This is a genomic window from Streptomyces chisholmiae, assembly GCF_031845445.1.
GTDB lineage: Bacteria > Actinomycetota > Actinomycetes > Streptomycetales > Streptomycetaceae > Streptomyces > Streptomyces chisholmiae.
In genome coordinates, this window is record NZ_JAVREO010000005.1 from 340,468 (window position 1) to 397,447 (window position 56,980).

Genomic DNA, 56,980 nt, shown 5'->3' on the forward strand with positions numbered 1-56,980 from the left:
GGCCTGACCCCGGCCCGGCCCCCGGGGTGACACCGGGGTAGCCGGGACGGCGCGGGCGCGGGGCTGGCCGGCGCGGCGGGGCTGGCCGGCGCGGCGGGGCTGGCCGGCGCGGCCGAAGGTGCGGCGCCCCGTCGGGATCGTCCGCTCACAGATCGTCCGGCAGGGTCCGATGGCTATCCTCGAACCCATGACCAGCATGGCGCCCACCAGCATCGAGCCCGACCTCTCCTACCTCCTCGACCACACGAGCCACGTGCTGCGCACCCGGATGGCCGCCGCGCTGGCCGAGCTGGGGCTGACCCCACGCATGCACTGCGTGTTGGTGCACGCGGCCGAGAAGGAGCGCACCCAGATCCAGCTCGCCGAGATCGGCGACATGGACAAGACGACCATGGTGGTCACCGTCGACGCGCTGGAGCAGGCGGGGCTGGCCGAGCGCCGCCCGTCGAGCACCGACCGCCGGGCGCGGATCATCGCGGTCACCGAGAAGGGCGCGGCGCTGGCGGAGCGTAGCCAGCGGGTCGCGGACCGGGTGCACCAGGAGGCGCTCAGCCGCCTCGCGCCGACCGAGGCGGCCGCGCTGATCGGCACGTTGAGCGCGCTGGCCACCAGCACGCTGCAGACCCCGAGCGAGAGCCCGCAGCCGACCCGCCGAGCCCGCCAGCGAGCCAGCTGAAACGATCCGACACATCCGAGACCGAAAGAGATAGTCCGCAACAGAACCATCTGTTAAGGTCTCTCCTGTCGCCCTCACCTGGGCGGCCCCGGCCGTCCCACCCGGGCGGCCCGGGTCTCGCGACGCGTTCGCGGCAGACAGGAGAGCCCGGTGTCCGCACCTCCCGCCCACCACGCCCCGCCTTCCCCCAGGGCCGGTCAGCCGGCCGCCCGGCGCCAGTTGGCGCTCGGGGTGCTGGCCGCCAGCACCCTGATGACGATCCTGGACGGCAGCGTGGTCACGGTCGCCATGCCCGCCATCCAGCACGACCTGGGCTTCTCGGCCGGCGGCCTGAGCTGGGTGGTCAACGCCTACCTGATCGCCTTCGGCAGCCTGCTGCTGCTCGCCGGCCGGCTGGGCGACCTGCTCGGACGGCGGTCGGTCTTCCTCACCGGCACCGCCGTCTTCACCGCCGCCTCGCTGCTGGCCGGCGCGGCCAACAGTCCGGCGCTGCTGGTCGCCGCCCGGGCCTTCCAGGGGGTGGGGGCCGCCCTCTCCGCCGCCGTCGGCCTCGGCATCCTGGTCACCCTCTTCCCCGAGCCCGCCGAACGGGCCCGCGCCATCGCGGTGTTCAGCTTCACCGGCGCCGCCGGCGCCTCGCTGGGGCAGGTGCTGGGCGGGATACTCACCGACGCCGTCAGCTGGCACTGGATCTTCCTCATCAACCTCCCGATCGGCCTGGCCACCCTCCTGCTGGCGCTCCGGGTGCTGCCCGCCGACCGCGGCTCCGGGCTGGCCGGCGGAGCCGACCTGCTGGGCGCGCTGCTGGTGACCGCCGGGCTGGTGGCCGGGATCTACGGGGTGGTCCGGGTGGAGGCCGTGGGCTGGACGGCGCCGAGCACGCTCGGCTGGAGCGCCCTGGCGGTGGCGCTGCTCGCCGGCTTCGTCCTCCGGCAGGCCCGCGCCGCCACCCCGTTGCTGCCGCTACGGGTGCTGCGCTCCCGTACCGTCGCTGGCGCCAACCTGGTGCAGCTGCTGATGGTCGCCGCGCTCTTCTCCTTCCAGGTGCTGTTCGCGCTCTACCTCCAGGAGGTGCTGGCGTACGGCGCGTTGGCCACCGGGCTGGCGATGCTGCCCGCGGCGTTCACCATCGGTGCGATCTCCCTCGGCGTCTCCGCCCGGCTCAGCGCCAGGTTCGGCCCGCGGCGGGTGCTGCTGGCCGGGTTGCTCCTGTTGATCGCCCTGCTCGCGCTGCTGGCCCGCATACCCACCGACGCCGACTACCTGACCCGGCTGCTGCCGCTGATGCTGCTGGCCGGCGGCTTCGGACTGGCCCTGCCAGCGCTCACCACGCTGGGCATGTCCGAGGCGAGCGAGCGGGACGCGGGGCTGGTCTCGGGCCTCTTCAACACCACCCAGCAGGTGGGGATGGCGCTGGGCGTCGCGGTCCTCGCCACGCTCGCGGCCACCAGGGCCGAGTCCGGGCTGGCCGCCGGGCTGGACCGGGCGGCGGCTCTGGCCGACGGCTACCGGTTGGCCTTCGCCGTCGGGGCCGGGCTGCTGACCGGCGCGTTCCTGCTGGCGCTCACCCTGCTGCGGCAGCAGACAAGTCGGCGCGGCCCACGCTGACCCCGCCGTCACCGACCGAGGCTCCCGCCCCGGTCACCTCGTTCCAGGCCCACCGCCACCCCGATCGCACGACCAGAGAGGACCGATCACCATGACCGGAACCACCAGCAAGCGCCCCACCGCCCCGGCCTCCGTCACCCCGCACGCCACCGACTCCGCCCCCGGTCCCGTTACCGACCCCGCCACCGAATCCGGCGCCGGCCCGGCGGGCGCGTCCACCGCCGTCGAGAAGCCGGGTCCCCGGCGGCTGACCGAGCCGGAGGTCGACGCGCTGCTCGGCGCCGGCCGGTTCGGCGTGCTGGCCAGCCTCCGCAGCTCGGGCGCCCCCCATCTCTCCACCGTGGCCTACCAGTGGCTGCCCGGGCGGCGGGAGCTGCTGGTCTCCAGCACCGCCGACCGGCTCAAGACCCGGCAGCTGCTCGCCGACGGCCGGGTGGCGCTGCACGTCTCGGGCCCCGACCCGTGGTCCTTCGCGGTCGCCGAGGGAGAGGCCGAGGTGCTCGGGCCCAGTCTTGCGGCCGGGGACGCGGCCGGCCGGGAGATCCTGGCCAGGACCGCCCAGGCCGAGGGCACCACCCCGGCCGGCGCGTCGCGGGCCGCGGCGCTGGCCGAGCTGGCCGCCGAGCGGCGGGTGCTGTTCGTGATCCGGGTCAGCCGGCGGTACGGCACCGCGCTGGACTTCGCCTGACCGCCCCGGATATCCGTGGAGGATCGCCCGGCCCCCGCGTAGGGTTCGCCCGGTCACCGACCAAGGACGGGGAGTCCAGAGTGATCCGACAGATCGAGGTCCCACAGGGACAGTTGGCCGTCGAGACGACGGGCGACGACGCGGCGCCCCCGGTGGTGCTGCTGCACTCCGGGGTCGCCGACCGCCGGATGTGGGACGGGGTGGTGCCGGCGCTCGCCGAGCGCTACCGGGTGGTGCGGCACGACATGACCGGCTTCGGCGAGTCCACGCCGCCCACCGGCCCCTACCGGAACACCGACGACCTGCTCGCGGTGCTCGACGCGGTGGGGGCGCCCCGGGCCGCCGTGATCGGCTCCTCCTTCGGCGGCCTGGTGTCCCTGGCCTTCGCCGTCGAGCGCCCCGAACGGGTCGCCGCGCTCGGCCTGTTGGCCGCTCCCCTGCCGGACCACGACTGGTCGGCGGCGATGGCCGAGTACGCCGCCGCCGAGGAGGCGGCGCTGGCGCGCGCCGACCTGGACGCGGCGGTCAGCAGCAACCTCGACATGTGGGTGCGCGGCCCGGCCCGCTCCTGGGACGAGACGCTGCGCCGGCACGCGGCCACGGTGCGCGAGGCGATGCGGGTGGCGCTGGCCAACCAGCAGTTGACCGAGACCCACGAGCGGGGCGACCTGCCGGATGTGGACGCGGCCCTGGCCGGCCTGGGCGTGCCGACCCTGGTCGCGGTCGGCGAGGACGACCTGCCGGACTTCCACACCATCGCGGACCGACTGGCCCGCTCGATCCGCGGGGCGGCCGGACCGCACCGGCTGCCCGCGGTCGGCCATCTGATCCCGGTCGAGCAACCGGCGGTCACCGCCGAGCTGTTGCGCACGTTCCTCGACGGGCTCGACACCTTCGACGCCCCCGCCGGCCGCGCCAGCCGCGACGACCCCGCCGGCCTGGGACGCTGAGCCGGCGCGGGCGCCGGGGCGCTCCAGGGCGGCCGACGCGGCACTCACCCCCGCCCCGTCGCCGGTGCGGCCCGGCGGGTGCGGACCGCCGGGTCGGGGCCGTCAGGTCAGGACCCGCGTCAGGACGGCCGGCGCGGGACCGGGGCGGGCCGGTCAGGTCGGGCGGCCCCGAGGCGGGGCCGCAGGACCAGACCGGGGCGTGGAATCCTCGGGGCGGGACCGCCGGGTCGGGACCGCCGGGCGGAGCCGCCGGTCAGGGCAGGCTGTCGGGTTCCGGGTGGGGCCAGGGTCGGCCCTCCGCGGCTTCGATGTCCGCGTTGAACCGGTGCAGGTAGGCCGCGAAGCCGGCCACCTCCTCGGCCGTCCAGTCCGCGAGGACCCGCCCGAGGGCCTCGACGTTGCTCCGTCGGTCCTCCTCAAGCCGGCGCCGCCCCTCCTCGGTCACGTTGAACTTCCGGGCGATGCCGCCGTCCGGATCGGCGATCCGCTCCACCACGCCGGAGCGGAGCATCGCGGCGGTCTGCCGGTTGAGGGTGGAGGAGTCGAGGCCGAAGGCGTCGCTCAGCTGCCCGATGGACATCGGGCCGTCGATCAGGAGGCGGCTGAGCAGGACGTAGGCGCTCCGGTCCAGGCGCCGGTCGCTGCGCCGGAACTGGTTGTTGAACAGGTGGGAGTGCCGCGTCAGCAGCATGGCCTCGAACTCAAGCCGGCTGATCGGCTTGTCCACGGGCGCGTCCTCCTGCTTCCGACCTGCACGCCATGCCGGTTTACCGCCGGCGAATTCCACGGCAGGTATACCACAGGCAAAATGCACGTTACATGCCACGTGCATGATGCACACCGTATGTATGATGCACAGGGTCGCCGCGGCCGTCGAGACCCGCGACCGGGCGGGCCGCCTCCACGGGCGGCCGGCGAACAGGACGTCCGAGCCAGACCCAGAAGAAGGGACCACCGTGTCCATTTCCCAGCGCGACGCGAGCCCCGGCGGCATCGTCGGCATCCTCGCGTTCGCGGGCATCACGGCCGCACTCATGCAGACCCTGGTGGTGCCGCTGCTCGGTGAGCTGGCGACCCTGCTGAACACGTCGGCCTCCAACGCCTCCTGGGTGGTGACGGCCACCCTGCTGGCCGCGGCCGTGGCCACCCCGGTCGCCGGACGGCTCGGCGACCTCTACGGCAAGCGGCGCATGCTGCTGATCTCGGTGGCCCCGCTGGTGCTGGGCTCGGTGGTGTGCGCGCTGTCCTCCGGGGTCCTCCCGATGATCGTCGGCCGGGGCCTCCAGGGCCTGGGCATGGGCGTGGTCCCGTTGGGCCTGAGCCTGCTGCGGGACGTGCTGCCGGCCGAGCGGCTGGGCACCTCCATCGCGCTGATCAGCGCCTCCATGGGCGTCGGCGGCGCGCTGGGCCTGCCGTTCTCCGCCGCCGTCGCCGAGCACACCAGCTGGCGGGTGCTCTTCTGGGTGGCCGCCGGCCTCAGCCTGCTGGTGGGCGTGCTGATCTGGCTCTTCGTGCCGGCCGGCCGGACGGCCGCCGAGCCGGCCAGGTTCGACGGGGTGGGCGCGGTCGGCCTGGGCGGCGGGCTGGTCTGCCTGCTGCTGGCCGTCTCCAAGGGCTCCGACTGGGGCTGGGGCAGCGTCACCACGCTCGGTCTGTTCGCCGCCGCCGCGGTGCTGCTGCTGGCCTGGGGCCGCTGGGAGCTGCGGGTCGCGGACCCGCTGGTTGACCTGCGGCTGGCCGGCCGGCCCCAGGTCCTCTTCACCAACCTGGCCTCGGTGTTGGTCGGCTTCTCGATGTACGCCCAGTCGCTGGTGGTGCCGCAGCTGCTCCAGCTGCCCGAGGAGACCGGCTACGGCCTGGGGCAGTCGATGATGGCCATGGGTCTGTGGATGGCGCCCGGCGGGCTGATGATGATGGTGCTCTCACCGTTCGGCGCCAAGCTCTCGGCGGCCCGCGGGCCCAAGGTGACGCTGGCCGTGGGCAGCATGGTGATCGCGATCGGCTACGGCATGTCGCTGCCGCTGCTCGGCTCGACCTGGGGACTGCTGCTGGTGACCCTGGTGTGCAGCTCCGGCGTCGGACTGGCCTACGGTGCGATGCCGACCCTGATCATGGGCGCCGTGCCGCAGTCGGAGACGGCCTCGGCCAACAGCTTCAACACCCTGATGCGCTCGGTGGGCACCTCGGTCGCCGCGGCCGTGGTGGGCGTGGTGCTCGCCCAGCTGACCACGGAGTTCGGCGGGTTCCCGCTGCCCTCGGAGGACGGCTTCCGGGTGGCGATGCTGATCGGCTGCGGGGTGGCGCTGGGCGCCGCCGCGGTGGCGACGCTGATCCCGGTCCGGGCCGCGGGCCCGGGCGGGGACGCCGAAGCCGAGCCGGCCACCGACCCGACGCCGGCGCGGGCCGGCGCCTCGGAGGCCACGGCCTGACGGGCGCCACCGTCGGACGGGCGCCACGGCCTGACGGGCGTGCCCGTCCGACGGCTCCGCCCGCCGCCGTGCACCCCGGCGCCGGATGAGGTGCGGGTGAGCGGCGGGTGAACGGAGCCCCCTGGTGCCAGTGACACGCTCGTGACATATCTGTGACTGCGTCACGACAACCCCGGACGGCGGCCGTTCGTCGAACCAGTGATCGGGTCGGCAGCGGCCCAACGGGCCCGGCGTGCGGGGGGTTGTGAGACCACCGTCCCCGTGCCGGCCCCGGCGGCCGTCGCCGCATCGGTCCCGATCGTCCGTCACACCCGTACCACCGTCGGAAGTGAGCCTGACGATGAAGCGATTCCCCCGTCGTGCCCTGGCGACCCTGGCCGCCGGCACCGTCGCCCTGCCCGCCCTGCTGCTGGCCGCCTCCCCGGCCCATGCCGCCGGGCTGCCGATCGGTCCGGTCGGCTCGGTCGGCGAACTGCCCGACTGCGAGGAGTTCGGGTCCTCCGAGACGGTCTCGGTGTGGCTGGAGGACATCCCCGAGGAGCACACCTCGCCGACCGCCTGGACCGAGTTCACCTACTCCGTCCACAACGGTGGCGAGGAGCCGGTCTCCGACGTCTACACGAGGCTTGAGGGCTGGTACAACGCCTCGGACGGCGACGACAGCGCCTTCCCGTTCGAGTTGCAGTGGTACGTGGACGGCTCGTGGCGCGGGGTGCCCTTCGAGAGCGACGGCGCCGGGGGCTACTTCGGGCTGATCGACGAGCTGCCGCCGGGCGAGTCCGCCGAGGCGCAAATCCGCACCCGGGCGCTGGCGGACCGGCCCGGCTGGTTCGAGGCCTGGTCGCGCGTCCGGTACTACGACCCGCAGAACGCGGGGCTGTGCTGGGGCAGCGAGCGGGACGAGGACTGGGCGCTGGTGCCGGGCGCGGGCGAGGCGCCGGGCGAGCCCGACCCGGGCGAGGAGCCCGCGGAGCCGGGCACGCCGTCCGAGGAGCCCAACCAGCCGGGCGTGCCGTCCGACGAGCCCAACGAGCCCGGCCCGCAGGGCGGTTCGGATGACGCGGCGGAGCTGGCCGAGACCGGCGGCTCGGACGCCCTGCCGGTGGCCGCCGCCGTGGGCGGCGCGGCGCTGGTGGCCGGTGGCGGCGCGGTGCTGCTCGCCCGCCGCGCCCGCGCCTGACGCGACCGCCCGCGCCTGACCGGTCCGCGCGGACCGCGCGGACGACGGCCGGGCCGATCAACCGGGCCGGGCCCCTCCCCGAGGGGCCCGGCCCTTCGCGTGCCCGCCGCGCGGGGCGCCGCGGTCAGGCGTCGGGCGCCAGCCGGGCGGCGACGGCGGCCCGCCAGGCGCGGACCACCGCCTCCTCGTCGAAGAGCCCGAGACGGAGCGGCGGCCCCTCCGGTGGGCGACGCAGCCCCTCCGCGATCCGTTCGTTGATCGCCGTCACGATCCGCCGCACCGCGCGCTCGGTGGGCGCGGCCAGCGCCGCCGCGTGCGCGTCCTCCGCCTCCTTGCGGAGCACCAGACTGGGTGGCAGCGAGGAGAGGTTCTCCCTGGCCATCTTCTCCCGCACCCACCACAGCTCGTCGTAGGGCGCCGAGAGCCCGGGCAGCGGCTTGCCGGCGCCGGGCAGATCGCGGAACTCGCCGCGCTCGTCGGCCTCTCTGATCTGCTTGTCCACCCAGGACTCGAAGCTCGTCCCCGGCGGTTTCCGCTCGGTCATCGCGCCTCCTCGCGCCGGCTCACCTGCCGCGCCCCGTGCGTCGGGTCGCCGTTCCAGTCTTCCATCCGGCCCCGCCCCGGCGGCCGGTCCCGTGACGCGCACCGCCGACCGCCCGCCGACCGCCCGCCGGCGGCACGGCGCGCGCGGGCCAGGTCGCGGCCCCCGCCGGCCACCGCGTCTTCCCCTCTCGGCGACGTTCCGCCCCGCACCGGGCCGGCTCAACCGGCGGTCTGGCCGTGGCGCACGGGCGGCCCGGCGCCCGGTCCGACCACCGGGCGAGGACGTGCGTCCCACGCGACGACCGGCCCGGCGTCCACATGTCGGCCCGGGGGTACCGGGGGGCAGGAAGGACATTTAGGATGGCGCGCATGTTCGCACCGGGCCGCTTCCTCTGCCTCGCGCTCTTCGCGGGGTCGGCCTGCTGTGTCGACGACGGCCTCTGTCCCCGCTGACCGCGTCCGGCCGCCCCCGTCTGGTCACCGCCGCCCAGGCGCCATCACCGCGGTGGCCCGTCGTCCCCCGCGCCCTCGGCCCGGGACCGGCCCGCCACTCCCCACTCCCCACCGGCTCGCCCCGGCCCGCTTTCCCCTGCTGGAGTCTCCGCATGACCACCGTCTCACCCACGCCGGCGTCCTCCGACGCCGCCGCGACGCCGGCCGTCTCCTGGCTGGCCCCGCCGCCCACCCGGGTGCCGCCGCCGGAGGCGCCCGAGGCGCCGCCGGTGCGGCGCGGCCCGCTGGCCGGCGCGCTGCTGCTGGGAGCGGCCCTGGACGCCTACGTCTTCGCGCGGCACGGCGCCAAGCCGGGCGTGCTGCTGCTGCTCGGCCTCGGTCTGGGCTTCGCCCTCTTTCACTCCCGGTTCGGCTTCACCTCGGCCTGGCGGCAGCTGATAGCCGTCGGCAACGGCGCCGGGCTGCGCGCCCACACCCTGCTGCTGGGCACGACGGCGACCCTGTTCGCGCTGATCATCGGCACCGGCAGCGGGCTCTTCGGCACCGAGCCGCGGCCATCGGCCGGCAACCTCGGCATCGGGCTGCTGCTGGGGGCGTTCATCTTCGCGATCGGCATGCAGCTCGGCGGCGCCTGCGCCTCCGGCACGCTCTTCGCGGTGGGCAGCGGGCAGACCTCGATCGTGCTGACCCTGGGCGGCTTCATCCTCGGCTCCACCCTCGCCGCCTGGCAGTTCGACCTCTGGAACGACCTGCCGGCCCTCGACCCGGTCCTGCTCTCCGACCACGTCGGCTGGTTCGGTTCCTGGGGCATCACCATCCTCGCGCTGCTCGGCATCTACGGGCTGACCCGCGTCGTGCAGCGGCGCCGCACCCCGCCGCCGACCGGCGCGGTGCCGACCGCGCGGGGCGTGGCCGGGCGCGTGCTGCGCGGCTCCTGGCCGCTGGCCGCCGGCGCGGTGGTGCTGGCCGTGCTGGGCGCGGGCGTGCTGCTGGTCTCGGGCGGCCCGTGGGGCGTGACCAGCGCCTTCGCGCTGTGGGGCAGCGAGCTGTTCGGGGCGCTCGGCGGCCAGCCGGAGAACTGGAGCTTCTGGCAGCAGCCGGGCAACTCGGACATGCTGGCCGGCTCGATCCTCGCCGACAAGAACAGCCTGACCGACATCGGCATCATGATCGGCGCCGCCATCGCCGCCTCGCTCGGCGGCACCTGGGCGCTGCACCGGGGCGTGCCGCTGCGCACCGGGGTCGCCGCCGTGCTCGGCGGGGTGCTGATGGGCATCGGCGCCCGGCTGGCCGGCGGCTGCAACATCGGCGCCTACCTGGCGGGGATCGCCTCCGGCAGCCTGCACGGCTGGCTCTGGGGCCTGACCGCGCTGGCCGGCACCTGGGCCGGCCTCAAGCTGCGGCCCCTCTTCGGGCTGGCCAACCCCAAGCCCACCGACGGGGTCTGCTGACCCGGCCACCGGCCGTCGGCCCCACCGGGCCAGGGAAACCACCGGCCGTCGGCCCCACCGGCCAAGGAGGCCACCGGCTGAAGAAGCACCGGCCGAGGAAGCCACCGGCCGGCGCCGGCGGACACCACCGGCTGAAGGAGCCAGCGACCGTCGCGGCGGACCACGGCCGAGAAAGCATCGGCCGGCCCAGAAACAACCCCGGCCGCCCGGGAAGAAGCACCGCCGACCGTCGGGTCCCGCTCGCGCGCGGGGCCCGGCGGTCGTTTCCGGTCAGAGGTAGCGGACTCCGGTCAGGGTCTCCGCCGCCGACCAGAGCCGCTTGCCGACGGTCGGGTCGGCCGCCTCCCGGCTGAGGCGTGCCTCGGTGACCCGGCCGCGGGTCTCGAAGAGCCCGGCCGGGCCGAAGAACTGGCCGCCCTGGACGTCGGGGTCGGCCGCGGCCCGCAGCTGCGGCAGCGCGCCCCGCGCCACCGACTGGGTGGCGAGCAGGCCGAACCAGGCGATCGTCCGCCCGAGCCGGCCCCGGTGTTGCCAGGCGCGCGGCGTCAGGTTGGTGCGGGTGAGGCCTGGGTGGGCCAGGGTGCTGACGACCGGTGATCCGGCGGCCCGCAGCCGGCGGTCGAGTTCGACGCCGAAGACCGTGGTGGCGAGCTTGGAGCGGCCGTAGGCGGCCGCGCCGCGGTAGCCGCGCTCCCCCATCAGGTCGTCGAAGTCGAGGTGCGCGGTCCTGTGGGTGAGGGAGCTGAGGCTGACCACGCGCGGTGCCGGCGCCGCGGCCAGGGCGCCGAGCAGCAGGCCCGTCAGGGCGAAGTGGCCCAGCAGGTTGGTGGCGAGGTGCAGCTCGTGGCCGTCGGCGGAGACGCGGCGCGGGCCGAGCAGCACCGTCCCGGCGTTGTTGACCAGCAGATCGACGACCTGGTGGTCGGCCAGCAGCCCGCCGGCGAAGGCGCGCACCGAGGCGAGCGAGGCCAGGTCGAGGGCGCGCACCTCGGTGTCGCCGCCGATCCGGCGGGCGGCCCGCGCGCCGGCGGCGGTGTCCCGGACGGCGAGCACGACCCGGCTGCCGTGCCGGGCCAGTTCGGTCGCGGTGACCAGGCCGAGTCCCGAGTTGGCTCCGGTGACGACGGCGATCCGACCGTGCTGGTCGGGGATGTGGTCGGCGGTCCATCCGGCCATGCGCTGCTCCTCGCGGGGGTGTGGGTTGGTGCGGTGGGGCACCGACGCTAGGCGCGGGGCGACCGGGCGGGGTGGTCCTCGCCTCCCTGGGTCCACGAGGGCCACCGTGCGGGCCGGCCGCGGCGGCACACTGGGGGCATGACCCGTCCGCACGCCCGTGAACTCGGTGACTTCCTGCGCGCCAGGCGCGGCCGGCTGCGGCCCCGCGACGTCGGCCTGGAGCCGGGCGGCCGGCGCAAGGTCACCGGGCTGCGCCGGGAGGAGCTGGCCCTGTTGGCGGGGCTGAGCACCGACTACTACCAGCGGATGGAACAGGGCCGGGAGACCCGCCCGTCCGACACGGTGCTGGACGCGCTGGCCGACGCGCTCGTCCTCGACGAGGCGGAGCGGCGCCACCTGTTCACCCTGGCTCGGGCCGCCCGGCGGCCCGCGCCAACCCGGGTGGCGCGCGGTCCGGAGCGGGTGCCGGAGAACACCCGGCGGCTACTGCGGGTGATGAACACCCCGGCGGTCGTGCTCGGCCGGCACCTGGACCTGCTCGCCTGGAACCCCCTGGCCGAGGCGCTGCTCGGCGGCCCGGGCGACCGCCCGGCGGACCGGCTCAACATGCTGCTGCTGCTCTTCGACGACACCCTGACCGGCGGGCGCGGCTGCCCGGACTGGGAGCGGCAGGCGCTGGACTACATCGGCATGCTGCGCTCGGCCGTCGCCACCGACCCCAGCCATCCGCGGGCCACCGCTGTCGTCGGCGAACTGAGCATCCGGAGCGCCGAGTTCCGGCGTCTGTGGGCCCGGCACGACGTCCGCTCGTCGGTCAGCGGCACCAAGACCTTCCGGGTCCCCGAGGTCGGCGACCTCGTCCTGGACTGGGACACCTACCCGCTGCCGGGCGCGCCGGGCCCGGTCATGCTGGTCTGGACGGCCGCGCCGGGCAGCGCCGACGCGGATCGCCTACAGCTGCTGGCCGCCCTGCGCGCGACCCGCGCGCACCCCGTTGACCGACACCGTCCGTAGCCCGGCCGCCGGGGGAGGTCGAAACCCCGGCGGCCGGGCCCGGTCGGCCCGATCCGGTGGTGGCCTAGCGCAGGTAGGGGCCGGCCGTGCCGACCTGGCCGGGCGCCGGGGTCAGCTCGGTGTCCAGCACGTAGGCGGCGAGGTTGCCCTGGCCGGGGGCCGCCAGCGCCAGCGTCCCGTCGGTGACGGTCACGCTCTCGCCGCTGACCGCGTCCGTGTAGGTGCCGTTGGGGATGCCGCTGAAGCTGGCCCCGTGGGTGACGGTGACCAGCACGAAGCTGTCGGCCTCGGCGTCGGTGAAGCGGCGTTTGAAGGCCATCTCGCCGCTGACGCCCTCGGTCGAGTACTGGCCCTTCTGGAGCGCCGGGACGGCCCGGCGGATCTCGTTGAGCCGCTGGAGGTGCTGGACCAGGGGCTGTTCCAGGGTCTCGGCGACCGGCCCGCTGGCGCTGACCACCTCGGAGAAGTCGCCGGCGACGATCTCGCCTTCCAGGTGTTCGCCGTAGTAGGCGCGGCCGGTGGTGGCCAACGGACAGCTGGGGCCGCAGTCGATCCGCTGCCCGGCCTGGAACTCGATCTCGGAGCCGTAGTACAGCGTGGGGATGCCGCGGAAGGTCCACATCAGGGCCATGTTCTCGGCCCAGGCGTCGGTGCCGCCGGCGTACCGTTCCTGGCTCTTGTTCGGGCCGTAGTCGTGGCTGTCCACGTAGACCGTGTTGTACGTGGCGTCGTTGGTGGAGTCGTCGGAGTCCCGGCCGTTGTGGAAGGCGTTGCGCGCGTCACCGAAGTTCATGTGCATGCGCATGTCGATGATGTTCATCCCGGAGAACCGGCTGTGGTCGGGGGCGTGGTAGTCGTTGCCGTCGAGGAACGCGTTGTCCGAGGTGGGTTGGCCCGCCGGGCCGAGGCCGTTCTCGTGCTCGTACTCCTCCAGCACGGCGACGGCGTCGTCCGCGCTGTACTCCGCGCGGGGCTGCCAGGTGAAGAACTGGGCGGAGTGGTTGACCGAGCCGCGGTTCCACTTGTCGTTGACGAAGGCCGCGACCTCGCCGAAGACGTAGAAGTCCGCGGCCTTCTCTGCGCCGTACTTGGCGACCAGCCGCTCCTCGATGGCCGGCAGGAAGTGGCGGGTCCAGATGACCCGCGGGATGTGCACCGCCGTGTCGATCCGGAAGCCGTCGACGCCCATGTCGATGAAGCGGTCGTAGGCGCCGATCAGGTGCTCCTGGACCGCGGCGTTCTCCGTGTTGAGGTCGGCGAGGTCGTCGTGCAGCCAGCAGCTGCGGGAGTCCTCGCCCTCCCAGTTCCCGATCCAGCACTGGTGGTAGTAGCTCGCGGGGAAGAGGCCGTTGACCGGGCTGGGCCACTGGCAGTGGTAGAGCGCGTAGCCCTCCGGGCTGCTCTGGCCGGTCGGCTCGCCCCAGTTCGGGCAGGCGTTGTCCGCCGGCTCCTCGGTGGACCAGACGTCGCCGTTGTACGGCTGGCCCAGCTCGTCCTCCACCAGCGGGTCGTAGGCGCGGCCGGCCTCCGGGGTGTCGTAGAACCAGTCCCACTGCTCGTCCTGGACGCCGTAGACCGTGGGCTCGTACAGGCCCCTGGCGCCCCACCGCGAGCTGTGGTTGTAGACCACGTCCTGGTAGATCTTCAGCCCCTTGGCGTGCGCGGTGTCGATCAGCTCCTGGTAGGAGGTGCCGTCCGACTCCAGTCGCGGGTCGACCTCGTAGAAGTCGTAGCCGTGGTAGCCGTGGAAGTCGTAGTCCGAGCGGTTGAGCACCACCGGGGTGATCCAGACGGCGGAGAAGCCGAGCGCCTTGATGTAGTCGAGCCGCTCGGCCAGGCCCTGGAAGTCGCCCCGGAACATGGGGTCGTCGTACTCGGCGTTGCCGGAGGAGACGTGCTGGCTGCCGCCCCGGTTGTTGGAGCTGTCCCCGTCGTAGAACCGGGCGGTCATGACGAAGTAGATCGAGTCCTCGCGGGGGTCGCCCCCCAGCATGGTGGCGGGCTCCGCCGCCTGGGCGTCGGGGGTGGCGGCGCTGCCGGCGGCCGGCAGCAGCGTGGCCAGCAAGGCGGCCAGCGCCAGCCCGAGCAGGACCGACCACCATCGTCGGCCCGGCCCGCGGTGCGGGGTGTTCATCGCGACTCCTGGATGAGGCTGGTGGAGACCCGACGCGCCTGCGGCTCTCCAGGAGAGGTGAAGGGAGGCTCTGCAATTTCTTGCCGAGCACCCCGCAAGTTACAGAATCCTTGCCGTCGCCCCCAGAGGAGGGACGGTGCCGTTTTCGTCGAGATCACGGAGAACTCACGGTGATCCCGTGCCCGTTGACCGACCCGACCGGGGCAATCCGGGAACTTCCGGGTGCCCGGCGGCGGTTCGGGCCGTCGCCACCGGGGACCGGGGAGCGGTGCCGGCGAAAAACCATTGCCGGCGCCCGGCCCGCTGGCGCAGCATCGACGGCGATGGCCATGACGAACGCGACGCTCTCCGAGCGGCAGATCGAGGACTTCGTGCGGGACGGCTTCGTCCGGGTGGAGGCGGCCTTCCCCCGGGCGGTGGCCGAGGCCGGCCAGGCCGAGCTGTGGCGGATGGCCGGCGTCGATCCCGACGACCCCGCCAGCTGGACCCAACCCGTGATCCGGATCACCAGCTCCGTGGCCGCGCCCTTCCGGCAGGCGGCCAACACCGGGCGGCTGCGCGGCGCCTTCGACCAACTGGTCGGCGCCGGCCGCTGGTTGCCTCGCCTGGGCCTGGGCACCTTCCCGATCCGCTTCCCGCACCGGGACCCGGCCGGGGACGACGGCTGGCACCTCGACGCCAGCTTCGCCGGCGGGCCCGACGGTACGGAGCCCCGGATCAACCTCCGCTCCCGGGGCCGGGCCCTGCTGCTGCTCTTCCTCTTCACCGACGTCGGGGAGGCGGACGCGCCGACCCGGATCAAGGTCGGCTCGCACCGCGACGTGCCGCCGTTCCTCGCCGAGGCCGGCGAGGACGGGCGGGAGTTCTTCGAGCTGTGCCGGGCCATGGACGAGGCCGGCCGGCTGGACGCGCCGGACCGGCCGCTGGCGCTGGCGACCGGCCGGGCCGGCGACGTCTACCTCTGCCACCCGTTCCTGGTGCACGCCGCCCAGCCGCACCGGGGCAGCCGGCCCCGGATCATCGCGCAGCCGCCGCTGGAGCCGGTGGCGCCGCTCCAGTTGGCGCGGGCCGACGGCGGCTACTCGCCGGTGGAGGCCGCGGTGCGGCTCGGCCTGGGCCTGGCCGGCTGAGCCGGGCGGGCGGCTCAGGCCAGGCCGTGGTGGATGGCGAAGACCGCCAGCCGCACCCGGCTCGGGCTGGCGGTCTTCCGCATCAGACTGCCCACATGGGTCTTCACCGTGGTGAGCCCGACGTGCATCCGCGCGGCGATCTCCGCGTTGCTCAACCCGGCGCCGACCAGGGCCAGCACCTCCCGCTCCCGCTCGGTCAACGCCGGCGCCTCGGCCGCCGGCCGCTCCGCCCGCCAGGCCGTGGTCGCCTGCCCCACCAGCCGGCGCAGCACCGCCCCACTGAACGGGCTGCCGCCGACCGCCGCCTGCCGGACGGCGTCCAACAGCTCGCCCGGCGCGGCGTCCTTGGCCAGGAAACCGCAGGCGCCGGCGGCCAGCGCCGGGTAGAGGTGGTCGTCGTCGTCGAAGGTGGTGAGCACCACGATCCGGGTGGCCGGCCGGTCGGCCAGGATGCGGCGGGTGGCGGTGGTGCCGTCCATCCCCGGCATCCGCAGGTCCATCAGCACCACGTCGGGCGAGGTGCCGGGCACCAGCCGCACCGCCTCGGCGCCGGTCGCGGCCTCGCCGACCACCGTGATGTCCTCGGTCGACTCGCAGAGCATCCGCAGCCCGGCGCGGACCAGTTGCTGGTCATCCACCAGCAGGGTGCCGATCGCCACCGTGTCCTCTCCCCTCTCCGCACCGCTTCGGCGCCCTGTGGGGTGCCTCCTGCGGTGCCCCGTTCCCACCGGCCGGGCGTCGGCCCGGCGGCGGCCCCGTCAGGCTCGGCGGGCCGCCCCACCGAACGATCCCACGCGCCGCCCGCGCCGGCCCGCCGGCCCGTCCGGCCCGTCGGGGCGCGCGTCACCGTCGGGCCGGGCGCCGGCGCCCGACGCCGCGCCCCAGGCCGGGGTCCAGCGGCAGGGGGCCGGGCCGGCCGCCTCGGGCAGGCCGTCGGCCAGCCGCTCGCCCGGCGCCGCCGGCACGGCGGCCCGCAGGCACCAACCCCGGCCGTCGGGGCCGGCCTCCACGGTGCCGCCGAGCAGCGCCACCCGTTCCCGCAGCCCCTCAAGCCCGTAGCCGGACTTGACCAGCAGCCGCTCCGGTGTCGGAGTCCCGTCGCCCGCGTCGCGGATCTCGATCTCGGTGACGCCGTCCCGCGACGCGACCGAGACGGTGGTCCTGGTGCCGATCCCGGCGTGCTTGGCGACGTTGGTCAGCCCCTCCTGGACCACCCGCAGCACGGCCAGCCCGCGCAGCGCGTCGAGTTCGGCGACGCCGGGCGCGATCCGGCTCTCCAGGACCAGGCCGTGGCGTTCCGCCCGCTCCACCACCGAGGCGATGGCGGCCGGCAGTTCGGCCGGCTCGACCAGCAGCGAACGGGTCGGGTCGGTCACCGAGGCGGGGTCCCGCAGCACCGCGACCAGGCGCCGCAGGTCGACCAGGGCGGTGGTCGCCGAGCCGTGCACGTCGTCCAGCACGGCCCGCACCCGGGGGTCGAGATCGGGCAGCACCTCCCGGGCCACCCCCACCCGCAGGGCCATCGAGGCGACGTGGTGCGCCACCAGGTCGTGCAGCTCCCTGGCCAGCTCGCCGCGCTCGGCGAGCCGGGCCCCGAGGGCGGCCAACTCCCGCCGCTCCTCCGCCTCCCTGGCCCTGGCCTGCGCCTGGGCCAGCGCCTGGCTGGCGGCCCGCAGCCAGCAGCCCAGCAGCAGCGGCGCGGCGACCATCACCACCAGCCGGTAGCCGATGCCCATCGCGTCCGCCGAGTCGTGGCCGGCGACCTGGACCAGCACATAGGCCGCCACCAGCGGGAGCGCCCCGGGCACCGCCACGGCGGGGGGGCGCCGGGCGGCCAGCTCGACGAGGGCGACGCCGGCCGTCACCTTGCCGACCACCGGCAGCGCGTCGGCCATCGGGTGCGCGGCCACCAGCAGCACGGACTCCACCAGCAGCACCGGCAGCGGCCAGTAGCCGCCCGGCAGGAAGGCCAGCCCGGCGGCCAGCGCGAACGCCCAGTCCGCGGCGGTGGGTTGCGCGGCCTGCACGAGCAGCAGGTAGCCGGGGCCGATCACCAACGGCAGCAGCCGCACCGGGCCACGCCGGTCGCCCACCGCCTTGCCGAGCCAGGTCATCCGCACGGTTCGACGGTAGTCGGCCGCCGGAGGAGGCGGGTCATCCGCACGGAGGAGCCGGGTCTCCTCCGGACGGCCGGCGGGCGCGACCGGGCGCGGGAGGCGGGGCGGGCCGCGACCGGGCAGGCTGGGTCGCCGAGGGCGTCCCGACACCACGTCACCGCCCGGACCGCGCAACCCGAGACCCCAGGAACCGCCCGTGACCACGCCTCCCGTGTCCGCGCTAGCGCACCACCCAAGCACCGCCCGGCCGTCGGCGCCGGACCAGGCCACCGGGTGCGGCGGCGAACGGGCCAGGTTCGTCCGCGAGTTCCTGCGCGACCCGGTCCGCACCGCCTCCCTGGTGCCGAGTTCGGCCGCGCTCACCGCCCGGATGGTGGCCGGGCTGCCGGAGCACGGCGACCCGGTGGTGGTCGAACTGGGCCCGGGCACCGGCGTGTTCACCGGCGCGATCAGCGGGCGGCTGGCCGGGCGCGGCCGGCAGCTCGCGGTGGAGGTCAACGAGCGGCTGGCCGACGGGCTGCGGCCCCGGCACCCGGACGTGGAGGTGCTGACCGCCGGCGCGGCCGAGTTGCCCACGCTGCTGGCCGAGCGCGGGATCGGGCGGGTGGACGCGATCGTCAGCGGCCTGCCCTGGACGGTCTACTTCGACGGGCCGCGCCCGCTGGCGCCGATCCTGGCCGAGGTGCTGGCGCCCGACGGGGTGCTGACCCAGTTCAGCTACCCGTGGACCGCCTGGACGCCGCCGGCCCGGCGGCAACGGGCCCAGCTGCGGGCCGCGTTCGAGGAGGTGCTGGTCACCAGGACGGTGTGGCGCAACCTGCCGCCGGCGCTGGTCTACGTGGCCAGGCGGCCGAGGCCGACGACCGCCCGGCAGCGGCTGGCCGGCCCGTCCTGACGGGCCGGCCGGGCCGGCGGCTCAGCGGTCCCCGGCCGGGTCGCCACCAGCCCCGGCCTCGGCGGCAGGGGCGTCGGGCGGGGCGTCGGGCGGGGCGGCGGCCGGTGGGCGCTGGCCCGGCGGCCGGTCAGGCGCCACGTCGGCGCCGTGGCGGCGGTCGCGGTCCATCGCGCGCCATTCGGGGCGCAGTCCGGCCGTCGTGGTGGCGACGAAGTAGAGCACGCCGGCGACCAGCAGGGTCGGGACCAGGCCGGCGGCCGTGACGGCCAGGCCGCCGAGCAGCCCGCCCAGCGGGATGCCGGACCAGGCCAGCGAGGTGCCGAGCCCCTTGACCCGGCCCAGCAGCGGGCGCGGCACCAGCTCGAAGGTGACCGCGCTGATGATCGGGTTGAGGAAGCCGGCCCCCAGGCCGGCCACCGCGAACACCGCGGCGACCGGCAGCAGCCCCCCGCCGTGGCTCAGCGCCCAGGCCATGATCAGAAAGCGCGGCAGGCCGCACACCGCGTAGCCGATCAGCAGCACCGGCCGGCGCGGCAGCCGGTGCGCGATCGCGGTGGCGACCAGGCTGCCGACCACCGCGCCGATGCTGAAGACGGCGGCCAGCAGGCCGATCCCCGAGGGGCCGGCGTCGGTGCGTTCGGCCCAGACCGGGAGCAGCACCGCGCTGTAGGCGGCGTCCAGCAGGTTGGTGAACGCGACGGTGAGCAGCACGGCCAGCAGCAGCGGGGTGCGGCGCAGGAAGCGGAAGCCCTCCGCCATCTGCTGCCAGTAGCCGGTCCGCGCGCCGGCCGCGCCGCCGCCCGGCGCCTGGTCCGCGCCCGGCGTCACGCCCGCGCCCGGCTCCGCGCCGGCCGACTCCGGGGCCCCGGCCGGCTGCCCCATGCCCTTCGGCAGGGTGAGCCTGATGAGCAGCGAACCGGCAACGAAGCAGCCGGCGTTGACGAAGAGTCCCGACAACGGGCCGACCAGGGCGATCAGTCCGCCGCCGGCCAGCGGGCCGACCGTGCTGGCCAGCCGCTCGATCACCCCGGCGAAGCCGGCGGCCCGCTCCAGCGGCACCGCTCCGCGCTCGGCGGCCTCCGGGATCATGACCTCCTTGGCCAGGTCGCCCGGGCCCCGGCTGGCGCCGACCACGGCGACCAGCGCCAGCAGCAGCCCCAGGTTGAGCTGGTCGGCGGCGTGCAGCAGCGGCACCAGGCAGATGGCGAGCGCGCTGACCAGGTCCGTGGTCCAGGAGACCAGCCGTGGCCCGACCCGGTCGACCAGTGGGCCGCTGAGCGCCTTGACCAGCACGTAGGGCGTCATCTCGGCGAAGGCCACCAGCCCGGTCTGGGTGGCGCTGCCGGTGGTGGTCAGCACGAACCAGGGCAGCGCGATGGCGGAGACCCGGCTGCCGGTGTAGGCGACGCTCATCGCCGCCAACACCCCGACCAGCGGCGCGTGTCGACGTCTCTCCCCGGCTATCCGGCTCACGATCCCGCCTCCCCGGCCCCGCCGGGGCCGTCGTCGTCCGGGCCACCGCCCGGGGTGGGCAGCACATGGAGGACGACCTGGACGCGTTCCGCCCCCGCCGGGGCCGCGTCCGGGGCCGCGTTCAGGTCGTGCCGGCGGTACCGGCCCACCACCTCGTAGAGCTCCCGCTGCATCCGCTCCGCTTCCCCGGGGGTGAGTCGGAGCAGGGCGTCGCTGAAGCTCACGACGGGCTGCCAGGCCGCGGGCAGCGTCTCCAGCGCGTTGAGCGCCTGCTGCGCGGCGAGCGCGTGCGCGGCGACCACCGAGCGCAGGTAGCCGAGGGCCGCCTCCGGTTCCTTCTCCAGCAGCTCCAGGCCGCGGAACGAGGTGGACTCGTGCGCCGAACGCCACCAGCGCTCGCGGGCGTTGCCGCGCTCGGCGTCCTCCTCGACGAAGCCGGCGGCGGCCAGCCGGCGCAGGTGGTAGCTGGTCGCGCCGGAGGTCAGCTCCAGGCGCTCCGCCAACCGGGTGGCGGTGGCCGGGCCGTGCACGCGGAGCAGGCCGAGCAGCCGCACCCGCACCGGGTGGGCCAGCGCGCGCAGGCCGCGGGCGTCCAACTCGACGCGGGACGGCGGCCGGCCGCGCTGGTCGTCGAGCGCGGCCCGGTCGGCATCCGGCGTGGTCAGGGGCGGGTTGGGCGAGGTCCCGGCCGGCTCGGGGGTCGGGTCGGCTGCGGAGGGGTCCGTTGGCATGGACCCACCCTAGAACCGCCAACAGTTGTTTGCAAACACTTGTTGGCGAATCTCTGACCAGCTCGTTTTACCTTTCCAGGGCCGCGCTTTGCCAGGAATTTTCTTGACTTGGGAAACAGCCTGGTTTCCTCTGGACGTTATGCTCAAGCCGAACCCCCGCCTGAGGAGGGCGCATTCATGGTGACGCGGCGCACGCCACTGCCGGGCGTCGGCACCCAGTACGACCTCGCCACCCGGGACGGCCGGCACATCTCGGTGGTGGCCCACGAGGACGGACGGCGCTTCCTCGCCTTCTACTCCCCGGACGACCCGGACGCCTGTCAGGGCACGGTGCCGCTGGAAGCGCAGGAGGCGGCCCGGCTGGCGTCGATCATCGCGCCGGACCGCGCGGACCACGCGCTGCCCGGCGGTGAGCTGGGCGTCGACCTGGTCACCGAGCGGATCCCGATCGGCCCCGACTCCCCCTACCGGGGGCGCCCGTTGGGTGACACCCGGGCCCGCACCCGGACCGGGGCCTCGATCGTCGCGGTGCTGCGCAGGACCAGCACCCACCCCTCCCCGAGCCCCGACTACCGCCTGGAGGCGGGGGACACGCTGCTGGTCGTCGGCACCCGCGAGGGTGTGGACGACCTCTCCGACATCATCGCCGGCGCGTAACCGCGGTCCTCGCGACCGCCCCCGTGCCGGCCCCCGGCGCCACGCGCGCCCCCCGCGCGGGCGACCGTGCGCCGGGCCGGAACCACCCCCCGACGACACATTGCGGCGCCCAGCGCGGCAGGGCGAACTGAAAGGTGCGGTGACTCTTGCACGACACCACAACCATGCTCATCGAACTGGGGGCGGTCGTCCTGGGCCTCGGCCTGGTGGGACGACTAGCCGGCCGGCTCGGTCTCTCTCCCATCCCGCTCTACCTGCTGGCCGGTCTCGCCTTCGGGCACGGCGGGCTGTTGCCGTTGGACACCACCGAGAACTTCATCGAGGTGGGCGCCGAGATCGGCGTCATCCTGCTGTTGCTGATGCTGGGCCTGGAGTACACGGCACCGGAGCTGGTGGACAGCCTCAAGACGCAGTACCCGTCGGGCATCGTCGACCTGCTGCTGAACGCGACCCCGGGCGCGCTGGCCGGCTTTCTGCTGGGCTGGGGCCCGGTGGGGGCGTTGGCGCTGGCCGGCGTCACCTACATCTCCTCGTCCGGGGTGATCGCCAAGGTCCTCACCGACCTCAACCGGCTGGGCAACCGCGAGACACCGGTCATCCTGGGCATCCTGGTGATCGAGGACCTGACCATGGCGGTCTACCTGCCGGTGCTCTCCACGGTGTTGGCGGGCGTCGGCCTGGCCAGCGGCAGCGTGACGCTGGCCATCGCGCTGGGCACGGCGAGCATCGCGCTCTTCGTGGCGCTGCGCCACGGCCGGTGGATCAGCAAGGCGGTCTCCTCGGACAACGCCGAGATGCTGCTGCTGGTGGTGCTCGGCCTGACGCTGCTGGTGGCCGGGATCGCGCAGCGGCTCCAGGTGTCGGCGGCGGTCGGCGCGTTCCTGGTGGGCATCGCGCTCTCCGGCGAGGTGGCGCACACCACCCGCCGGCTGTTCATGCCGCTGCGTGACCTGTTCGCGGCGGTCTTCTTCGTGTTCTTCGGCCTCTCGACCACGCCGAGCGACATACCGCCGGTGCTGATGCCGGCGCTGGTGCTCGCCGTCGTCACCGCGGGCACCAAGATCGCGACGGGCTGGTACGCGGCCCGCCGTGCGGGCATCGGCCCGCGCGGCAGGCTGCGGGCCGGCGGCGCGCTGGTGGCACGCGGCGAGTTCTCCATCGTGATCGCCGGGTTGGCCGCGGCGACCGAGCCCAGAATCGCGCCGGTGGCCACCGCGTACGTGCTGATCCTGGTGATCATCGGCCCGCTGGCCGCCCGGTGGACCGAGCCGGTGGCACGGCAGCTGATGGAACGGCGGGCCGCCAAGCAGGCGGAGGCGGCGGCCGTGCTGACCGACGTCCGGCCGGCCACCGAGGCCGGTTCCTGACCGAGCGCCGCCCCCGGCCGCCGGCTCCCCGCGGAGCTGGCGCCGGGGGCGGCGGCGTTGCCGGGACGCTGACCGGGCCGGCGGTGCCGGCCGCCGGAGGCGCTGACCGGGGCCGGCCTCGGGCACCAGCGCGGATGAGGCATCATTCGGACTCATGGGAATCGTCGCCGGCCTCGACAGCTCGTCCGCCTACACCCGCATCGTCGTCTGTGACACGGAGACCGGGGAGGTCCTGCGTCAGGGCCACGCCGAGCATCCGGCCGGCGAGGCCGCGCCGCAGTCCTGGCTGCTGTCGCTCGGTGAGGCGGCCGGCGGCGGCATGCTGGAGGACGTCTCGGCGATCGGGGTGGCCGCCCAGCCGCACAGCGTGGTGCCGCTGGACGCCGACGGCCAGCCGGTGCGGCCGGCGCTGGCCGGCACCGACAACCGCGCGCGGGCCGCGGCGTTCGGCCTGGTCGACGCGCTCGGCGGCCCGGACGCCTGGGCCGAGGCGGTCGGCTCGGTGCCCCAGCCCACCCAGCCGGTGGCCCAACTGCGCTGGCTGGCCAACGAGGAGCCGGACGCCGCCCGGCGCACCACCACCGTGCTCCAGCCGCAGGACTGGCTGGTCTGGCAGCTGCTGGGCCGGCCCAGCCGCTGGACCACCGACCGGGGCGGCGCCTCGGGCACCGGCTACTGGTCGGCGGTCTCCGGCAGTTGGCGGCACGAGCTGGCCGAGCTGGCCATCGGCCACCCGGTCAGCCTGCCCGAGCTGCTGGGCCCGGCCGAGGCGGCGGGGCGCACCCCCGAGGGGCTGCTGATCTCCGCCGGCACCGGCGAGACCATGGCCGCCGCGCTGGGCCTGGGCATGGGGCAAGGCGACGCGGTCGTCTCGCTGGGCGCCTCGGGCTCGGTGTGCGCGGTGCACCACGAGGCGCTCACCGACCCCACCGGCACCATCACCAGCTACGCCGACGCCACCGGCCACCACCTGCCGGTGGTGCGCACCCTGAACGCCACCCGGGTGCTGCGCGGCACCGCCGAGCTGCTCGGCCGGGACCTGCCGGAGCTGTCCGAGCTGGCGCTCACCTCGACGCCCGGCGCGCACGGCATGGTGCTGCTGCCCTACCTGGCCGGCGAGCGCACCCCGAACCTGCCGCACACCGCCGGCACGCTCTCCGGGCTGCGCCGGGAGAGCATGAAGCCGGAGCACCTGGCGCGGGCCGCGTTCGAGGGGATGCTCTGTGGACTGGCGGACGCCGCCGAGGTGTTGCGCCGCCGGGGGGTGACCATCGACCGGGTCTTCCTGCTGGGGCAGACCGCGACGCTGCCGGCCGTGAAGACGCTGGCCGCGGCGCTGCTGGGGGCGCGGGTCGTGGTCCCCGAGCCGGCGGACTACACGGCGATCGGCGCCGCCCGGCAGGCGGCCTGGGCGCAGGGGGTGGCCGAGGGGCGGCTCACCGCCGAGGAGCCGCCGCCCTGGCCGGCGGCGAAGGGCGAGTACTTCACCGCGGACGAGGAGGAGTCGGCCGTCGGCTCGGCGGTCCGCCAGCAGTTCACGGCGGTCCGGGACGAACTCCACCCGGGCGCGATGGACGGCTGACGGCCGACACCGTCCGCCACGGGAAACTTCCGGTCCCCGGGCGTCCTGGATCGACGCCTCCCCCACCGTCTCCTCCGGTGGCGGCCCGGCGGGTGACCGCCCACGCGGCGGACGGCGAGGTGCCGAACCAGCTGGTCGAGCCGTTCGCCGACCACCCCCGCCTCGACTCGCCGCCGGCCACGGACCGGGCCCGGGCCGGGAGTTGGGCGACTTCCGGTGGCCGGCCGGGCGGCGGCCGGTGGCTGGCTGTCCCGCCGGGCCGCCCGGCGGAAGAATGGACCGGACCGCGCTGGACGGGGTTCCACGCGGCTCCGGGAGAACCACACGCCGACCGGCGTGGGCGCCCGGCGGGTCGCTGACCAACGCCCGCCGGCTGATCGTCCCGGATACCCCGTGACCGACGAGCGACCGCTCCGGATGGTGCCGCGACCGCCCGGGCGAGGGGGAGTTGAGATTGTCATGGCCGCACCACCCAACCGCCCACCCGTCACCGCCGGCACCGTCTTCGCCGCCCTGCTGATCGCCGCCCTGGTCGTCTGGGCGGTCCTGGCCTATCAGTGGGTCGAGTACGGCTGCGAGCCGGGCGACGCGCTGGTGCTGGTCATCCGGCACGGCACGCCGCACCCGCTGGAGGGCTGGGTGCTCTGCGCCAGCTGACCCGCCGGCCGACGAGGGGGCGGCCGGCGGGGCAGCCCGTGTCCCGGGCGGTTTCGTCCGGGACACGGGCTCTTGGCCCTGTCGTTTGGATCTTCGCGGGGCCGCGCTGCCGGCGATGGGGGCCCCTCCCAGGCCCCCGAGGGGGCTTGGGGGAACCTCGCCGCGTTGTCGCATCGCGCGAGTACGACCAAGTACGAGCTGCGATCCTCCGCCTTGCGACGCACCGCAGCCGACAACGCGGCCGTATCCACGAAGATCCAAACGACAGGACCTAGTCCAGGTAGCCGCGCAGCTGCTCCGCGTAGGTGTGGTCGCGGAGCTTGCCGAGGGTCTTGTGCTCGATCTGCCGGATGCGTTCCCTGGTGACGCCGAACAGGCCGCCGATCTCCTCCAGGGTGCGCGGCCGGCCGTCGAGCAGGCCGTAGCGCAGCTCCACCACCCGGCGTTCCCGGTCGCCCAGGGTGGAGAGCACCGCCTCCAACTGCTCGCGCAGCAGCAGGAAGGCGGCCGACTCGGCGGGGGACGGGATGTCGACGTCCTCGATCAGGTCACCGAGCGCCACGTCGTCCTCGTCGCCGATGGGGGTCTGGAGCGAGACCGGGTCCTGGGCCAGCCGCAGGATCTCGCTCACCCGGGCCGCGGTGAGGCCCAGCAGGGTGGCGACCTCCTCCGGCCGGGGCTCGTAGCCGCGCTCCTGGAGGACCCGGCGCCGCACCCGCACCACCCGGTTGATCTGCTCGACCACGTGTACCGGGACCCGGATGGTGCGGGCCTGGTCGGCGATGGCGCGGGACATGGCCTGCCGGATCCACCAGGTCGCGTAGGTGGAGAACTTGAAGCCCCTGGTGTAGTCGAACTTCTCGACGGCCCTGATCAGCCCGAGGTTGCCCTCCTGCACCAGGTCCAGCATGGTCAGGCCGCGGCCCACGTAGCGCTTGGCGACGGAGACCACCAGCCGCAGGTTGGCCTCGATCAGCCGGCGTTTGGCCATCCGGCCGCGGACCACCAGCTGGTCCAGGTCCAGGGCCAGTCGCTCGCCTAACTGGCCGCCCTCGACGAGCCGTTCCTCGGCGAACAGGCCGGCCTCCACCCGCTTGGCCAGTTCGACCTCGTCGGCGGCGGTCAGCAGCGGTATCCGGCCGATCTCCCGGAGGTACTGGCGGAACAGGTCGCTGCCGGTGCCGCCCTGGCTGTCGGCTCTGGGGACGCTGGGAACCGGCCGCTCCTCCGGCTCTTCCGGACCGGGGGCGGCGGCTGCCGCGCGCTTGAGAGTCGGGGTCTGCACGTGGACGACCTCCAGGAGGGTCGCGGCGGGAGCGGAGCGGCACCGCCCCCAGTGTGGGGTACACAGGACGCCGGCCACGAGATGCGTGCGGGCACTATTTTCCCGGGCCCGGGAAGTGCCGCGCCAAACCCCCGAAGCGGCGCCGGGACGCGGATCGGCGGCGGGACGGGGCGGGCGAGGGCGGGGACCGGGCGGAGACCGCCGGGCCGGCCGGTCAGCCGTAGAGCGCGGCGACCCCGCGCTCGCGCAGCGCCGTGGCGTACTGCTGGAGCGTCCACAGCTCGTGGCGGCTGTCGGCCGCCGTGGTGTTGCCCGACTGGGCCTCGGCGCGGCGGGCGTCCGACTCCAGCTGGCGCATCCGGCGCTGGACGGCGGCCAGCCGCACCTCGACCAGCCGGGAGCCGGCGTAGCCGGTCAGGTCGCCCTGCCGGCGGCGGGGCAGCTGGAGCGGCTCCACCACCAGCTCGTTGAGCAGCACCCGCACCGCGTCGTCCGGGGCGGCCTCGCGGACCCGGTCGAGGTAGCCGTCGTCGGCCGTGGCCACGCCGCCGGCCTCCAGGATGAGCCGCCGGACCATCGCGTAGGGCGGGGCGGTGAACTCGTCCTCGCCGTAGGCGTCGAAGGCGGGGGCGACCGACTCGGGGAACTGGAGGGCGAGCTTGAGCAGCTCGCGCTCCCCCAGGTGCGCCGGGTTGCGCAGGTTGAGCGCGGGGCCGCCGGGCGCCGGGGCCAGCGGCGCGGGCGCGGCGGCGGCCGGCGGCGCGGCGGCCGGGCCGCCGCGCGACTGCTGCTGCCGCTGCCGGCTCCACTGCGCCAGCTGGCCGACCCGGCGGACCACGAACTGCTGGTCGGGGATGCCGACCAGGCCGGCGAGCCGGACCGCGTACTCGTGCTGGATGGCCGCGTCCTTGATCTGGGCGACGATGGGCGCCGCGTGCTCCAGGGCGGCGGAGCGGCCCTCCGCGGTGTCCAGGTCGTGCCGGTCGACGACGGAGCGGAGGGCGAACTCGAAGAGCGGGCTGCGCGAGTCCACCAGCTCCTTGACCGCTCCGTCGCCCTGGGCGATCCGCAGCTCGCACGGGTCCATGCCGCCGGGCGAGACGGCGATGAAGGTGTGCGCGGCGAACTTCTGGTCGTCCTCGAAGGCGCGCAGCGCGGCCTTCTGCCCGGCGGCGTCCCCGTCGAAGGTGAAGACGACCTCGCCGGCGCGGTGCGAGGCGGAGCTGTCCATCAGCAGCCGGCGGAGGATCTTGACGTGCTCGCCGCCGAAGGCGGTGCCGCAGGTGGCGATGGCCGTGGTGACCCCGGCGAGGTGGCAGGCCATCACGTCGGTGTAGCCCTCGACGACGACCGCGCGGTTGCTGTTGGCGATGTCCTTCTTGGCCAGGTCGATGCCGTAGAGCACCTGGGACTTGCGGTAGATCGGGGTCTCTGGGGTGTTGAGGTACTTGGGGCCGTTGTCGTCCTCGCGCAGCCGGCGGGCGCCGAAGCCGACGACCTCGCCCGTGATGTCCCTGATCGGCCACATCAGCCGGCCGCGGAAGCGGTCGATCGGGCCGCGCCGGCCGTCCTGGGCGAGGCCGGCGAGCAGCAGCTCCTTGTCGGTGAAGCCGGCGCCACGCAGGTACCGGGTCAGGTGGTCCCAGCCGGCCGGCGCGTAGCCGACGCCGAAGTGCTCGGCGGCGGCCGGCTCGAAGCCGCGCTCGGCGAGGAAGACCCGGCCGATCTCGGCCTCCGGGGAGGCGAGCCGCTCGGCGTAGAAGCGGGCGGCGGCGCGGTGCGCCTCCAGCAGCCTGGTCCGCTCGCCGGCCTGCCGGCCCGGGCTGTAGCCGCCCTGCTCGTAGCGGAGGGTGATGCCGGCCTGGGCGGCGAGCCGCTCGACCGCCTCGGAGAAGGAGAGGTGCTCCATCTTCCGCACGAAGTCGAGGGTGTCCCCGCCCTCCTGGCAGCCGAAGCAGTGGTAGAGGCCCTTGCTCGGGCTGACGTGGAACGAGGGGGACTTCTCGTCGTGGAAGGGGCAGAGGCCCTTGAGGTTCCCCCCGCCGCCGGGGCGCAGCTGGAGGTACTCCGAGACCACGGCGTCGATCGGGACCGCGTCCCTGACCGCCTTCACGTCCTCGTCGTTGATCCTGCCCGCCACGACCGCAGTCTACGGCGGCCCACCGACAGCGCGGGCGGCACCCGGGCGCGGAGTACGTTGACCGGTATGACGATCAGGACCGCGGTGGTGGACGCCGCCGAGATCATCCCGCTGCGCTGGGCGGTGCTGCGCCCCGGACTGCCCAGGGAGAGTGCCGAGTTCGTGGAGGACCGCCGCCGGGAGACGGTGCACCTGGCGGCCTACGAGGGGGCCGGGGAGCGGGTGCTGGCCTGCGTGACGCTGTTCCCCGACCCGCTGCCCGGGCAGCCGGCGCCGGCCTGGCGGTTCCGGGGGATGGCGAGCGATCCGGCGGTGCGCGGGCGCGGCTTCGGGGTGGCGGTGCTGGCGGCGGCGAGCGAGACGGCCGGCGCGCGCGGCGCCCGGCTGCTGTGGTGCAACGGGCGCACCGGGGCGCGGGGCTTCTACGAGCGGCAGGGATTCGCGGTCGCGGGCGAGGAGTTCGTGATCGAGGGGGTGGGGCCACACCTGGTCTTCACCCGAAAAATCGTGCATTCGGGATAAATTGCCCCCTTGTCGGCAGGGAACGTCCGAGAGGTGGGTCGCAGGCCATGGCCAAACAGACGGTGGCGGAGCAGCTGGTGGAGACACTGGTGCGGTCCGGGGTGAAACGGCTGTACGGGGTGGTCGGGGACAGCCTCAACCCGGTCGTGGACGCGGTCCGCCGCACCCGGGGCATCGACTGGATCCAGGTCCGGCACGAGGAGACCGCCGCCTTCGCGGCCGGCGCCGAGGCCCAGCTCACCGGCGTGCTGGCGGCCTGCGCCGGCTCCTGTGGCCCGGGCAACCTGCACCTGATCAACGGCCTCTACGACGCGCACCGTTCGATGGCGCCGGTGCTGGCGCTGGCCTCGCACATCCCCAGCGCCGAGATCGGCACCAGCTACTTCCAGGAGACCCACCCCGAGCGGCTCTTCGTGGAGTGCAGCCACTACTGCGAGCTGATCTCGCACCGCGCGCAGATGCCCCGGGTGCTCCAGACCGCGATCCAGCACGCCATCGGCCGGGGCGGGGTCAGCGTCGTGGCGCTGCCCGGGGACATCGCCGCCCAGCAGGTACCCGAGCGGGCCGAGGAGCACGCCCTGGTCACCGCCCGACCCACCGTCCGCCCCTCGGACGAGCAGCTCGACCGGCTCGTCGAGCTGGTCGACGAGGCCAAGCGGGTCACCCTGTTCTGCGGCCACGGGGTGGCCGGGGCGCACCGGGAGGTGATGGAGTTCGCCGAACGCGTCAAGGCGCCGGTCGGGCACGCGCTGCGCGGCAAGGAGTTCATCCAGTACGACAACCCGTTCGACGTGGGCATGAGCGGCCTGCTCGGCTACGGCGCGGCCTACGAGGCCACCCACGAGTGCGACCTGCTGATCCTGCTGGGCACCGACTTCCCGTACAACGCCTTCCTCCCGGACGACGTGCGGATCGCGCAGGTCGACGTCCGCCCCGAGCACCTGGGCCGGCGCTCCAAGCTGGACCTGGGCGTCTGGGGCGACGTCCGGGAGACGCTGCGCTGCCTCACCCCGCGGGTCAAGGAGAAGACCAGCCGCCGCTTCCTGGACCGGATGCTGAAGAAGCACGTGGAGGCGCTGGAGGGGGTGGTGCACGCCTACACCCGCAAGGTGGAGCGGCACACCCCGATCCACCCCGAGTACGTGGCCTCGGTGCTGGACGCGGAGGCCGCCGACGACGCGGTGTTCACCGTGGACACCGGGATGTGCAACGTCTGGGCCGCCCGCTACCTGACGCCCAACGGCCGGCGCCGGGTGATCGGCTCCTTCCGGCACGGCTCGATGGCCAACGCCCTGCCGCAGGCGATCGGCGCCCAGTTCCTGGACCGGGGGCGGCAGGTGGTCTCGCTCTCCGGCGACGGCGGCTTCACCATGCTGCTGGGCGACTTCCTCACCCTGGTCCAGTACGACCTGCCGGTGAAGGTGGTGCTCTTCAACAACTCCTCCCTCGGCATGGTCGAGCTGGAGATGATGGTCAGCGGGCTGCCGGCGTTCGGCACCGGCTACCGGAACCCGGACTTCGCGGCGCTGGCCGAGGCGGTCGGGGTGCGGGCCACCCGGGTGGAGAAGCCCAAGGAGCTGCGGAAGGCGCTGCGCGACGCGTTCCGGCACCAGGGCCCGGCGCTGGTCGACGTGGTCACCGACCCGAACGCGCTGTCCATCCCGCCGAAGATCAAGGCCGAGATGGTCACCGGCTTCGCGCTCTCCGCCGGGCGGATGGTGCTGTCCGGCGGCGTCGGCCGGATGGCGCAGCTGGCCCGTTCCAACCTGCGCAACGTGCCCAGGCCCTGAGAGCCGGTCCGGCGCCGGCGGCGGTCAGCGCAGGTCGAGCACCTGGTGGGTGGGCAGCCGTGGGGTGGCCGGGGCCGGCGCGCCGTAGCCGAGCCGCAGCACGGCGTGCACCTGGCCGGCCGGCACCAGCGGGTCCCGCGCCGTCCAGCCCAGCGCGCTCCAGGCCAGCGACTCGGAGCTGACGGAGGCCGACAGCCGGTGCGCCGTCGCCACCAGCAGCACCCGTTCCAGCGCCTGCCCGGCGCGCACCCAGTCGGCCGGCCGGTCCTCCGCCGTGCTCAGCAGCGCCAGCTGCGGCGGCGGGCCCTCGGCGCCGGCCGGCTCCCGCCCGGTCGGCGCCCGCCGGCCGGCGAAGTCCCGCACCGGGGCCGGCTGGTGGGCCTGGTCGCCGGTCGGGGTGTCCGGGTCGGGCAGCTCGGTCCAGCCGGCCAGCTCGGTCAGCCGCCCCGGGTCGGCGTAGTCCCGGCCCTCCGCGTCCCCGGCCAGTTCGAGCACCGCGGTGGCGTGCCAGGGCGAGGCGAACAGCAGCTGCCCGCCCTCCCGTTCGGCCGCCGCCCGCAGCTCGGCCCGGACCGGGTCGGGGACCCGTTCGGCCGAGTAGGGCTGGCGGCTGGTGTGCCGGCGCCGGATCTCGCCGGCCAGTCCGGACAGCGCCGCCAGCTCGGCCGCCCGCGCCGCGTCCGGCTCGGCCGGCGGGTCGGGCTCGGCCGGCGGCCGGCCCAGCCGCACCGTGGCCAGCAGCCGCGGGTCGTACGGGTCGGGCAGCACCTGGCACGCCGGCCACCAGCCGGCCTCGGCGGCGGCGGCCCGCAGGTTGAACAGCGCGGCGCCGCAGCCCATGTGCAGCGCCCGCCCGTGCGGGTCGGAGTGCGGCAGGCACCGGTCCATCGCGGCCCGCAGCTCCAGCAGCCCGCGGTCGGCCAGCCAGCGGAACCGCCAGGGCTGCGCGTTGTGCAGCGAGGGGGCCGCGGTGGCGGCCTCCACCAGCCGGGACACGGCGCCCGGCGAGGGGCTCTCGGTGGACACCACACCTCCCGCGCGGGCGCCGCTGGCTCTCCGTCACGCCCTTTCTATCCCGCTCCGCCCGATCCCGCCTCCCCGGCGGCCTCCCCGCTCGGCTCGTCGGGCAGCAGCGCGGTCAGCGGGACGGCCGGGTCGGCCAGCGCCGCCGGGTCGACCCGCCGCCCGGAGCGGATCAGCCGCTGCACCGCGTCGGTGACGTCCCAGACGTTCATGTTCAGGCCGGCCAGCACCCGCCCGCCGCGCAGCCAGAACGCCACGAAGGTCCGCTTCGCCACGTCCCCGCGCCACACCACCCGGTCGTAGTCGCCGGCCGGCGCCCAGCCCGAGTACTCCAGGCCCATGTCGTACTGGTCGGAGAAGAAGTACGGCACCCGGTCGAAGACCACCTCCTGGCCGAGCATCGCCCGGGCCGCCGCCGGGCCGGCGTGCAGCGCGTTCGCCCAGTGCTCCACCCGGCGCCGGTCCCCGCCGTGCCCCAGCTCCTGCGCCGCCACGTCGCCGGCCGCGAAGATCCGCGGGTCGCTGGTGCGCAGCGCGGCGTCCACCGCGATCCCGCCGACGCCCTCGTCGGCCAGCGCCAGGCCGGCCGAGGCGGCCAGCGAGGTGCGCGGCCTGGCGCCGATCGCGGCCAGCACGGCGCGCGCCGGCAGCCGCTCCCCGGACGTGGTGCGCACCCCGGCGACGATCCCGTCCCGGCCCTCGATCGAGGCCAGCCGCTCGCCGAACCTGAACCGCACCCCGTGCTCGGTGTGCAGCCCGGCCAGCACCTCGCCCAGCTCCGGGCCGAGCACCCGGTGCAGCGGCCCGGGCGCCGGCTCGACCACCACCACCGGCACGCCCAACTCGCTGGCCGCCGCCGCCACTTCCAGCCCGACCCAGCCGGCACCCGCGATCACCAGCGGGTCCTCGTCCCGGCCCGGGCCGGTGAGCACCCCCCGCAGGTGGTCGGCGTGCGCCAGCCGCCGCAGGTGGTGCACCCCGGCCAGCTCGGTCCCCGGAATGCCCAGCCGGAGCGGCTCGGCGCCGGTGGTCAGCAGCAGCGCGTCGTAGGGCAGCCGGGTGCCGTCACCCAGCCTGACCTCCCGCCGCTCCCGGTCGATCGCCACCGCCGGCTGCCCCAGGTGCAGCTCCACCCGGTGCGCCGCGTACCAGCCGGCCGGGTGCACGAAGACACTGTCCCGCTCGGCCCGGCCGGCGAGGTAGGCCTTCGACAACGGGGGCCGCTCGTAGGGCTGTTCGTGCTCGTCGCCAATCAGTATGACCCGCCCGCCGAACCCCTCGGCGCGCAGCGTCTCGGCCGCCTTCGCGCCCGCGAGCCCACCACCGATGATGACGAACGTCTGTGTCCCGTCCACGCACTGCCTCCCTGACCGGCCCGGTGTCGACCACCACCCCCAAGGAGCCTGCCCCACCCGGCGCGGCACCGGAAGAGGGCGGTCAACCGCGCCGGGCCGCGTCAGGGGCCGGTCAGCCGCCCGTCAACAGGCGGTGGCGGGCCCGCGCCGCCGCGTCGGTCAGCGCCGCTATCTGGTCGACCAGCACGCGTCGCCCGGCCCGGTCGTCCGGCGCCGCGGTGAACAGCGCCCGGTACTGGGGGTCCAGACCGACCGGCGCGCGCCGGGCCAGTGCTTCACTCAACTCCTCAAGCAGCGCACGCTGTTCGCCGCGCGCCCGGGAGTGCTCCGGGCGCTGCATCACGTGCACGTCGGCCACCGCCTTGAGCACCGCGCACTCCAGCCGGACGCCGCGCGGCACCACCAGGTCGGCCGCGTAGCGGCGCAGCGGCCCCGGCCCGAACCGGTCCCGGGTGGCGTGCTCGGCGGCCAGACAGAACCGGCCGATCAGCTGGCTGGTGGCGTCCTTCAACCGGGCCTGAGCCAGCGCGCCCCCGTCGTAGCCGTGCGGCCACCACTCCTGGCCGAGCAGCCGGTCCAGCGCCTCGGCCAGCTCGGCCTCGGCCGTGCCGGGCGGAGCGTAGCGGCGGGCCGCCACCGCGAGCACCGCCGACCGCTCGGGGGCGGCCAGCAGCGCCGCCGGGTCCAGATGGCCCGCGTGCAGCCCGTCCTCCACGTCGTGCACCGAGTAGGCCACGTCGTCCGACCAGTCCATCACCTGCGCCTCGAAGCACCGCCGGCCGGCCGGCGCGCCCTCCCGCAGCCAGTCGAAGACCGGCAGGTCGTCGTCGTAGACGCCGTACTTCGGCGAGTCCGGCTCGGCCGGGTGCAGGCCGCGCGGCCACGGGTACTTGGTCGCCGCGTCCAGGGTGGCCCGGGTCAGGTTCAGCCCGAACGAGCGCGGCGGGGCGCCGTCCTCGGCGGCCACCAGCCGCTTCGGCTCCAGCCGGGTCAGCAGTCGCAGCGACTGGGCGTTGCCCTCGAAGCCGCCGCAGTCGGCGGCCACCCGGTTGAGCACCCGCTCCCCGTTGTGGCCGAACGGCGGGTGCCCCAGGTCGTGCGCCAGGCAGGCGGCCTCCACCACGTCCGGGTCGCAGCCGAAGGCCGTGCCCAGGTCGCGGCCGATCTGGGCGCACTCCAGGGAGTGGGTCAGCCGGGTGCGGGGCGCCGCGTCCCAGTCCTGCCGGGTGGCGGCCTCGTCCAACGTCACGACCTGGGTCTTGCCGGCGAGGCGGCGCAGCGCGGCGGAGTGCTGCACGCGGGCCCGGTCCCGCTGGAAGGCGGTGCGGCCGGGCCGCTTGTCCGGCTCCTCGTCGAACCGCTCCGCCGCGTGCGGGTCATCACCGCCGATACCGTTCATACCCCCGACCGTAACCCCGGCCGGCCGGCCGGGCGCCGTCCGGGGCGGGGCACCGCCGTGACCGGCCGGTGGCCGTCGGGCGACGGTCCTGGGCCCCGGTCAGCCGGCGGTGGCGGCGAGCGCGGCGGCCGGGTTGGCGGCGCGCCGCGCCTGGTCGTAGCGGTGCAGCACCAGCCGGGCCAGCGCCGGGTGACTGCCCAGCGGCGCGGCCACCACGCCGGGCGCGGCCCGGGCGCAGCGCTCGGCGAACTGGCCGGGCGCGGTGAAGCAGGAGGCCAGCGCGACCTCCCGGTGCCCTTGGGCGCGCAGCGCGGCGACCGCGTCCGGCACCGTCGGGGTGGCGGCCGAGGCGTAGGCCGGCAGCACCGGCACCCCGCCCAGCCGGGTGGACAGCATCGCCGCCGTGTAGGCGGTGCCGGCGGCCGACTCCGGGTCGCTGGACCCGGCGGCGGCCAGCACCACGGCGCTGCCCGGCCGGTAGCCGGCCTCCACCAGCCGGCTGTGCAGCGCCTCGGCGAGCAGCGGGTGCGGGCCGAGCGAGCCGGCGACGGTGGCCCGCAGCCGGTCGGCGACCGGCGCCAGCGCGCCCGGTATGTCGTGCTTGACGTGGAAGCCCCGGCTGAAGAGCAGCGGCACCAGCACCGCCGAGCCGCGCAGCCGGGCCAGGGTGTCCGCCAGCCGCGGCCGGTCGTTGTCCAGGTGCGCCAGCTCCACCGGGACCGAGGGGCGCAGCGCGCGCACCAGCCGGGCCAACGCGCGCACGGCGGGCTCGGCCCGCGGGTCGGGCGACCCGTGCGCCACGGCGACCAGGGTGGGCAGGCTGCGGTCGATCATGCGGCCAGCCTGCGCCCGGGACGTTGCCACCGTGTTGCCGAGGCGTCACAGCCCGGGGCGCGGCTGCTCACCACCGGCCCGGGCGGCGGCTGAGCGGGGCGCCGCCGACGGGTAACGCGGGGCGCTCCGGTCCGTAACACGGGCCCCGCAGCATGACCCCATGAGCCGCGCCCCCCGCCCCAGCAAGCCCGTCCCCGGCTCCGCCCCGCACCGCGCCCCGCACGCGGCCACCGGGCCGGACCCCGGGACGGCCCCCGGAGCTGCCCCCGGCACCGAGGCCGGAACGGACCCCGGGACGGCCGCCGGGGAACCGCCCGGGGCGGAGCCCCGGGTGGGCCTCGGGGGCGACCCAGCCGTGGGTCCCGGGGGGACCCCCGGGCCGGAACCGACCACGGCCGCCCCGGCGGAGCCCGGCGTGGACACGCACTGTCCGTACTGCGCGCTGCAGTGCGGGATGCGGTTGGCGCCGCTGGCCGGCTCGGCCGGCGGGGTCGAGGTGCGGGAGCGGACCGCGTTCCCGGTCAACCGGGGCGCGCTGTGCGGGAAGGGCCGCACCGCGCCCGAGGTGCTGGCGAAGGCGGTGCGGCTGACCGAGCCGCTGGTCCGCGACCCGGCCAGCGGCGAGCTGGTGCCGGCCGACTGGGACACCGCGCTGGATAGGGTCGCGGCCGGCCTGGCCGGCGTCCGGGGGCGGCACGGGGCGGACGCCGTCGGGGTGTTCGGCGGCGGCGGGCTGACCAACGAGAAGGCGTACGCGCTGGGCAAGTTCACCCGCCTGGTGCTGGGCTCGTCGCAGATCGACTACAACGGCAGGTTCTGCATGTCGTCGGCCGCGGCGGCCGGCAACCGGGCCTTCGGGGTCGACCGCGGGCTGCCGTTCCCGCTGGCCGACATCCCGCGCACCGGCTGCGTGATCCTGGTCGGCTCCAACCTGGCCGAGACCATGCCGCCGGCGCTGCGCTACCTGACGGAGCTGCGGGAGAACGGCGGCACGCTGATCGTCGTCGACCCCCGGCGCACCAGGACGGCCGAGCAGGCGGACCTGCACCTGGCGCCGCGCCCCGGCACCGACCTGGCGCTGGCACTCGGGCTGCTGCACCTGGTGGTGGCCGAGGGGCGGGTGGACGAGGCGTTCGTGGCGGCCCGGACCAGCGGCTGGCCGGCGGCCCGGGCGGCGGCCATGGCGCACTGGCCCGAGCTGGTGGAGCGGATCACCGGGGTGCCGGTGCCGCGGCTGCGGGCGGCCGTCGAACTGTTCTGCGCGCCCGAGTCGGCGATGGTGCTGACCGCCAGGGGCCCGGAGCAGCAGGCCAAGGGCACCGACACGGTCGGTGCCTGGATCAACCTGTGCCTGGCCACCGGCCGGGCCGGCCGGCCACTGTCCGGCTACGGCTGCCTGACCGGCCAGGGCAACGGGCAGGGCGGCCGGGAGCACGGCCAGAAGGCCGACCAGCTGCCCGGCTACCGGATGCTGGCCGACCAGGCGGCACGGGAACATGTGGCCGGGGTGTGGGGGGTGTCCCCCGACACGTTGCCCGGCCCGGGTCGCAGCGCCTACGAGCTGCTGGACGCGCTGGGCCGGGACACGCCCGACGGGGTGCGGGCGTTGCTGCTGCTGGCCTCCAACCCGGTGGTCTCGGCGCCCCGCGCGGCGCATGTCGAGGAGCGGATGCGGGCGCTGGACTTCCTGGCGGTCTGCGACGTGGTGCTCTCGGAGAGCGCGCGGCTGGCGGACGTGGTGCTGCCGGTGACCCAGTGGGCCGAGGAGACCGGGACGCTGACCAACCTGGAGGGCCGGGTGCTGCTGCGGCGCCGCGCGGTGGACCCGCCGCCGGGCTGCCGGTCCGATCTGGAGGTGCTCAACGCGCTGGCCGCGCGGCTGGGTTGGGACCGGGGCTTCCCGACCGACCCGGCGGAGGTCTTCGCCGAGCTGCGGCGCGCCTCGGCGGGCGGGAAGGCCGACTACTCGGGGATCAGCTACCGGCGGATCGTCGAGGAGGACGGGGTGTTCTGGCCGTGCCCGGCGGCCGGGCCCGGCGAGGCGCCGCACCCGGGGACGCCCCGGCTGTTCCTGGACCGGTTCGCCACCGAGGACGGGCGGGCCAGGTTCGCGCCGGTCAGCCACCGCCCGTCGGCGGAGGAGCCGGACGCCGACTACCCGGTGCTGCTGACCACCGGGCGGGTGCTGGCGCAGTACCAGTCGGGCGCCCAGACCCGGCGGGTGGCGGAGCTGAACGCGGCGGCGCCGGGGCCGTTCGTGCAGCTGCACCCGCGGCTGGCGGCGCGGCTGGGGGCGGCCGAGGGGGACCGGCTGGCGGTGGTCTCGCGGCGGGGCCGGGCGGTGGCGCCGGCCCGGATCAGCGCGGACATCCGGCCCGACACGGTCTTCATGCCGTTCCACTGGCCGGGTGAGGGGCGGGCCAACACGTTGACGAACCCGGCACTCGATCCGACGTCCAGGATGCCGGAGTTCAAGGTGTGTGCGGTGCGGGTGGAGCTGGCCGACGGGCGCTGACCGGGGCGGGTGTCGGACGCGGCCCGGTTGCGGCGGCCCGTGGGGCGGGCAGCATGGACCCCATGAACGACCTGACCCGGCTCGCCGACGAGCACCTGGCCCAGGCCCTGCGGGCCGAGCACGGCCGCAGCGCCCATCTCTTCCTGCGGGACGGCCCGTTGCGGCAGAGCGTGATCGCGCTGGCCGGCGGGGCCCGGCTGGAGGAGCACGAGGCGCCGCCGGCGGCGAGCCTCCAGGTGCTGCGCGGTGAGGTGCGGGTCCGCTGGGGCGGCGAGGACGTGGCGCTGCGCGCCGGGCAGGTGGCCAAGGTGCCGCAGGAGCGTCACGACCTGACGGCGGTGAGCGACGCGGTGGTGCTGCTCACCTCGGTGACGGCCACCCCGGAGCCGGTGGTGGTCTACGACACCCGGCGGACCGCCGGGCCCGAGTAGGCACGGGAGGTGGCCGCGGACGGGTTGTCAAGTCGCCTGTGTCCGGATGTCAAGAGGTATGGGCCGTTGTCATAGGCGGCCGATAAGGTGACCCTCAGCGACGACTCGGGGGGCGTTGGGGTCACCATGGACAGGCAGCACTGGCAGCAGGACGCGCACGAGACGGCACAACTACCGCCGTGGCCACCGCCGTTGCCCGCCCCGGCGGGGGGCCTGAGGCATCCCCCCGGGGTGCCGCCCGAGGTCGGCGACGCGGTCGCCGAGAAGCTGCGCGGGGTGCTGTCGCCGCTGCGCCTGCTCGGGCATATGACACTGGCCCTGGCGCTCTGCTTCAGCGCCCTCGTCTTCGTGACGGCCAGTGAGTCGCACGCCACGGGGGACTCGGACGGCGCGCTGGTCGGCCTGGTGATGGGGCCGCTGCTGCTGGCCCCCACCACCGTCGGGATCGTCCTGCTGACGCGCCGGGCCCACCGGGCCAGCCGGTGGTTGGCCGAGCAGCTGCGCGCCCACCCGGCGGCCGCGCCCTCGATGGCGGGCCGGCGCGCGCTGTGGGGCGTGGTCTCCGGCGTGGGCCTGTTCTTCGGCCTGGTCTGCGTCGGCGTCGGCGTGCGCGACGCCACCTGGGGCTCGTCCGCGCCCGGCGCGGACGGCTACCGGGCGGTGGGGGTGCTCTGTTGGGGCGCGGTGCTGCTGGTGTACTCCGTCTTCGGCCTGGCCAGGACGTTCCGGCACCGCTCCCGGCACCGCCCGCCGGGGCCGCCGTATCCCGGGCGGGGCGCCTATCCGGGGCGGTTGCCGGCGCCGGGCCGGTCGCCGTTCGGCATGCCGGGGCCGGCCGAGCCGCCGGGCCCCCCGCCCGACAGCTACGAGGGCCGCCGGCGGCAGCTCTACGCGGAGTACCGCAGCACCGCCGAGCCGCCGGCCGCGCACCGGCTCAGCCCCGGGCTGCGCCGGTGGATACCGAGCCTCGCCCGGGGGCCGCTGCTGTCGCTGACCGCGCTGCTCGGCCTGGTCGGCTGCGGCCTCGCGGTGCTCACCATGGTCCTCCCGAGCCGGCTCGACGACCGGCTGGTCTGGCCGCTGTTGGCGCTGCTGGTCGGCTACCTGGTGCTGCTGCTCATGGAGTTGACGCACTACGGCAGCCGGGTCTGGCTGCTGGTCATCTTCGGTGTCGCGGGCATCGCCCTGGCCATCATCTCCTGGCAGGGCTACCGGGAGTTGGCGCTGCGGGACCGGGGCGAGTGGGCCACGGCCGAGGTGGTCAGCCAGACGACGAGGCCGCGCGGCGGCACCACCTGCGGGCTGCGGCTGGTCGAGGCGGACGGCCGGCTGGGCGCGTCCCTGTCGCAGAAGCTGCACGGCTGCCGGTCGCTGGACCTCGGGCAGCGGATCCAGGTCTTCCACGACCCGGAGGACCGGGTGTCGCCCAGCCGTCGCGAGCCGACGCTGGCGCTGCCCGGCTGGCTCGGCGGCGGCAGCGCGGCGGTGCTGCTCGGCACGGCGCTGCTCTCCGCCAACGACGGGCACACCAGGCGCCGCCGGCTGGACCTGCTGGGCCCACCCCCGGAGACGGCCCGGTCGGCCCAGGCGGGGCGTGGCTGACGCGGGCCCCGGCGAGGCGGGGCGCAGACCGGCGGCCGGCAAGGCACCTCTGGCGCCGGATCCGGCCAGGCGTGCCTCCGGCCAGCGGCCGGCCAGGCGAGGCGTCGTTGACGCGGGCCCCGGCGAGGCGCGCCTGCGGGCCGGCGGGGGTGCCTCCGGCTGGCCCCGGTGAGGCGTGGCTGACGCCTGTGCCAACCAGGCGTCCCTGATACCGGCGGCCGGCAAGGCACCTCTGGCGCCGGATCCGGCCAGGCGTGCGTCCGGCCAGCGGCCGGCCAGGCGAGGCCGACGCCGGCCCCAAGCAGCCGTCTCTGGACCGACAGCCGGCCGGGCGTGCCTGGCGCAGGCGGGGCGGGGCGCAGGCCGGCCCCCGGCGAGGGACGTGAACCAGGGCCGGCCCGACCAGACGTCCCCCGGCGCCGACGACCGGCCGGGCGTGCCTGGCTCCGGCCAGGCGTCCCTGCACGCCGGCCCCGGCGAGGGGCGTGCGGACGTGATCCGGCCGGTTCGGGGTACGTTCGTTCGCGCGGCAGCAGCCGACCGGGAGGAGCGCGGCGGACGATGAGCACACTGGGGCGGTGGGACCGGAAGGTCTTCGCGCGGGTGGCGGCGGCCGAGCCGCCGGGTGTACAGGCGGTGTTGCCGCGGCTGAGCCAGGCGGCCGACCGCAGTCGGCTCTGGCTGGCCTCGGCCGGTGCGTTGGCCGCCCTCGGCGGGCGGCCGGGCCGGCGGGCGGCGGCGCGCGGGGTGGCCGCCCTGGCGCTGGCCTCGCTGACCACCAACGTCTTCGTGAAGTACGCGGCCCGCCGGGAGCGCCCGCTGATCGACGGGGTGCCGCTGGCCCGCCGGCCCCTCAGGTCGCCGCGCACCAGTTCCTTCCCGTCCGGGCACGCCGCCTCGGCCGCGGCCTTCGCCACCGGCGTGGCCCTGGAGTCCGGCGCGCTGGGCGCCGCCGTGGCCCCGGTGGCGGCGGCGGTCGCCGCCTCCCGGGTCTACGTCGGGGTGCACTACCCGGCCGACGTGCTGGTCGGCTGCGCCCTCGGGGTGGGCGCCGCGCTGCTGACCCACCGCTGGTGGCCGGGTCGCCCGGTGGCGACCGCGCTGCCCAGGCGGTCGGCCGCCGCGCCGGCCCTGCCGGCCGGCGCCGGGCTGGTGGTGGTGGTCAACGAGAGCGCGGGACAGGGCGGTTCGGACGCCGCCCGGCTGCGCGAGCTGCTGCCCGAGGCCGAGGTGGTGGAGCGGACGGACGGCGAGGACCTGCTGGCGATGCTGGACGCGGCGGCCGAGCGGGCCGCCGAGCGCGGCGGTGCGCTCGGCGTCTGCGGCGGCGACGGCAGTGTCAACGCGGCCGCGGCCCGCGCGGTGGCACGCGGGCTGCCGCTGGCCGTCTTCCCCGGCGGCACGCTCAACCACTTCGCGCTGGACACCGGGATACACACCTTCGACGACACCGTGGCGGCGGTTGTCGAGGGCCGGGCGATGGCCGTGGACCTGGCGCGGGTCCGGCCGGTCGGCCGCGCCGACGGCCCCACCACGCACTTCGTCAACACCTTCAGCGTCGGGCTCTACCCCGAGCTGGTGCGGACCAGGGAGCGGTGGGAGGACCGGATCGGCAAGTGGCCGTCCGCGGTGGTCTCGTTGGCCCGGGTGCTGCGCACCGGCGAGCCGATCGAGGTGGAGATCAACGGCCGCCCCCAGCGGCTGTGGCTGCTCTTCGCGGGCAACGGCCTCTACTCCCCCGAGGGCTTCGCGCCGGCGCACCGCACCCAGCTGGACGACGGGCTGCTCGACGTGCGCACCGTGCGGGCCGACCGCCGGCTGGCCCGCACCCGGGTGGTGCTGGCCGCGCTCACCGGCACGCTCGGCAACTCCGGGGTGTACGCGGCGGCCCGGCTGCCCCGGCTGCGGCTGTCCGGCCTGCGGCCGGGTGACTCACTGGCCTACGACGGCGAGGCGGGCCCGGCCCCGAGCGACCTGCTGGTGGACAAGCACCCCCGGCCGCTCACCGTCTACCGCCGCGGGTAGCCGTCCCCGGGTGGCCCGGGGCGCGCCGGCGGGGGCGCCCCGGCGCGCGGCCGGCGGTCACAGCTCCCGCAGCATGGTGTCCGCGCCGCCGACCCGGCCCACCGGGGTGAAGCCGCGCGACCGGTACAGCTCGACGGCCCGGTTGCCGTCCTCCACGCTGAGGCTGATCCGGCGGTGGCCATGCTCCACGGCCGCCGCCAGCAGGGCGTCCAGCAGCGCCTTCCCCACCCCGCGCCCGCGCCAGTCGGGCACCACGCCCAGCGTCAACTCCGGTACGTCTGGCGCCACATAGCCGTAGCCGGGGTCGTCGGCCGGCAGCAGCCTGGCCCAGGCCGCCCCGACCGGCACGCCGGTCGCCGGGTCCTCGGCCAGCACGCCGAACTCGCCGGGCGCCGGCCAACCGACCACGTAGTGCGCGGCGTTCGGGTCGGCCAGCAGCTCCTCCCGGCTGAACCTCTCCGCACCCGTCCAGTCGTAGGCGAGCAGCAGGGCATCGGTGAGGAAGGGCAGGTCCTCTTCGGTGGCGGTTCGCAGGTGCACAGCAGTCATCAAGGGCCGTCCGGCTCGGGCGCGACCACCTGCCGGTGGTCGCGCGGGGAGATTCCGCGTTCCCGTTTGAACGCGGTGCTCAGCGCGAAGGCGCTACCGTAACCGACCTGCCGGGCCACCGAGGCGAGTGTGCTGGTCGGGTCGCCGAGCAGCTCGGCGGCCAGGTCCAGCCGCCGGTCGGTCAGGTGTGCCATCGGCGGGCGGCCGACCAGTTCGCTGAAGCGACGGGCCAGCGCGGCCCTGGAGACGCCGACCTTGGCGGCCAGCCCGGCCACCGTCCACGGGTGCGCCGGGTGTTCGTGCAGCAGCCGCAGGGCCGGGCCGACCACCGGGTCGGCGTGCGCCAGGTACCAGCCGGGCGGCTCGCTGCGCGGGCTCTCGAACCAGGCGCGCAGCACCGAGATCAACAGCAGGTCCAACACCCGCCCCAACACCACGTCCTGGGCCGGCGCCTCGCGGGTGATCTCGGTGCCGAGCAGCGGCAGCAGCGCGTGGTCCCACTCGTGCGGCGTCAGGGAGAGCACCGGGGGCAGCGCGTGCAGCAGCCCGCCGGTCACCTCGCTGGGGAACGGGTAGGTGCCGATGAGCAGTTCGTCGGTGGCCTCGGGCCCGGTGCCCCAGGTGCGGGTGCCCAGGTCGAGCGTCTCGCACAGGTCGGTGCCGTCGGGGCCGACGCTGCACCCGCCGGGCAGGATCTCCGCGTTCGGCGCGCGCTCCGGGTGGTCCGCCACCCGGTAGGGCGCCGGTCCGCGCAGCACGGCGACCGAGCCGGCGGTCAGCAGCCGGGGCGGCGCCCCGTCCGGCACCAGCCAGGCGCTGCCGCGCACCACGCAGAGCAGGGTCAGCGGGGCCTCGTCCCGTACCCGCACGCCCCAGGGCGCGCTCAGCAGCGCGCGCAGCAGGAACGCGCCCCTGGCTCGGGGGCCCTCCAGCAGGCTGGTCAACGGGTCCATGCCGGACAGCTTAGGCACCGGCTGGACGCTCGCGTATGGCCCCGCGGTCCTCGACGATGGCCCGCCGGGCCGGCCGACGCTGAACTGGGGGCATGACGACGACACGACGTACCGAACGCACCGCGTCCCCCTCCTTCACGGACTCCGAAGCCGACTCCCGCGCCGACTCCGACGCCGAGTCCCGCACCGACTCCGGCGGCGGGCGGATCGACGCCGGCCGGGTGCTGGTGGTCGGCGGCACCGGCAAGAGCGGCCGGCGGGTCGCGGCCCTGCTGCCCGGCGCCCGGGTCGGCTCGCGCGGCGGCTCCCCGGCCTTCGACTGGGACCAACCGGCCGACTGGCCGGCCGTGTTGACCGACATCGAGGCCGTCTACCTCAGCTACCCCACCGACATCGCCGCCCCGGGCGCCGCCGAGCGACTGGCGCGCTTCGCCCGGGTCGCCGCCGAACGGGGCGTGCGCCGGCTGGTGTTGCTCTCCGGGCGCGGCATGCCGTGGGCGGCCGACTCGGAGCGCGCGGTCACCGCGTCGGGCCTGGAGTGGACGGTGCTGCGCGGCAGTTGGTTCGCGCAGAACTTCAGCGAGGAGTTCGTCGCCGAGGAGGTGCGCCGGGGCTCCTTCACGCTGCCCGTGCCGGCCACCACCGCCGAGCCGTTCGTGGACCTCGACGACCTGGCCGAGGTCGCGGTGGCGGCCCTGACCCGCCCCGGGCACGCCGGCCGGGTCTACGCGTTGACCGGGCCCAGGGCGCTCGACATGACGGAGGTGGCCGAGACGCTGTCGGCCGCGCTGGGCCGGCCGGTGGTCTTCCGCTCGGTGGCACCCGACGCCTACCGGCGGCAGTTGGTGGCGCTGGGGCTGCCGGCGGCGGAGGCCGAGCTGCTGACCCACCTGTTCACCGAGATCTTCGACGGGCGCAACACCCCGACCAGCGACGACATCCCGACCGTGCTGGGCCGCCCGGCCCGCGACCTGGCCGCCTACGCGCACCGCGCCGCCACCGCCGGCGCCTGGCCGGCGCCCGAGGCGGCCGCGACGGCGGCGACGGCGGCGACGGCCTGAGCGGGCGGTGGTCGCCGGCCCGGCGGGCGGGGTCCGGTTAGCGTGACGAAGCGGACGGCGTCCCGGGCGTCCTGGGGGTTCTGAGGCCCGCGGGGGAACGTCGTGGGGACAATGCGCGGGGAAACGTCACGGGATTGGGGTGTGCGCGGTGGTTCGAGCCGACGAGGGGCTGCGGCTGCGGTTCGAGGAGACCCGGCTGGCCTGCGCGCGTGGCTGGTACGAGCGGGACGGGCGGCGGGTCGAGCTGGCCGACGCGCTGGCCGGGATGCGGCGCGGCACCCGCCTGTTCACCCCCGAGGAGCTGCGCGCCCTGCCGGCCGCGCCGGCCGGGCCCAGGGCGGTGATCAGCGTGACCGGCGAGTCCACGCTGGTGGCGGCGGTGCGGCTGGCGGCCGGTGGCGGCGATGTCGCGGCGCTGAACTTCGCCTCGGCCCGCACCCCGGGCGGCGGGGTGCTCAAGGGCGCGGTCGCCCAGGAGGAGGACCTGGCCCGGGCCAGCGCGCTGCACGACTCGCTGACCCGCTGTCCCGCGTTCTACGCCGCGCACCGGGCCGAGGGCAGCCCCTGGTACAGCGACCGGGTGCTCTACTCGCCCCGGGTGCCGGTCTTCCGGGACGACCGGGGTGGCTGGCTGCCGACGCCGGTGCCGGTCACGTTCCTCACCTGTGCGGCGCCCAACCGGCGCCGGATCGAGGCCGAGGGGCCGGTGGCCGGGGCGCGGCTGGCGCGGGTGCTGGCGGAGCGGGCCCGGGGCGTGCTGGCGGTGGCAGCGCACGGCGGGCACCGGCGGCTGGTGCTGGGCGCCTGGGGATGCGGCGTGTTCGGCAACGACCCGCGGCAGGTGGCCGGTGTCTTCGCCGAACTCCTCACCGGGGACGGCCCGTTCGCCGCCGCCTTCGAGCGGGTGGTGTTCGCCGTGCTGGACCGCGCGGGCCCGACCCGCGCCGCCTTCGCCGAGACCTTCCTGGCCGCCTAGGGCGCGTCCGGGCCGTGGTCCGCGCCGCCGGCCGAGCGCTCGTTCTCGCGCCCCTCCCCGAGCCCCTCCCCGCTCTCGTCCCCGGCGTCGTCCGGGGGTGGGGCGAGGGTCCAGGAGACCGAGTCGCGGGGCGGGGCGGGGCGGACCCGCCACTGGGAGCGGTCGGCGTGCTCGTCCCAGTAGGGCACGTCGCCGTAGTAGAGGCCCCAGCCCCAGAACTCGGGCAGCTCGTGGCACATGATGTCGGGATAGGGCTGGAAGGTGATGTCCTTGTACGCCTCGTTGATCCGCGCCACGGCCTCCGCGCGGGAGATGCCGAACTCGCTCACCATGAAGTCGGCGATCTTCCCGAAGTACCGCTGCATCCCCGGGTCGTCGGGGGCCATCAGGAAGTCCGCCATGTCAGCCTCCCGCGCTACCGCAGTGATCGGTTGAAGAGGTCCACCGCGTCCGGGGTGAAGATGGCGATCTGGTGTCCCCCGGCGTCGGGGGGTGCCAGTCCCGCCACGAAGTCGTCCGGGTTGAGCAGCAGCGGACCCTCGACCATATCGTAGTCGTGCATGGCGCCCCCGCCGCGGTGGTGCAGGACGAAGTCCGCCCACTCGGAGTTGGCGGAGTCGAACCGCAGGCTGCTCAGCCGGTTCAGCTCCGTCTCCGGCACCCGGTAGTGCAGCACCTCGGCGGTGCCGCCGCGCCGGGCGGCCAGCCGGGCGGCCCACTCCTGCGCCTGGGTCGCGTTGTTGGTCACGTAGAAGCCGCCGGTGCCGAAGTCGCCGGCCGCGCGCCCGATGCTCAGGTCGATCCCGGTGGTGCGGATGTTGTCGGCCGCGGCGCTGAACGTGCCGTGGTAGAGGTCCACCATCCGGGTGCAGGCCAGGCCCAGCGGGTCGGCCCAGATCAGCGGGTTGTGCGGGTAGATGTGCGGGTTGGGCGCGGGTTTGAGGCCCAGCGGGTCGGAGGAGAGGTAGCGGGCGGTGTCCGGGTCGTAGTAGCGGTGCACGTTGTAGTGCAGGCCGCTCTCCGCGTCGGCGTACTGGCCGGGGAAGCGCAGCGGGGTGTGCGGCGCGTCCGGCTCGGGGGGCGCGGCCCGGCCCCAGAGGGTGCCGCGCGCCGACCAGACGGTCTCGCCGTGCTCGTCCAGCAACTCCTCGGGCGCGCCCACCAGGTCGGTGACCAGGGCGTAGAACTCCCGGTCGACCGCGTCCTGTTCGGCCTGGCCGTCGATCTGGAGCAGGGGCCGCAGCCCCCGGTACTCCCAGGTGCGCACGTCGGGCTCGGTGGAGCCGCCCAGCACGGTGTGCTGTTCGACCAGTTGGGTGCCGGACCAGACGAACTCGGTGCGCTCGACGACGGTCACGCCGTCCTCGGCCAGCCGCTGTTTGGCGACCCGCCGGCCCAGCGCGTCGTACTGGTACTCCCAGCGGGCACCGTCCGGGGTGGTGAGGGCGGTGAGCTGGTCCTCGGCGTTCCACTCGTAGGCCCAGTGCTCGGGCTTCCGCGACAGCCGGGTCCGGCGGCGGGCGACCAGCCGGCCGGCGGCGTCGTGGGTGTAGTGGGTGCGGCCGGCCTGCCGCAGGGTGTTGCCGGTGTAGGCGCGGTCGCCGGCGGCGTCCGCGGCGGGGGTTTCGGCGCCGGCCGGCCAGCCGGCGTGCAGCTGGTTGCCGGCCGCGTCGTAGACGTAGCGCTCGGCGCCGCCTGGCGTGCGCCGTTCGACCACCCGGCCGGCGGCGTCCAGGTCCAGCTCGGTGCGGCCGTCCCGGCTGTCGGTTACGGCGGTCGGGTAGCCGTCCGCGCGGTAGGTGTAGGCGCGGTGCCGGGTGGGCCGGCCGGCGATGTCCAGGCGCTGTTCGGCGAGTTGGCCGTCGGGGTCGAAGACCGCGTCGAAGGCGAGCGGCGGCGCGCCGGCGGGGCCGAACGCGCGCCGGGTCTCGCGCCCCAGCGGGTCGTGCGTGAAGGTGACGACCCGGCCGGCGGTGGTGAGCGACGCCGGCAGGCCGTGCTCGTCGTAGTGCCAGGCGCTCACCACCCCGCCGGGGGTGGTGCGTTCGGCCAGCCGGCCGTGCCCGTCGTAGCGCAGCGCGACGGTGTGCCGGCCGGTGGACTCGGTCAGGGGGCGGCCCAACGCGTCGTGCTCGAAGCGCACTTCGGCGTCCGGCGAGACGGCGCCGACCAGCCGGCCGGCGGCGTCGTGCTGGAAGGTGCTGCGCCGCCCGTCGGCGTCGCGCTCCACCAGCCGCCCCATGGCGTCCCGCCGCATCCGGACCCGCTGCCCCAACGGGTTGACCCGCTCGACGAGTTGGCCGAGCGGGTCGTGGACGAACCGGGTCTCGCGGCCGTCGTAGTCGCGCTCCAGGACCCGGTTGCCGGCCGCGTCGTACTGGTACTCCCAGGTCAGGCCGAGGGAGTTGGTGACGGTGCGGACCCGGGACTCGGTGTCCCGGCCGAAGACCGTCCGCGAGCCGTCCGAGCCGGTCTTCTCGGCGAGCAGGCCGAACGGACCGTAGCGGTAGGCGACGGTGCCGCCGGCCGCGTCGGTGTGCCGCAGGCAGCGGCCCTCGGCGTCCCAACGCCAGCGCTGCTCCCGCCCGTCGGGCCCGATCTGGCGGGTCGGCCGGCCCTCCGGCGTCCACTCGGTGCGGGTGACGGCGCCGTCGGCGTCGATCGTCTCGGTGAGCCGGCCGGCCGCGTCGTACCGGTACCGGGTGACGGCGCCGGTCGGGTGGCGCACGGCGACCGGCAGGCCGCGGTCCTCGGTCTCCACCCGGGTGGTCGCGCCGCGCGGGTCGGTGCTGGCGACCGGGTGGCCCCGCTGGTCGTAGGTGTAGCGGGTGGTGGCGCCGGCGGGGTCGGTGACGGCGGTCCGCCGGCCGGCGGCGTCGTAGGTGTGCGTCCAGGTGAGGCCGTCGGCGCCGGTCACCCGGGTGGGGTGGTCGTGCTCGTCGTAGGCGACGGTGATCTCGCCGCCGTCGGGGCGGGTGGCCCGGATCAGGTTGCCGCGCTCGTCGTAGCGGTGGTGGGTGGCGTGGCCGAGCGGGTCGACGATGCTCAGCGGCCGGTCGTAGCGGTCCCAGGTGCGCCGCGTGGTGTGCCCCAACGGGTCGGTCTCGGCGACCAGTTGGTAGTTGTCGTCGAACTGGTAGACGGTGGTGTGGCCGAGCGAGTCGGTGAAGTGGGTGCGGTGGGTGTCGGGGTCGTAGGCGATCGAGCTGTTCAGGTAGCCGCCGCTGCCCTCGGTGCCGACGCAGCGGCCCGCGTCGTCGTAGCGGTAGCGGTACCAGGTGCCCTCCCGGTCCTCCCAGCCGGTCAGCCGGTGGGCCGCGTCGTAGGTCAACCGCTGCGGCAGACCGGACGAGTCGACCACCTCGGTCAGGTCGCCGCCGGCGTCGTAGCCGAACCGGCGCAGCACCGGCCGCTCGGGGTCGCTCAGCAGCCGCAGCTCGGTGACCCGGCCCCGCTCGGTGCTGATGCCGACGTGGTAACCCCCGTCGTGCCGCAGCGCGTTGGGGTCGCCGGCGGCGTCGTACTCGACGGCCACCCGGTTCCCGTGCGGGTCGACGAGGGCGACCAGCGGCAGCTCCCCGCCGCGCCGACCGGGCACCGGCGCGAAGTGCAGGGTCTGGCCGGTGGGCCGGTGCCGCACCGCCATCGGCGTGCCGGGGTCGCCGTTCCAGGACAGCGGCCAGCGGGGGCCCTCCACCGGGAGCACCGGCTCGTCGGGCAGCGGGCGCGGGTACTCCAGCACCATCCCGTCCGGGGTCACCAGCCGCACGCCGCCCTCGCCGAGCAGCAGCCGCTGGTCGAGGGTGGAGGACCAGGACGGGCCGAAGGCCCGGCCGGTGCGGACGGAGCCGCGGTGGTGCCGCTCGACGACCAGCGGCGGCACGCCGGGCAGCCGCAGGTCGACGTCGGACATGACCACCTCGCCGGTGGCCATGTCGATGGGGTCGGTCCGGCAGAACAGGGTGGCCAGCTCCCGGCCCAGGTGGCGCACTCCGCGCCCGAGGCCGGCGGCGCCCAGCGAGAGGCCGCGCAGCCCGGTGGTGGCCAGGCCCCGGATGCCGCGGGCCAGGCCGCCGAGGGTGGTCAGGCCCTTGAAGCCGGGGATGCAGTCGAGGGCGGCGAAGGCGACGTCGAGGAGGCTGGCCTCACCGCGGGCGTACTTGAGCAGGGTGTCGGCGAGGACGACCAGGGCGGCGGCCAGCACCACCCAGGCGAGCGGGCCGCCGATGATCATCACGACGATGCCGAGGACGGCGACGATCACCTTGCAGACCGCGACGATGGTGTCCCAGTTGTCGGTGACCCATTTGATCGCCTTCTCCCACCACTTGCGGTTCTGGATGCCGGCGTCGGACGCGTCCTCGATGCCGCGCGCGCACTCGCGCGCGGCATCCTCGCGCATCTCCTGGGCGTCCAGGGCCAGTTGGCGGGCGGCGGCGAGGCGCTCCTCGGCGTCGGCGACCCGGCTCCGGGCGGCGCCGGCGGCGGCCTCGGCCGCCTGGTGGTCGCGGGTCGCGGCGCGGACGTCGGCCTCGTCCGGCGGCTCGGCGTCCGTTCGCTCGCCCTCGCGCTGGAGCCGCTCGGCCTCCTCGCCGGCCCGGCCCACCCAGTCCGTCGCGTCCCCCAACGCGCTCTGTGCCGAGGCCAGATCGGCCTGCGCGGCGACCGCCCGGTCCAGCGCCCGGTCCGCCATCCCCTGCGCGGTCTGGAGCTTGGGCCAGTAGGTCTGCAAAGCCTGCGAACAGAGGGAGTAACTGTCCTCCAGCTTGGCCAGGTTGTCCGGGACGCCGTCGAACTCCCGGCGGAACGCGTCCGCCGACAGGCCGGCCCAGTCCAGCATCGCCCGCTCGCCGGCCAGGCCGCGGACCTTCCCCAGCGCCTCGCCGACGTCGTCTGCGAACTCCTGGAGCTCGTCGGCGAGTTGCCGGACCTCGTCGGGCTCACCCGGGGTCGGGTCCCGATCCATGTCAACCGGAGACCAGTCGGACGGACGTGCCATCGGGCCCTCCCCACGCCACACGACCAGGGGGTCGCACCTGGGAACGTAGCCCCGGGGGGAGCGGAACTCAACAAGTACGCCAGGGGAGTTGGCGAACGCGCGGCCAACCGGTCGCGTCCGGTCGTGCGCCTGCCCCGTCCGCGCCCGACCGGTCACGGATGGTCGTCAACGCACGCTGGGCGGCCCGTGGTTGAGCGGGCGACCGGCCGGCGGCCCGCCCCTCAGTGGCCCGCCCCTCAGCGGTCCACTGGCAGCACCGGCTGGCGCAGCACCGTCCGCAGCCGGGCCGGCTCGGTGCGGCGCGGGTCGCTGAGGTAGACCTCGTGGTGGTGCCCGGTCGGGCGAAGCCGGTGGGCGGCGAGGTAGGCGTCGTGCAGCCTGGCGAGCGCCGGCGCCTCGTCATCGTAGGAGCCCACGTGCAGCAACTGGGCGCTGGTGCCCTCTTCGAGGGTGCGGAGCTGGACGTCGGGGATCGCGGGCAGGCCCTTCTTCGCCATCGTGGTGCGCTTGGCGTCCTCGACGGCCGCCTCGGTGATCCAGTCGGGCTGGCTGATGAGCATCCGCCACCGCCACTCGTCCTTGGCGCGGCTGGTGAACGCCTCGTACCGGTCGGACCACCACAGCCCCTCCAGCGGCCCGACGACGAAGTCCCGCTCCAGGGCGCGTTTGCTGGTGAACTTGATGGCGTAGGCGACGGTGTAGAGCGCCTCGACGGCCCGGGCGTAGTCGTCGCTGGTGTTCGGGTCGCCGGCGCCGTCGACGGCGATGAACCGCTGGGCTGGCACCTCGACCAGCTCCCAGTCGCGGTTCCTGGGCGCGTAGACCCACTTCAGCTCGCGTTTGATGTCGTAGCGGGTCATCGACTGCTGCCTCTCTGCGCGGGGACGGCGGCGACCGGCCGCTGGGGCCGCTGGGGCCGCTGGGCCAACCACGGCCGCCGGAAGGCCAGTTGGCGGACGAGTAGCCGGGGAAGGAACACCCGAAACCCCTAGACGCCGGACGGTGACGGCGCACCCACCGACCGGCGTTCGCTCACCTGTTCTATTCTATGCCGGCGGCAGCCGCCGGGCGCACACCGGGCGCGCGGTCACCAGACATCGCCGTCCCGCCAGTCGCAGACCAGCTCGGCGGTGAGGTCGATGGCGACGGCCGGCAGCGGCAGGACGAAGACGCCGTCGTCGTCCTCCTCGGTGCGGGCGATGCCCAGCGGGGTCAACGCCCAGGTCAGACCCTGCCAGCGGCGCCAGCCCCGGGCCGCGTAGAAGGCCAGCGCCTCCTCCGTGGTGGAGAGCGCGCCCAGCTCGTAGCCGCCCCGGATGAGCCGCTCCAACTCGGCCATCATCGCCGCGCCGTGCCCCCGCCCCCGGCGGTCGGCGCGCACCACCACACCCTCCACATAGCCGGTGCGCAGCGCCCGGCCGCCGTGCAGCACGCGCCGTTGCACCACGGAGGCGTGACCGATCAGCTCCGCGCCCTCCCAGACCAGCGCGTGCACCCCGCCCAGCGCGTGCTCCCAGTCCTGGTCGGTCATGTCGCCGCCGAAGACGGTGTCGAGCAGGGCCCTGGCGGCGGCCAGGGTGCCGGCGTCCAGGTCGGCGGTGTGAGCGGTCCGCAGCTCGGTCATGTGTGCCATCCTCGCAGCCACCTCGCCGGCGCGGCAGGCCGCCGGGGCGCGCGCCCGGCGGCCGAGCCGGCGCGCGGGGCGGCGCCGTGTTGGTCAGGTCCCCGGCTGTGCAGGGTGGGGCCGGTGTGTCCGGTGCTGCCATTCTGGATCATCGGCCTGCCCCGGAGAAGGGCGCTTTCACCTCGGGAAACGCGGCCCCCACTCCCCGTTCACGCCCCCGCGCGCCGTCCTGCACGCCCCCGGCCGGCGTCCGGCCCCGGGCCACTCCTCCGCGTACCGGGCCGGCCACGCCCGCGCCCAGGGTCGCCCCGCCTCACAGCGGGCCGTCGCGCCTCACAGCGGGCCGCCGGCCCGGCGCCGGCGCGCTCACAACCGCCGGCCCGGCCCGCTGAGGGCAGCGTTGCGCCCGGGAAACGGGGGTGATGCGGTCGGGAAACAGCCGCCGCGCACGCTCGGGGGCATGGGTCGAGGCAACGGGTCGAGGGACCGGGTGGTGATCGTCGGCGGCGGCATGGCCGGCGCGCGGCTCGCCCGCGCGCTGGGCGAGGCCGCCGACGCGGCGCCCGCGGTGACGGTGCTCGCCGAGGAGCCGCACCCGGCGTACAACCGGGTGCTGCTGGCCGAGGTGCTCGCCGGCCGCTACCCGGCCGAGGTGATCGCGCTGCCACCGGCCGGCGCGGCCGTCGACTGGCGGGCCGGGGCACGGGCGGTCCGGCTGAACCGCGCCCGGCGCCTGGTGGCCTGCGCCGACGGCCAGGAACTCCGCTACGACCGACTGGTGTTGGCGACCGGCAGCAACCCGGTGCTGCCCCCGTTGCGCGGCCTGCGGCCGCCACGGGGCGGCGAACTCCTCGCCGGCGTCCACCCGTTCCGCACCCTGGACGACGCGCACGCGCTGGCCGAGGCGGCCCGCCCCGGCGTGCCGGCCGTGGTGATCGGCGGCGGGCTGCTGGGCGTCTCGGCGGCCAGGGCGCTGGCCGCGCGCGGCGCCCGGGTGCTGCTGGCTCACCAGGGTCAGCATCTGATGGAGCGTCAACTCGACGCCTCGGCGGCCGGTCTGCTCCGCGCCCGGCTGGCCGCCGACGGCGTCGAGACGCACACCGAGTGCCGGGTGCGGGCGCTGCGCGGCACCGGCGCCGGCGACGCGCGCCGGGTGGCCGCCGTGGAGCTGGCCGACGGTGCCACGCTGGACGCCGAGCTGGTGGTGCTGGCCTGCGGGGTGCGCCCCCGGGTCGGGCTGGCCAGGGAGGCCGGGCTGGCGCTGGGCGAGCTGGGCGGGATCGCGGTGGACGACCGGCTGACCACCAGCGACCCGGCCGTCCACGCGCTGGGCGACTGCGCCGAGCACGGCGGGCTGCTCTACGGCCTGGCCGGCCCGGCGCAGGACCAGGCGGACGTGCTGGCCTCGGTCCTCACCGGCGGCCGGGACCGCTACACCGGCACCCGCGCGCTGACCCGGCTGACCCTGTCGGCCGCCCCGCGCCCAACCGGCCCCGCCAGCGCCGCCGGCACACCCCCCGCCGAAACCGCCGCCGCCGGCCGGCCGCTCGACGTGGCGGCCTTCGGCGCGCCCGTGGCCGAGCCGGGCGACGACGAGGTCCGGCTGACCGACGCCACCCGCGGCGCCTACCGCAAGCTCGTGGTCCGCGGCGACCGGCTGCGCGGCGGCATCCTCGTCGGCGACCTGGACGGCGTCGGCGCGCTGGCCCGCGCCTGGTCGGGCGACGAACCGCTGCCCGACACCCCCCTGCTCCATCTGCTCACCCACGACGGAGGGTTGTGACCATGTGCGCGCAGTCGCCGCAGTCAGCGAGGCCGCCGGTGAACCCGGCCAACGGAACCCGGGAGACCGTGGTGGTGGTCGGCCACGGCATGGTGGGCCAGCGCTTCCTGGAGGAGCTGGTCGAGCGGGGCGTGACGGACCGGGCCCGGGTCGTGGTGCTCGCCGAGGAGCCCCGCCCGGCCTACGACCGGGTCCACCTGACCTCCTGGTTCGCCGGCACCAGCGCCGAGGAGCTGTCCCTGGTGCCGGACGGCTTCCTCGACCGGCACGGCATCGAACTGTGGCTGGCCGACCCGGCCGAGACGGTGGACCGGGCGGCCCGCACGGTGACCACCCGCTCCGGCCGGACCCTGGAGTACAGCACCCTGGTGCTGGCCACCGGCTCCTACCCGTTCGTGCCGCCGGTGCCGGGACGGGACGCCACCGGCTGCTTCGTCTACCGCACCATCGAGGACCTGACGGCGATCCGCGACTACGCGGCCGGGGTCGGTACCGGTCTGGTGGTGGGCGGCGGGCTGCTCGGTCTTGAGGCGGCGGGCGCGCTGCGCGACCTGGGCCTGGCCACCCACATCGTGGAGTTCCACCCCCGGTTGATGGCACTCCAGGTGGACGAGGGCGGCGGCGCCGCGCTATGCCGCACCGTCGAGGAACTGGGCCTGACCGTGCACACCGGTGTCGGCGGTCAGGAGATCACCACCGACCCGGCCGGCGCGGTGACCGGGATGACGCTCTCCGACGGTTCGACCGTCGCCACCGACCTGGTGATCTTCTCCGCCGGGGTCCGCCCCCGCGACCAGCTGGCCAGGGACGCCGGCCTGACCGTCGGCGAGCGCGGCGGCATCGCGGTGGACGAGCACTGCCGCACCTCCGACCCGGCGGTGCTGGCCATCGGCGAGTGCGCGCTGGCCAGCGACGGCACGGTGTACGGCCTGGTGGCGCCGGGCTACGAGATGGCCGCCGCCGCGGCGGACACCGTCGCCGGCCGGCTGACGGCCACCTTCACCGGCGCCGACACCTCGACCAAGCTGAAGCTGCTCGGCGTGGACGTGGCCAGCTTCGGCGACGCGCACGGCCGCACCGACGGCGCGCTCGACGTGGTCTACGCGGACTCCCGCGCCGGGATCTACAAGAAGCTGGTGATCGGCGCGGACGGCACCCTGCTGGGCGGGGTGCTGGTCGGCGACGCCGACTCCTACGGCCTGCTGCGCCCGCTGACCGGCAGCGTGCCGCCGGCCGCCCCCGAACAGCTGGTGCTGCCCGCCGGGTTGGCGCCGGCCGCCGCGCTGGGCCCGGCCTCGCTGCCGGACGAGGCGGTGATCTGCAGCTGCCACAACGTCACCAAGGGCGCGATCGCGGCGGCCGTCACCGAGCAGGGCGCCACCACCGTGCCGGAGGTCAAGAAGTGCACCCGGGCCGGCACCGGCTGCGGCTCCTGCGTGAAGGTGCTCGGCCAGCTGGTCAACGCCGAGCTGGCGGCCAGCGGGGTCACCGTGGACCAGGGCCTGTGCGGCTGCTTCGGCCACACCCGGCAGGAGCTGTTCGAGATCGTGGCCAGCCGACGGCTCACCTCCTACCAGGAGTTGCTCGACGGGCACGGCCGGCCGGCCGCCAGGGGCGGCGACGGCTGCGAGGTGTGCAAGCCGGTGGTCGGCTCGATCATCGCCTCGCTGGCGCCCAGCATCGGCGCGGACGGTCACGTGCTGGCCGGCGAGCAGGCCGCGTTGCAGGACACCAACGACCACTTCCTGGCCAACCTCCAGCGGAACGGCTCCTACTCGATCGTGCCGCGGATACCGGGCGGCGAGATCTCCCCGGAGAAGCTGATCGTGATCGGCGAGGTGGCCCGGGACTTCAACCTCTACACCAAGATCACCGGCGGCCAGCGGATCGACATGTTCGGCGCCCGGGTCGAGCAACTGCCCCGCATCTGGGCCAGGTTGGTGGCGGCCGGCTTCGAGTCCGGGCACGCCTACGGCAAGTCGCTGCGCACCGTGAAGAGTTGCGTCGGCTCCACCTGGTGCCGCTACGGGGTGCAGGACAGCGTGCGGATGGCGATCGACCTGGAGCTGCGCTACCGGGGCCTGCGCGCCCCGCACAAGCTGAAGTCGGCCGTCTCCGGCTGCGCCCGGGAGTGCGCGGAGGCGATGGGCAAGGACTTCGGGGTGATCGCCACCGCCAACGGCTGGAACCTGTACGTCGGTGGCAACGGCGGCGCCACCCCGCGCCACGCCGACCTGCTGGCGCAGGACCTCTCGGACGCCGAACTGGTGCGGCTGATCGACCGGTTCCTGATGTTCTACATCCGCACCGCCGACCGGCTGGAGCGCACCTCCGTCTGGCTGGAGCGGATCGGCGGCGGCCTCGACCACGTGCGGGAGGTGGTGGTCGAGGACTCGCTGGGCGTCTGCGCCGAGTTGGAGGCCCAGATGGCCGCCCACGTCGCCAACTACCGGGACGAGTGGGCCGGGGCGCTGGACGACCCGGAGAAGCTGGCCCGGTTCGTCTCCTTCGTCAACGCGCCCGGCACCCCCGACCCGTCGGTGCGGTTCGTCGCGGAGCGGGAGCAGCACAAGCCGGATCTGACCGTGCTGGCCGGGCCCACCCTCCCGGTCCGCACCCTCGAAGGGAGCACCCGCCCATGACCGTCACCACGTTGCCCCACGCCCCGCTGGCCGAGCCGGCGGTGGCCCGCCCCGCGGCGGCCGGCCCGCGCCTGGAGATCGAGCAGGACGGGGCCTGGGTCCCGGTCTGCGGCCTGGCCGAGCTGGTGCCGGGGCGCGGCGTCGCGGTGCTGCTGCCGGACGGGCAGCAGGCCGCCGTCTTCGTCGACCGGCACGGCGCGGCGCACGCGGTCGGCAACCGGGACCCGTTCACCGGCGCCTGGGTGCTCTCCCGCGGCCTGCTGGGCTCCACCGGCAACGAGGGCCGCCCGTTCGTCGCCTCGCCGCTGCTGAAGCAGCGCTTCGACCTGGTCACCGGCGTCTGCCTGGACGAGCCCGAGGCGCCGGAGCGGGCGCTGCCGGTCTACCGGACCCGGCTGCGCTGACCGGCCCCTGCCGCGCCGGCCCGGACCCGGCCGCGCCGGCCCGGACCCGGCCGCGCCGGCCCGGACCCGGCCGCGCTGGACCGGCCGGCACCCCTCGCCACCGACCGGCCCGCAACGCCCCTCCACCGGGCGGCTACTGACGCCCACTCAGCCGCGT

The 56,980-nt window shown here is 75.7% G+C and carries 45 protein-coding genes and 1 pseudogene (1 of these 46 cut by a window edge); 25 read left to right on the forward strand and 21 right to left on the reverse strand.

Annotated elements, in window-relative coordinates:
* Positions 1 to 187: 187 nt before the first annotated feature.
* The 4 genes from RM844_RS11145 (at position 188) to RM844_RS11160 (ending at position 3,922) form a co-directional block, all read left to right on the forward strand.
* Complete coding sequence (locus tag RM844_RS11145; RefSeq protein ID WP_311666887.1) at positions 188 to 676, forward strand: MarR family winged helix-turn-helix transcriptional regulator; 489 nt, start codon at positions 188 to 190, stop codon at positions 674 to 676.
* 150 nt (positions 677 to 826) lie between these two features.
* Positions 827 to 2,284: a DHA2 family efflux MFS transporter permease subunit gene (locus RM844_RS11150; RefSeq protein WP_311666888.1), complete on the forward strand. Its 1,458-nt coding sequence runs from the start codon at positions 827 to 829 to the stop codon at positions 2,282 to 2,284.
* A gap of 91 nt (positions 2,285 to 2,375) precedes the next feature.
* Entirely contained in the window at positions 2,376 to 2,972 is a 597-nt protein-coding gene (locus RM844_RS11155; protein WP_311666889.1) for a pyridoxamine 5'-phosphate oxidase family protein, read from the forward strand.
* 80 nt (positions 2,973 to 3,052) lie between these two features.
* Positions 3,053 to 3,922, forward strand: coding sequence for an alpha/beta fold hydrolase (locus RM844_RS11160; protein ID WP_311666890.1), 870 nt, complete (start codon positions 3,053 to 3,055; stop codon positions 3,920 to 3,922).
* Positions 3,923 to 4,175: 253 nt separating this feature from the next.
* Here RM844_RS11160 and RM844_RS11165 read toward each other — a convergent pair whose 3' ends face one another.
* Positions 4,176 to 4,649, reverse strand: coding sequence for a MarR family winged helix-turn-helix transcriptional regulator (locus RM844_RS11165; protein WP_311666891.1), 474 nt, complete (start codon positions 4,647 to 4,649; stop codon positions 4,176 to 4,178).
* Positions 4,650 to 4,878: 229 nt separating this feature from the next.
* Here RM844_RS11165 and RM844_RS11170 point away from each other — a divergent pair, with 229 nt between their 5' ends.
* Complete coding sequence (locus tag RM844_RS11170) at positions 4,879 to 6,351, forward strand: MFS transporter (protein ID WP_311666892.1); 1,473 nt, start codon at positions 4,879 to 4,881, stop codon at positions 6,349 to 6,351.
* A gap of 340 nt (positions 6,352 to 6,691) precedes the next feature.
* Positions 6,692 to 7,531, forward strand: a complete 840-nt coding sequence (locus RM844_RS11175; protein WP_311666893.1) for a hypothetical protein — start codon at positions 6,692 to 6,694, stop codon at positions 7,529 to 7,531.
* A gap of 124 nt (positions 7,532 to 7,655) precedes the next feature.
* Here the strand turns inward: RM844_RS11175 and RM844_RS11180 are convergent, their stop codons facing one another.
* Positions 7,656 to 8,075: a DnaJ family domain-containing protein gene (locus RM844_RS11180; RefSeq protein WP_311666894.1), complete on the reverse strand. Its 420-nt coding sequence runs from the start codon at positions 8,073 to 8,075 to the stop codon at positions 7,656 to 7,658.
* Between the two features lie 604 nt (positions 8,076 to 8,679).
* Here RM844_RS11180 and RM844_RS11185 point away from each other — a divergent pair.
* Positions 8,680 to 9,978 carry a YeeE/YedE family protein gene (locus tag RM844_RS11185; protein WP_311666895.1) on the forward strand — a complete coding sequence of 433 codons (1,299 nt, stop codon included), beginning with the start codon at positions 8,680 to 8,682 and terminating at the stop codon, positions 9,976 to 9,978.
* Between the two features lie 270 nt (positions 9,979 to 10,248).
* On the opposite strand, the gene RM844_RS11190 is transcribed toward RM844_RS11185, so the two are convergent.
* The gene (locus RM844_RS11190; RefSeq protein ID WP_311666896.1) at positions 10,249 to 11,154 is read right to left on the reverse strand and encodes an oxidoreductase; all 906 of its coding nucleotides are present in this window, start codon (positions 11,152 to 11,154) and stop codon (positions 10,249 to 10,251) included.
* 138 nt (positions 11,155 to 11,292) lie between these two features.
* Here RM844_RS11190 and RM844_RS11195 point away from each other — a divergent pair, with 138 nt between their 5' ends.
* Positions 11,293 to 12,168, forward strand: a complete 876-nt coding sequence (locus RM844_RS11195) for a helix-turn-helix transcriptional regulator (RefSeq protein WP_311666897.1) — start codon at positions 11,293 to 11,295, stop codon at positions 12,166 to 12,168.
* 64 nt (positions 12,169 to 12,232) lie between these two features.
* Here the strand turns inward: RM844_RS11195 and RM844_RS11200 are convergent.
* Positions 12,233 to 14,212 (reverse strand): annotated as a pseudogene (locus RM844_RS11200) (alpha-amylase family glycosyl hydrolase); the annotation flags it as partial.
* Between the two features lie 419 nt (positions 14,213 to 14,631).
* Between RM844_RS11200 and RM844_RS11205 the strand changes: the two are divergent.
* Positions 14,632 to 15,432, forward strand: a complete 801-nt coding sequence (locus RM844_RS11205; RefSeq protein WP_311666952.1) for a phytanoyl-CoA dioxygenase family protein — start codon at positions 14,632 to 14,634, stop codon at positions 15,430 to 15,432.
* 14 nt (positions 15,433 to 15,446) lie between these two features.
* On the opposite strand, the gene RM844_RS11210 is transcribed toward RM844_RS11205, so the two are convergent.
* Both RM844_RS11210 and RM844_RS11215 read right to left on the reverse strand, forming a co-directional pair.
* Positions 15,447 to 16,091: a response regulator transcription factor gene (locus RM844_RS11210; RefSeq protein WP_311666898.1), complete on the reverse strand. Its 645-nt coding sequence runs from the start codon at positions 16,089 to 16,091 to the stop codon at positions 15,447 to 15,449.
* 99 nt (positions 16,092 to 16,190) lie between these two features.
* Positions 16,191 to 17,546, reverse strand: a complete 1,356-nt coding sequence (locus RM844_RS11215) for a sensor histidine kinase (protein WP_311666953.1) — start codon at positions 17,544 to 17,546, stop codon at positions 16,191 to 16,193.
* A 214-nt stretch (positions 17,547 to 17,760) separates the two neighbouring features.
* On the opposite strand from RM844_RS11215, the gene RM844_RS11220 reads away from it, so the two are divergent.
* Positions 17,761 to 18,444, forward strand: coding sequence for a class I SAM-dependent methyltransferase (locus RM844_RS11220; RefSeq protein WP_311666899.1), 684 nt, complete (start codon positions 17,761 to 17,763; stop codon positions 18,442 to 18,444).
* A gap of 21 nt (positions 18,445 to 18,465) precedes the next feature.
* Here the strand turns inward: RM844_RS11220 and RM844_RS11225 are convergent, their stop codons facing one another.
* Positions 18,466 to 19,857, reverse strand: coding sequence for an MFS transporter (locus RM844_RS11225; RefSeq protein WP_311666954.1), 1,392 nt, complete (start codon positions 19,855 to 19,857; stop codon positions 18,466 to 18,468).
* A 56-nt stretch (positions 19,858 to 19,913) separates the two neighbouring features.
* Positions 19,914 to 20,648: an ArsR/SmtB family transcription factor gene (locus tag RM844_RS11230; RefSeq protein WP_311666900.1), complete on the reverse strand. Its 735-nt coding sequence runs from the start codon at positions 20,646 to 20,648 to the stop codon at positions 19,914 to 19,916.
* 177 nt (positions 20,649 to 20,825) lie between these two features.
* Between RM844_RS11230 and RM844_RS11235 the strand changes: the two genes are divergently transcribed.
* The 4 genes from RM844_RS11235 to RM844_RS11250 all read left to right on the forward strand — a co-directional run bounded on the left by RM844_RS11235 (position 20,826) and on the right by RM844_RS11250 (position 24,911).
* Positions 20,826 to 21,305 (forward strand): cation:proton antiporter regulatory subunit, encoded by a 480-nt coding sequence (locus RM844_RS11235; protein ID WP_311666901.1) that lies wholly within the window; start codon positions 20,826 to 20,828, stop codon positions 21,303 to 21,305.
* Between the two features lie 146 nt (positions 21,306 to 21,451).
* Positions 21,452 to 22,672, forward strand: coding sequence for a cation:proton antiporter (locus RM844_RS11240; protein WP_311666902.1), 1,221 nt, complete (start codon positions 21,452 to 21,454; stop codon positions 22,670 to 22,672).
* Between the two features lie 154 nt (positions 22,673 to 22,826).
* Positions 22,827 to 24,254: an FGGY family carbohydrate kinase gene (locus tag RM844_RS11245; RefSeq protein WP_311666903.1), complete on the forward strand. Its 1,428-nt coding sequence runs from the start codon at positions 22,827 to 22,829 to the stop codon at positions 24,252 to 24,254.
* Positions 24,255 to 24,713: 459 nt separating this feature from the next.
* Positions 24,714 to 24,911, forward strand: a complete 198-nt coding sequence (locus tag RM844_RS11250; protein WP_311666904.1) for a hypothetical protein — start codon at positions 24,714 to 24,716, stop codon at positions 24,909 to 24,911.
* 271 nt (positions 24,912 to 25,182) lie between these two features.
* Here RM844_RS11250 and RM844_RS11255 read toward each other — a convergent pair whose 3' ends face one another.
* The gene (locus RM844_RS11255) at positions 25,183 to 26,274 is read right to left on the reverse strand and encodes an RNA polymerase sigma factor (protein WP_311666905.1); all 1,092 of its coding nucleotides are present in this window, start codon (positions 26,272 to 26,274) and stop codon (positions 25,183 to 25,185) included.
* 136 nt (positions 26,275 to 26,410) lie between these two features.
* Positions 26,411 to 28,336, reverse strand: coding sequence for a DNA primase (gene dnaG / locus RM844_RS11260; RefSeq protein ID WP_311666906.1), 1,926 nt, complete (start codon positions 28,334 to 28,336; stop codon positions 26,411 to 26,413).
* 66 nt (positions 28,337 to 28,402) lie between these two features.
* Between dnaG and RM844_RS11265 the strand changes: the two genes are divergently transcribed.
* Both RM844_RS11265 and RM844_RS11270 read left to right on the forward strand, forming a co-directional pair.
* On the forward strand, positions 28,403 to 28,858 hold the full coding sequence (locus tag RM844_RS11265) for a GNAT family N-acetyltransferase (protein ID WP_311666907.1): 456 nt from the start codon (positions 28,403 to 28,405) through the stop codon (positions 28,856 to 28,858).
* Positions 28,859 to 28,905: 47 nt separating this feature from the next.
* On the forward strand, positions 28,906 to 30,648 hold the full coding sequence (locus RM844_RS11270) for a pyruvate dehydrogenase (RefSeq protein WP_311666909.1): 1,743 nt from the start codon (positions 28,906 to 28,908) through the stop codon (positions 30,646 to 30,648).
* 24 nt (positions 30,649 to 30,672) lie between these two features.
* Here the strand turns inward: RM844_RS11270 and RM844_RS11275 are convergent, their stop codons facing one another.
* From RM844_RS11275 to RM844_RS11290, 4 genes are all read right to left on the reverse strand, one after another.
* Complete coding sequence (locus tag RM844_RS11275; RefSeq protein ID WP_311666910.1) at positions 30,673 to 31,674, reverse strand: Acg family FMN-binding oxidoreductase; 1,002 nt, start codon at positions 31,672 to 31,674, stop codon at positions 30,673 to 30,675.
* Positions 31,675 to 31,718: 44 nt separating this feature from the next.
* Complete coding sequence (locus RM844_RS11280) at positions 31,719 to 33,026, reverse strand: NAD(P)/FAD-dependent oxidoreductase (protein ID WP_311666911.1); 1,308 nt, start codon at positions 33,024 to 33,026, stop codon at positions 31,719 to 31,721.
* A gap of 112 nt (positions 33,027 to 33,138) precedes the next feature.
* Positions 33,139 to 34,425, reverse strand: a complete 1,287-nt coding sequence (locus tag RM844_RS11285; protein ID WP_311666912.1) for a deoxyguanosinetriphosphate triphosphohydrolase — start codon at positions 34,423 to 34,425, stop codon at positions 33,139 to 33,141.
* Positions 34,426 to 34,524: 99 nt separating this feature from the next.
* On the reverse strand, positions 34,525 to 35,259 hold the full coding sequence (locus RM844_RS11290) for a sirohydrochlorin chelatase (RefSeq protein ID WP_311666913.1): 735 nt from the start codon (positions 35,257 to 35,259) through the stop codon (positions 34,525 to 34,527).
* A 415-nt stretch (positions 35,260 to 35,674) separates the two neighbouring features.
* Here RM844_RS11290 and RM844_RS11295 point away from each other — a divergent pair, with 415 nt between their 5' ends.
* The 4 genes from RM844_RS11295 (at position 35,675) to RM844_RS11310 (ending at position 41,832) form a co-directional block, all read left to right on the forward strand.
* On the forward strand, positions 35,675 to 37,774 hold the full coding sequence (locus tag RM844_RS11295; RefSeq protein WP_311666914.1) for a molybdopterin oxidoreductase family protein: 2,100 nt from the start codon (positions 35,675 to 35,677) through the stop codon (positions 37,772 to 37,774).
* A 62-nt stretch (positions 37,775 to 37,836) separates the two neighbouring features.
* Positions 37,837 to 38,205 (forward strand): cupin domain-containing protein, encoded by a 369-nt coding sequence (locus RM844_RS11300; RefSeq protein WP_311666915.1) that lies wholly within the window; start codon positions 37,837 to 37,839, stop codon positions 38,203 to 38,205.
* 126 nt (positions 38,206 to 38,331) lie between these two features.
* A complete protein-coding gene (locus RM844_RS11305) occupies positions 38,332 to 39,807 on the forward strand; it encodes a hypothetical protein (protein WP_311666916.1) in 1,476 nt (491 codons plus the stop codon).
* A 561-nt stretch (positions 39,808 to 40,368) separates the two neighbouring features.
* Positions 40,369 to 41,832 carry a bifunctional phosphatase PAP2/diacylglycerol kinase family protein gene (locus tag RM844_RS11310; RefSeq protein ID WP_311666917.1) on the forward strand — a complete coding sequence of 488 codons (1,464 nt, stop codon included), beginning with the start codon at positions 40,369 to 40,371 and terminating at the stop codon, positions 41,830 to 41,832.
* A 57-nt stretch (positions 41,833 to 41,889) separates the two neighbouring features.
* Here RM844_RS11310 and RM844_RS11315 read toward each other — a convergent pair whose 3' ends face one another.
* A complete protein-coding gene (locus RM844_RS11315; protein ID WP_394814480.1) occupies positions 41,890 to 42,381 on the reverse strand; it encodes a GNAT family N-acetyltransferase in 492 nt (163 codons plus the stop codon).
* Complete coding sequence (locus RM844_RS11320) at positions 42,381 to 43,334, reverse strand: AraC family transcriptional regulator (protein WP_311666955.1); 954 nt, start codon at positions 43,332 to 43,334, stop codon at positions 42,381 to 42,383. The genes RM844_RS11315 and RM844_RS11320 overlap by 1 nt, the downstream gene beginning before the upstream one ends.
* A 92-nt stretch (positions 43,335 to 43,426) precedes the next feature.
* On the opposite strand from RM844_RS11320, the gene RM844_RS11325 reads away from it, so the two are divergent.
* Positions 43,427 to 44,395: an NmrA family NAD(P)-binding protein gene (locus RM844_RS11325; protein WP_311666919.1), complete on the forward strand. Its 969-nt coding sequence runs from the start codon at positions 43,427 to 43,429 to the stop codon at positions 44,393 to 44,395.
* Between the two features lie 148 nt (positions 44,396 to 44,543).
* A complete protein-coding gene (locus RM844_RS11330; RefSeq protein WP_311666920.1) occupies positions 44,544 to 45,371 on the forward strand; it encodes a TIGR02452 family protein in 828 nt (275 codons plus the stop codon).
* Here the strand turns inward: RM844_RS11330 and RM844_RS11335 are convergent.
* The 4 genes from RM844_RS11335 to RM844_RS11350 form a co-directional block, all read right to left on the reverse strand.
* The gene (locus RM844_RS11335; RefSeq protein WP_311666921.1) at positions 45,368 to 45,772 is read right to left on the reverse strand and encodes a hypothetical protein; all 405 of its coding nucleotides are present in this window, start codon (positions 45,770 to 45,772) and stop codon (positions 45,368 to 45,370) included. The genes RM844_RS11330 and RM844_RS11335 overlap by 4 nt on opposite strands.
* Positions 45,773 to 45,786: 14 nt before the next feature.
* The gene (locus RM844_RS11340; protein WP_311666922.1) at positions 45,787 to 50,370 is read right to left on the reverse strand and encodes a DUF6531 domain-containing protein; all 4,584 of its coding nucleotides are present in this window, start codon (positions 50,368 to 50,370) and stop codon (positions 45,787 to 45,789) included.
* A gap of 236 nt (positions 50,371 to 50,606) precedes the next feature.
* Complete coding sequence (locus RM844_RS11345) at positions 50,607 to 51,230, reverse strand: GyrI-like domain-containing protein (RefSeq protein WP_311666923.1); 624 nt, start codon at positions 51,228 to 51,230, stop codon at positions 50,607 to 50,609.
* A gap of 227 nt (positions 51,231 to 51,457) precedes the next feature.
* Positions 51,458 to 52,003, reverse strand: a complete 546-nt coding sequence (locus RM844_RS11350) for a GNAT family N-acetyltransferase (protein WP_394814481.1) — start codon at positions 52,001 to 52,003, stop codon at positions 51,458 to 51,460.
* A gap of 451 nt (positions 52,004 to 52,454) precedes the next feature.
* On the opposite strand from RM844_RS11350, the gene RM844_RS11355 reads away from it, so the two are divergent.
* The 3 genes from RM844_RS11355 to RM844_RS11365 all read left to right on the forward strand — a co-directional run bounded on the left by RM844_RS11355 (position 52,455) and on the right by RM844_RS11365 (position 56,823).
* Positions 52,455 to 53,777 carry an NAD(P)/FAD-dependent oxidoreductase gene (locus RM844_RS11355; protein ID WP_311666925.1) on the forward strand — a complete coding sequence of 441 codons (1,323 nt, stop codon included), beginning with the start codon at positions 52,455 to 52,457 and terminating at the stop codon, positions 53,775 to 53,777.
* 89 nt (positions 53,778 to 53,866) lie between these two features.
* Positions 53,867 to 56,419, forward strand: coding sequence for a nitrite reductase large subunit NirB (gene nirB, locus RM844_RS11360; protein ID WP_311666956.1), 2,553 nt, complete (start codon positions 53,867 to 53,869; stop codon positions 56,417 to 56,419).
* Positions 56,416 to 56,823: a nitrite reductase (NAD(P)H) small subunit gene (locus RM844_RS11365; protein ID WP_311666926.1), complete on the forward strand. Its 408-nt coding sequence runs from the start codon at positions 56,416 to 56,418 to the stop codon at positions 56,821 to 56,823. The genes nirB and RM844_RS11365 overlap by 4 nt, the downstream gene beginning before the upstream one ends.
* A gap of 133 nt (positions 56,824 to 56,956) precedes the next feature.
* Here RM844_RS11365 and RM844_RS11370 read toward each other — a convergent pair whose 3' ends face one another.
* A protein-coding gene (locus RM844_RS11370) for a helix-turn-helix transcriptional regulator (protein WP_311666927.1) crosses the window boundary here: on the reverse strand, positions 56,957 to 56,980 show its 3' portion. Its footprint extends 798 nt past the window's final position; only the last 24 of its 822 coding nucleotides appear in the window; the start codon falls outside the window, past its right edge — the gene reads right to left on this strand; the stop codon is at positions 56,957 to 56,959.

Excerpts from the sequence above, each read along its gene's own strand:
- RM844_RS11145 (WP_311666887.1), top strand. The coding sequence starts at position 188 with ATGACCAGCATGGCGCCCACCAGCATCGAGCCCGACCTCTCCTACCTC.
- RM844_RS11155 (WP_311666889.1), top strand. The coding sequence starts at position 2,376 with ATGACCGGAACCACCAGCAAGCGCCCCACCGCCCCGGCCTCCGTCACC.
- RM844_RS11175 (WP_311666893.1), top strand. The coding sequence starts at position 6,692 with ATGAAGCGATTCCCCCGTCGTGCCCTGGCGACCCTGGCCGCCGGCACC.
- RM844_RS11180 (WP_311666894.1), bottom strand. The coding sequence starts at position 8,075 with ATGACCGAGCGGAAACCGCCGGGGACGAGCTTCGAGTCCTGGGTGGAC.
- RM844_RS11185 (WP_311666895.1), top strand. The coding sequence starts at position 8,680 with ATGACCACCGTCTCACCCACGCCGGCGTCCTCCGACGCCGCCGCGACG.
- RM844_RS11190 (WP_311666896.1), bottom strand. The coding sequence starts at position 11,154 with ATGGCCGGATGGACCGCCGACCACATCCCCGACCAGCACGGTCGGATC.
- RM844_RS11195 (WP_311666897.1), top strand. The coding sequence starts at position 11,293 with ATGACCCGTCCGCACGCCCGTGAACTCGGTGACTTCCTGCGCGCCAGG.
- RM844_RS11205 (WP_311666952.1), top strand. The coding sequence starts at position 14,632 with ATGACGAACGCGACGCTCTCCGAGCGGCAGATCGAGGACTTCGTGCGG.
- RM844_RS11215 (WP_311666953.1), bottom strand. The coding sequence starts at position 17,546 with ATGACCTGGCTCGGCAAGGCGGTGGGCGACCGGCGTGGCCCGGTGCGG.
- RM844_RS11225 (WP_311666954.1), bottom strand. The coding sequence starts at position 19,857 with ATGAGCGTCGCCTACACCGGCAGCCGGGTCTCCGCCATCGCGCTGCCC.
- RM844_RS11230 (WP_311666900.1), bottom strand. The coding sequence starts at position 20,648 with ATGCCAACGGACCCCTCCGCAGCCGACCCGACCCCCGAGCCGGCCGGG.
- RM844_RS11235 (WP_311666901.1), top strand. The coding sequence starts at position 20,826 with ATGGTGACGCGGCGCACGCCACTGCCGGGCGTCGGCACCCAGTACGAC.
- RM844_RS11245 (WP_311666903.1), top strand. The coding sequence starts at position 22,827 with ATGGGAATCGTCGCCGGCCTCGACAGCTCGTCCGCCTACACCCGCATC.
- RM844_RS11250 (WP_311666904.1), top strand. The coding sequence starts at position 24,714 with ATGGCCGCACCACCCAACCGCCCACCCGTCACCGCCGGCACCGTCTTC.
- RM844_RS11265 (WP_311666907.1), top strand. The coding sequence starts at position 28,403 with ATGACGATCAGGACCGCGGTGGTGGACGCCGCCGAGATCATCCCGCTG.
- RM844_RS11270 (WP_311666909.1), top strand. The coding sequence starts at position 28,906 with ATGGCCAAACAGACGGTGGCGGAGCAGCTGGTGGAGACACTGGTGCGG.
- RM844_RS11285 (WP_311666912.1), bottom strand. The coding sequence starts at position 34,425 with ATGAACGGTATCGGCGGTGATGACCCGCACGCGGCGGAGCGGTTCGAC.
- RM844_RS11290 (WP_311666913.1), bottom strand. The coding sequence starts at position 35,259 with ATGATCGACCGCAGCCTGCCCACCCTGGTCGCCGTGGCGCACGGGTCG.
- RM844_RS11300 (WP_311666915.1), top strand. The coding sequence starts at position 37,837 with ATGAACGACCTGACCCGGCTCGCCGACGAGCACCTGGCCCAGGCCCTG.
- RM844_RS11305 (WP_311666916.1), top strand. The coding sequence starts at position 38,332 with ATGGACAGGCAGCACTGGCAGCAGGACGCGCACGAGACGGCACAACTA.
- RM844_RS11310 (WP_311666917.1), top strand. The coding sequence starts at position 40,369 with ATGAGCACACTGGGGCGGTGGGACCGGAAGGTCTTCGCGCGGGTGGCG.
- RM844_RS11315 (WP_394814480.1), bottom strand. The coding sequence starts at position 42,381 with ATGACTGCTGTGCACCTGCGAACCGCCACCGAAGAGGACCTGCCCTTC.
- RM844_RS11320 (WP_311666955.1), bottom strand. The coding sequence starts at position 43,334 with ATGGACCCGTTGACCAGCCTGCTGGAGGGCCCCCGAGCCAGGGGCGCG.
- RM844_RS11325 (WP_311666919.1), top strand. The coding sequence starts at position 43,427 with ATGACGACGACACGACGTACCGAACGCACCGCGTCCCCCTCCTTCACG.
- RM844_RS11335 (WP_311666921.1), bottom strand. The coding sequence starts at position 45,772 with ATGGCGGACTTCCTGATGGCCCCCGACGACCCGGGGATGCAGCGGTAC.
- RM844_RS11340 (WP_311666922.1), bottom strand. The coding sequence starts at position 50,370 with ATGGCACGTCCGTCCGACTGGTCTCCGGTTGACATGGATCGGGACCCG.
- RM844_RS11345 (WP_311666923.1), bottom strand. The coding sequence starts at position 51,230 with ATGACCCGCTACGACATCAAACGCGAGCTGAAGTGGGTCTACGCGCCC.
- RM844_RS11350 (WP_394814481.1), bottom strand. The coding sequence starts at position 52,003 with ATGGCACACATGACCGAGCTGCGGACCGCTCACACCGCCGACCTGGAC.
- RM844_RS11355 (WP_311666925.1), top strand. The coding sequence starts at position 52,455 with ATGGGTCGAGGCAACGGGTCGAGGGACCGGGTGGTGATCGTCGGCGGC.
- nirB (WP_311666956.1), top strand. The coding sequence starts at position 53,867 with ATGGTGGGCCAGCGCTTCCTGGAGGAGCTGGTCGAGCGGGGCGTGACG.
- RM844_RS11365 (WP_311666926.1), top strand. The coding sequence starts at position 56,416 with ATGACCGTCACCACGTTGCCCCACGCCCCGCTGGCCGAGCCGGCGGTG.